This is a genomic window from Burkholderia sp. ZZQ-2, assembly GCF_050768715.1.
GTDB lineage: Bacteria > Pseudomonadota > Gammaproteobacteria > Burkholderiales > Burkholderiaceae > Burkholderia > Burkholderia cepacia.
Genome location: NZ_LDVA01000324.1, coordinates 1 through 57,671, shown reverse-complemented (window position 1 = coordinate 57,671; position 57,671 = coordinate 1). Strand labels below are relative to the sequence as shown.

Genomic DNA, 57,671 nt, shown 5'->3' with positions numbered 1-57,671 from the left:
GCCTCATCACCGCGACCGAAAACGGCCTCACGAAGTTCGGCGAGCAGCTGAGCATCTCCGCACTGGCGCCGCCGGGGCGTGACAAGCAGACCTACTTCGCGTTCAGCGGCGCGGTACCCGTCGGCAGCAGCGGCCTGATCACGCGCCTCGATGCAAGCACCTATCGCGGCAAGCCTACTGACAATCCGGGCCTGCCGTCGTCCGTCGAACGCACCGTCAAGAACGAGAAGCTTGGTCTTTCGGCATCCTATCCGATACTGCTGAACAACCAGCGCAGCCTGCTCGGCACTGTATCGGGTTATGCAGCACACAACGAAGACCGCTACCAAAGCCAGACCAACGGCAATACCCTCGAAAACCGGTCACAGGTCCGCGTGATGCAATTGCAGCTCGACTACACGAGCGTCGAACCGAAGCAGGTGCGAAAACTGAGCGTCAACGTCGCCAAGGCATTCGACATCCTCGGTGCATCGAAATCGCAGACTGGCGTGGTTAACGGTGTGGGGATTACATACGCCGACCCGACGTCGCTGACCTTCGTCCGTACCGGCGCGACCTTCACGCAAACCAACGAATTGCCGTTCCGGATCGGCACGTCAGTCTCGCTGACCGGGCAATACAGCCCTGACTCACTGCCGACGTCCGAGCAGATCTCGTTCGGCTCGACGCGCTACGCGCTCGGCTATCAGCCGGGCGAAGCGTCGGGCGACTCGGGATGGGGGATGTCGCTGGAGGTCAACCGCGGCTTCACGCCGGGCTGGACGTATATGAAGTCCGTGACGCCGTACATCGCCTACGACATGGCGCGTGTGTACCTGCATTCAGGCACGCCGTCGCCCAACCGCATGTCGTCGGTCGGCATCGGTGTGCGTTTCACGGACAGCCGCTTCTACAGCCTCGACCTGAACGTCGCGAAGCCGGTGGGTGACGCGCCCGTCGAAAGCGCATCACGCAGCCCGCGCATCAACGCCGCATTCTCGTATCAGCTCAACTGATCGGTCACCAAACAGCCCGCGCCATGCGGGCTGTTTCGATTAGAGCCCCCTCTATCAAACGTGGCGCGCGGTTTCACGTATTCTGGCGAAGCTCGCAACATGCCCGCCCCATGCAGACGGTCGTGCGGGCAAATCGAACACGACATGCAAAACAAGGAGGATGACAATGATTCAACTGACCCGCCCGTTGCGTGCAATCGCCATCACCGGCGCACTGCTGGCTTGCGCCGCCCCCACGTTCGCACAGGCAGACAGCCCCATCGGTATGTGGCAGACGATCGACGACAACACCCATCAGCCGAAGGCACTCGTGCAGATCGCCGAGGACGGCGACGGTGCGCTGACCGGCAAGGTCGTCAAGGGCCTCGGCGCGAACGATACGCCTGATCGCCGCTGTACCGCCTGCACGGACGAGCGCAAGGATCAGCTCATCAAGGGCATGACGATCATCAAGGCGATGAAGAAGGAAGGCGACCACTGGGACGGCGGCAACATTCTCGACCCGGAGAACGGCAAGGTCTACAAGTGCAAGATGACGCTTGAAGACGGCGGCCAGAAGCTCGTCGTGCGCGGCTATATCGGCGTATCGCTGCTCGGCCGGTCGCAGACCTGGGTTCGCCAACAATAACGCGGCGCGCGCTGAAACGCGCGGCTTTATGAAAAAACCGGCCTGACGATGAATTCGTCAGGCCGGTTTTCTTTTGGTGCGCGCGTCGGCACAAACAACGCAGTAAACAGCGGACATCAGGCTGCGTGCTTCATCGCATCCGGCGCATAACTGCCCGGTGTGCGACCCACGGGTACCACGCCGCTACGCGCTTCCGCCGCCTTCGATTGCGTATGCTTGCGCATCCGCACCGACAATTCGTTGCACAGGTTCACGCCCGAGTCGCCGTAGAGTTCACGCATCACGCTCATCAGCGTGCCCGTCTCATGCCAGACCTTGAAGCGCCGATGGCACGTCTGATACGAAGGGTAACGGCGCGGCATCGCCGACCACGTTGCGCCGCTGTAGATGACCCAGAGCACGCCGTTCATCACGGCACGGGTATTGGCCAGCGGCCGGCCGCGCAACTCGGTGCGCGGCTGCATTTCGGGCAGAAGCGGCGCGATGCAGCGCCACTCGTGGTCGGTCAGATCGCGATACGGTGTCATGGACATCTCCAGCCTTGGTAACCATGGCACAACGATATCGGCTCACCTCAACCGTGAATATAAGACAAGTCCGAAAATACCCCGAGATCGCCTGAATTTGACCGGAATTGACGTTTGAATACCGCCAATTGCCGGAAATCGCACTCAGGTCAGCGACGTATCGACGATGCGGCGCGGTGTTTCGAGATACTCCTTCGACTGCATCTCGACGATGCGCGAGACCGTACGCGCAAACTCGTTGGCCATCGGACCTTCGACGTACAACTGCTCCGCCGGCACCGCCGCGGACATCAGCAGCTTGACCTTGTGGTCGTACAGCACGTCGATCAGCCACGTGAAGCGGCGCGCTTCGGACGCCATCCGCGGCGACATCTGCGGCACCTCGGACAGCACGATCGCGTGGAACCGGCTCGCGAGTTCGAGATAGTCGTTCTGCGAGCGCGGGCCGCCGCACAGCGTCGCAAAATCGAACCACACGACGCCGTCCGCCTTGCGCAGCGCCTTCAACTCGCGCTTCTCGATATGCAGGAGCGGGCTTTCATCGGGTACCGCCGCGAGCTTGCCGAATGCATGGCGCAGTTCGCGATCGGCGTCCGCGCCGAGCGGCGTGTGATACATCTTCACCTGCGCGAGCGTGCGTTGGCGATAATCGACGCCCGCGTCGACGTTCAGTACGTCGAGCTTGTCCTTGATCAGCGCAATCGCCGGCAGCATGCGGTCGCGATGCAGACCGTCCGGATACAGGTCGTCAGGATCGTAGTTGGACGTCATCACGAACTGCACGCCGTTGTTGAACAGGCGGTCGAGCAGACGGTACAGGATCATCGCATCGGCAATGTCCGACACGTGGAACTCGTCGAAGCAGATCAGACGGTAGCGCTTCGCGATACGCCGCGCGAGTTCGTCGAGCGGATCGGCCTGCCCTTTCAGTTCCTCGAGCTCGCGGTGTACCTCGCGCATGAATTCGTGGAAATGCAGGCGCGTCTTGCGCTGCACAGGCACGACCGCGTAGAAGCTGTCCATCAGGAAGCTCTTGCCGCGACCGACGCCGCCCCACATGTAGACGCCGTGCGGGAGGTCGGGATGATTGATGAGCTTCTTGAATGCGTTCGAGCGGCGCGCCTTGTACTCGACCCACTCGTCGAAACATTGCTGCAGGCGATCGACGGCCGCGCGCTGCGCGGGATCGGACTGATAGCCGCGCGTGGTCAGCTCGCGCGTGTAGTATTCGGTGACGTTCATCGGGCAAACCGGAAAAAACGAAGGCGGACGGGAAACCCCGCCCGCCCTCGTCATGAGACGGCTGCGCCGGCCGATGGCCGGCCGGCGCTATACCGCGCTCAGCTGTTCAGCGAGCGCTTGTCGACGGCGAGCGCCGCTTCGCGCATCACTTCCGACATCGACGGGTGCGGATGGCAGATACGGGCGATGTCTTCCGACGCCGCCTTGAATTCCATCGCCACCACGGCTTCCGCGATCAGGTCCGACGCGTTCGCGCCGATCACGTGCACGCCGAGCAGTTCGTCGGTCTTCGCATCCGCGATCATCTTCACGAAACCGTCCGGCGCGTTCATGCCGAGCGCGCGGCCGTTGATCGAGAACGGGAACTTGCCCGACTTGATCTCGCGGCCTTCCGCCTTCAGCTGCTGCTCCGTCTTGCCGACCCATGCGATTTCCGGGTACGTGTAGATCACCCACGGAATGCAGTTGTAGTCGATGTGCGGCTTCTGGCCGTCGATCACTTCCGCGACCAGCACGCCTTCGTCTTCCGCCTTGTGCGCGAGCATCGGGCCGCGCACCACGTCGCCGATCGCGTAGACGTTCGGCACCGCCGTGCGGCAGTGGTCGTCCACGTCGATGAAGCCGCGCTCGTTCGCCTTCAGGCCGATTGCCTCGAGGCCGAGGTTATCGGTGTTCGGCACGCGGCCGACCGACACGATCAGGCGGTCGGCGTCGAGCGTCTGCGCGTTGCCGTCCTTGTCCGTGTAAGCGATCGACACGCCGTCGTCGGTCGTCTTCACTTCGCCGATCTTCACGCCGAGATGGATGTCGAGACCCTGCTTCTTGAACAGCTTGGCCGCTTCCTTCGCGAGCGCTTCGTCGGCTGCGCCGAGGAATGCCGGCAGCGCTTCGAGCACCGTCACTTCGGCACCCAGGCGACGCCACACCGAGCCGAGCTCGAGGCCGATCACGCCTGCGCCGATCACGGCGAGCTTCTTCGGCACCGAGTCGAACGTCAGCGCACCTTCGTTGTCCGACACGATCTTGTTGTCGACCGGGATGCCCGGCAGGTGACGCGCCTTCGAGCCCGTCGCGATGATCACGTTCTTCGCGGTGACGACTTCGGTTTCACCCTCGCCGCTCACTTCGATCTGCACGCCGGCGTCGGTCTTGCCGGTGAACTTGCCATGGCCCTTCAGCCAGGTGATCTTGTTCTTCTTGAACAGGAACTCGATCCCGCTCGTCATCTTCTCGACGATCGCGTCCTTGCGGCCGAGCATCTTCGCGACGTCGATCTTCACGCCGTCGACCGTGATGCCGTGGTCGGTCAGGTGATGCGACGCGTTCTCGAACTCTTCCGACGACGCGAGCAGCGCCTTCGACGGGATGCAGCCGACGTTCAGGCAGGTGCCGCCGAGCTTCAGCGCGCCGGCCGGGTTCTTCCACTTCTCGATACAGGCAACGGTCTTGCCGAGCTGCGCGGCGCGAATCGCGGCGATGTAGCCGCCGGGGCCGGCGCCGATCACGACGACGTCAAATTCCTTGGACATGACAATCCTTTCTACTTGTACGCCTGCACGTTCGCGCGCGAGCGCGAACGTGCAGAACGGGTCGATGCAGTGAGACTCGGCTTACAGGTCGAGCAGCAGGCGTGCCGGATCTTCCAGCGCATCCTTCATCGCGACGAGCGACAGCACGGCTTCGCGGCCGTCGATGATGCGGTGGTCGTACGACAGCGCGAGGTAGTTGATCGGGCGGATCACGATCTGGCCGTTTTCAACGACCGGACGCTCCTTCGTCGCGTGCACGCCGAGGATTGCCGATTGCGGCGGGTTGATGATCGGGGTCGACAGCATCGAGCCGAACACGCCGCCGTTCGAGATCGAGAACGTACCGCCCGTCATTTCCTCGATCGACAGCTTGCCGTCCTTGGCCTTCTGGCCGAATTCGGCAATCTTCTTCTCGATCTCGGCGAGGCTCAGCTGATCCGCGTTGCGCAGGATCGGCACGACCAGGCCACGCGGCGAGCCGACAGCGATACCGATGTCGAAGTAGCCGTGGTAGACGATATCGTTACCGTCGATCGACGCGTTCACGAGCGGGAACTTCTTCAGTGCGTGGACAGCGGCCTTCACGAAGAACGACATGAAGCCGAGCTTCACGCCGTGTTCCTTCTCGAACTTGTCCTTGTACTTGTTGCGCAGCTCCATGACCGGAGCCATGTTGACTTCGTTGAACGTCGTCAGGATCGCGTTGGTCTGCTGCGATTCGAGCAGACGCTCGGCGATACGCGCACGCAGACGCGACATCGGCACGCGCTGTTCCGGACGGTCGTTGAGCCACGTCGTCGCCGACGCCGGCACCTTCACTTCCGGCAGCGACGGCTTCGCCGCGGCCTTTGCCGGTGCGGCAGCCGGAGCGGCCTTCGGTGCGCTGCCTGCTGCCAGCGCGTCGCCCTTCGTGACGCGGCCGTCGCGGCCCGAACCTGCGACGTCGCCTGCCGACAGGCCCTTCTCGGCCAGCAGCTTCGATGCGGCCGGCGATGCCGTAGCCGAGCTCGATGCCGTTGCGGTGGCCGGCTGTGCTGCCGGTGCGGCTGCAGCAGGCGCTGCGGCCGGCTTGACTTCGGCCGCGCCCGCCGCGGCTTCGGCTGCACCTGCCTTCGCTTCCGTATCGATCGTAGCGATCAGTTGATCGGCAACGACGGTGTCACCGTCGTTCTGCAGCACTTGCGCGAGCACGCCCGCGGCCGGTGCCGGCACTTCGAGCACGACCTTGTCGGTCTCGAGTTCGATCAGGATTTCGTCCTGCGCGACTGCTTCGCCCGGCTTCTTCTTCCACTGCAGCATGGTGGCTTCCGAAACCGACTCCGAAAGCTGGGGGACTTTGACTTCTACGATAGCCATGTGATTTTCCTGGATGCTTAATCTGGGTAATGACGAGGTTCGTGCGATTCCTTCGGCCGGTGCGGCGCGCAGCGCGCCCGGCGGGCCAAAGGAGACGGGAAAGCGCGCTGCACCTTCCCGTTTCGCTTCCGTCGGTTATTTCGCGATCGATGCGCTCTTCAGGCGGCCGAAAGCACCTTCGATGAGGGCCTTCTGCTGCTCGTAGTGCTTCGCGTAGTAGCCAACCGCCGGCGAGGCCGAAGCCGGACGGCCGCTGTATGCCAGCTTCTGCCCTTCCTTCATGCCTTCCTTCAGGTGGTGCTCGACGTAGAACCAGGGGCCCTGGTTCTGCGGCTCGTCCTGCACCCAGACCACTTCAGTCGCGTTCTCGTACTTCTTCATTTCGGCTTCGAACTGCTTGTGCGCGAACGGATACAGCTGCTCGATACGGATGATCGCGACGTCGTTCGCCTTCGCTTCGCGGCGATGTGCGACGAGGTCGTAATACACGCGGCCCGAGCATGCCAGCACGCGCTTGACCTTCTTCGCGTCGATGCCGCCGTCGGTTTCGCCCAGCACCGGCTGGAACGAACCCTTTGCGAGCTCCGACAGGTCCGACACGGCTTCCTTGTGGCGCAGCAGCGACTTCGGCGTTGCGACGATCAGCGGCTTGCGGAACAGGCGGATCATCTGGCGACGCAGCAGGTGGAAAATCTGCGCCGGCGTCGTCGGTTGAACGACCTGCATGTTGTGATCGGCACACAGCTGCAGGAAACGCTCGATACGCGTCGACGAGTGTTCCGGACCCTGGCCTTCGTAGCCGTGCGGCAGCAGCATCGTCAGACCCGACACGCGACCCCACTTCACTTCGCCCGACGAGATGAACTGGTCGATCACGACCTGCGCACCGTTGACGAAGTCGCCGAACTGCGCTTCCCACAGCACGAGCGTGTTCGGCTCGGCGGTCGAGTAACCGTATTCGAAGCCCAGCACCGCTTCTTCCGACAGCACCGAGTCGATCACCGTGAACTTCGCCTGACCGTCGGCGATGTTCTGCAGCGGCACGTACGTGCCGTCGTTCCAGCGCTCGCGGTTCTGGTCGTGCAGCACCGCGTGACGGTGCGTGAACGTGCCGCGGCCCGAGTCCTGGCCCGTCAGGCGCACCGAGTAGCCCGATGCGACGAGCGACGCGAACGCGAGGTGTTCACCCATGCCCCAGTCGAGCGGCTGGTCGCCACGCGCCATGTTGCGGCGGTCGTTGATCACGCGCTCGACGAGCGGGTGAACCTTGAAGTTTTCCGGGACCGTCGTGATGCGTTCGCCCAGGCGCTTCAGTTCGGCGAGCGGCACGGCCGTGTCGGCTGCATCCGTCCACTTGCGGTTCAGGAACGGAACCCAGTCGACCGCGTACTTGCTCTTGTAGTTCGACAGGACCGGATCGACCGTGTGGTGACCGTCGTCCATCGCCTTGCGGTACGCCTTCACGTAGTTGTCAGCGTCTTCCGCGGTGATCACGCCCTGCTGCACGAGCTTCTCGGCGTACAGCGCACGGGTGCCCGGGTGCTGTGCGATCTTCTTGTACATCAGCGGCTGCGTGACCGCCGGCGTGTCCTGCTCGTTGTGACCCAGCTTGCGGAAGCAGACGATGTCGATCACGACATCCTTGTGGAACTGCATCCGGTAGTCGATCGCGATCTGCGTCGCGAGGATCACGGCTTCCGGATCGTCGCCGTTCACGTGCAGCACCGGCGCCTCGATCATCTTGACGACGTCGGTACAGTACAGCGTCGAGCGCGCGTCGCGCGGGTCGGACGTCGTGAAGCCGATCTGGTTGTTGATGACGATGTGCAGCGTGCCGTGCGTGCCGTAACCGCGCGTCTGCGCGAGGTTCAGCGTTTCCATCACGACGCCCTGGCCAGCGAAGGCCGCGTCGCCGTGGATCTGCACCGGCAGCACTTGCAGGCCGTCTTCGTCGCCGCGACGGTCCATCCGCGCCTTCGCGGAACCTTCGACCACCGGGTTCACGATTTCGAGGTGCGACGGGTTGAACGCGAGCGACAGGTGGACCGGGCCGCCTTCCGTCGACACGTCCGACGAGAAGCCCTTGTGGTACTTCACGTCACCTGCCGGCAGGTCGTCGACGTGCTTGCCTTCGAATTCGGCGAACAGGTCGGCCGGCATCTTGCCCAGCGTGTTGACCAGCACGTTCAAACGGCCACGGTGCGCCATGCCGATGATGATTTCCTGCACGCCGCGCTTGCCCGCGTGCTGGACGACTTCATCCATCGCCGCGATGAAGCTTTCGCCGCCTTCGAGCGAGAAGCGCTTCTGGCCGACGTACTTGGTATGCAGGTAACGCTCGAGGCCTTCGGCGGCCGTCAGGCGATTCAGGATGTGCTTCTTCTCGTCTGCCGAGAAGTTCGGCGTCGCACGGGTCGATTCCAGACGCTCCTGCCACCAGCGCTTCTGTTCCGGGTCGCTGATGTACATGTACTCGGCGCCGATCGTGCCGCAGTACGTGTCACGCAGGCCCTTGACGATGTCGCGCAACGAAGCCTGGTCGAAACCGAAATACAGGTTGCTTGCGCTGTACGTCTGGTCGAGGTCGCCTTCGGAGAAGTCGTAGAACGCGGGTTCGAGTTCGGGAATGGCGGGACGTTCGCGACGCTTCAGGGGATCGAGATTGGCCCATTGCGAGCCAAGGAAGCGATAAGCGCTGATGAGGGACTGCACGTGCACTTGCTTGCGCGCTGCAGCAAGGTTGGTGCTGCTTTCGCGCGGGATGAAGGCATTGGCCTTCGCACGCTCGGCGAACGATTCGACGATCGGGAAATGAGCGACGTCATTGGCATTCGAGCCGTCCGTTGCAGGCACGTTCTGCAGCGCGTCGAAATACTCTCGCCAGTTCTCCGGCACCGATGCCGGATTGTTGAGGTATGCATCGTACAGTTCTTCAACGTACGAAGCATTGCCGCCGAACAGATAGGAGTTCAGCTGAAACTGCTTCATTACATCTGACATTTTACGCTCACCTTTCTTCGAGCTTCTCGAGAAATAGCGGGTTACTCAACCTTCCGCGACACGGCCTGACCGTTTAGCGGATTGCGAATCAAGTCTTGCTTGGAAGGACCTAAAACTTGCGTGCGCGCAGCATATCACAGAACCGATACCGGAGTTCACGGCGAAATGTGCCTGAAAGCACCGCGCGACGGGGTTTTGCCGGATTGCCACAACCCGCGGGAACAGTGTTTTGCAGCGCCCCCGATTGCACATCAGGCAGATGCAAAAAAGGCCACCCGAAGGCGGCCTTTCTCGTCCTGCACGGGAACGATCGATGCTTAGTCGACCGCGCCTTCGCGGCTCGCGCGGCGACGCTCGTGCTCCTTCAGGAAGCGCTTGCGCAGGCGGATCGACTGCGGCGTCACTTCGACGAGCTCGTCGTCGTCGATGAATTCGACCGCGTACTCGAGCGACATCTGGACCGGCGGCACCAGGCGCACGGCTTCGTCGGTGCCCGACGCGCGCACGTTGGTCAGCTGCTTGCCCTTGATCGGGTTCACGACGAGGTCGTTGTCACGGCTGTGGATGCCGATGATCATGCCCTCATAGAGCGCATCGCCCGGCTTAACGAACATGCGGCCGCGATCCTGCAGCTTCCACAGTGCGTAGGCCACGGCAGCACCGTCGTCCTGCGAGATCAACACGCCGTTGCGGCGCTCGAAGACCGAACCGTCCTTGACCGGTGCGTACGAGTCGAAGATGTGGCTCATCAGGCCCGTGCCGCGCGTGAGCGTCAGGAATTCGCTCTGGAAGCCGATCAGGCCACGCGCCGAGATCTTGTACTCCAGACGCGTGCGGCCACGGCCGTCCGACGCCATGTCGAGCATCTCGCCCTTGCGGCGGCCGAGCTCTTCCATCACGCCACCCTGGTGCTCGTCCTCGACGTCGACGGTCAGCAGTTCGTACGGCTCGTGACGCACGCCGTCGATTTCCTGCATCACGACGCGCGGACGCGACACGGCCAGCTCATAGCCTTCACGGCGCATGTTCTCGACGAGAATCGTCAGGTGCAGTTCGCCGCGGCCCGACACTTCGAACACCGTTTCGTCGCCGGTGTCCTTCACGCGCAGCGCGACGTTGTGGTTCAGCTCCTTCATCAGGCGGTCGCGGATCTGGCGGCTCGTGACGAACTTGCCTTCGCGGCCAGCGAGCGGCGACGAATTGACGAGGAAGTTCATCGTCAGCGTCGGCTCGTCGACGGTGATCATCGGCAGCGCTTCCGGCGTATCGACCGCACAGATCGTCGCGCCGATGCCGACGTCTTCAATACCGTTGATCAGCACGATGTCGCCCGCTTCGGCGGATTCGACCTGCACGCGCTCGAGGCCCGTGAACGACAGCACCTGGTTGATCTTGCGGTTCAGCACTTCGCCTTCCGGGCCGAAGCGCATCGCGACCGGCTGGCCCGGCTTGATGCGACCGCGCGTGATGCGGCCGACGCCGATCCGGCCGACGTACGTCGAATAGTCGAGCGACGTGATCTGCAGTTGCAGCGGCGCGTCCGGATCCGCCGGACGGACCGGCACGTGCTCGAGGACTGCCTCGAACAGCGGGCGCATGTCGCCTTCGCGCGCGGCCGGGTCGAGCGACGCATAGCCGTTCAGGCCCGATGCGTAGACGATCGGAAAATCGAGCTGCTCTTCGGTTGCGCCGAGCTTGTCGAACAGGTCGAAGGTCTGGTTGATGACCCAGTCGATCCGCGCACCCGGACGGTCGATCTTGTTGACGATGACGATCGGCTTCAGGCCGAGCGCCAGCGCCTTCTTCGTGACGAAGCGCGTCTGCGGCATCGGGCCCTCGACCGCGTCGACGAGCAGCAGCACCGAGTCGACCATCGACAGCACGCGCTCCACCTCGCCGCCGAAGTCCGCGTGCCCCGGCGTGTCGACGATGTTGATGTGCGTGCCTTCGTACTCGACCGCGCAGTTCTTCGCGAGAATCGTGATCCCGCGCTCTTTTTCGATGTCGTTCGAGTCCATCACCCGCTCCGCAACCTGCTGGTTCTCGCGGAAGGTGCCGGACTGGCGGAGCAGTTGGTCGACGAGCGTGGTCTTGCCGTGGTCGACGTGGGCGATGATGGCGATATTGCGAAGGGCGCGGGTCATAGAAACCTGGAAATCGTTTGAACGCGCAAAAGCGCCCGCTCGTTTTTCACGGGCGCGCGCATTGCAGCTTGGAAAGCCGCAAATTATAGCACGTGAGAATGTCGGTAACCGACGGGCACGTTGCAACGCAGCAGGCAGGCAAGCGCACCCTCCTCTCGAACGCGCCAATCCGTCGAAGCCCGTGTCGCCGTCGGGCACAAAAACCTTATTGATATGAGGGATTTTTGAGACGCAAAGCGCGCCCCTTGCCGTTCGATTAACATTTGCCGCGGCAAGCAACTGTGCCTATACTGCTGCCTAGTCAACTATTGCAGCTTCAGGGTTTTATGTCGGATTCTTCTACCCCATCCCCCGTTTCGCCGCTGTCCTCGTACCAGATGAACGACAGCGTCGGTTATCTGATGTCGCGCGTGAAGTCGGTGATGACCAACCTCGTCACGCAACGCACGCAGGAAGAGCTCGGCATCACGGGCACGCAGGCGAGCATGCTGTTCATGATCGCGGTCGGCAAGTGCTCGACGGCCGCCGAGCTTGCCCGCGAGTACGGGATCGACGCGAGCGCAGTCACGCGCCTGCTCGACCGGGTCGAGAAGCGCGGCCTGCTGTCCCGTGTCCGCAGCATCGAGGATCGACGTGTCGTGCGCCTCGAGCTGACCGACGAAGGCCGTGCGCTCGCCGAACGGCTGCCGCCGATTTTCCGCAGCGTGCTCGACCAGGTGCTGGACGGGTTTACGCCGGAAGAAGTCGGGTTCCTGAAGAGCATGCTGCGCCGCATTCTCAGCAACTATTGCGAGACCGCCGGCGGCAGCATCACGTAATAGTTGCCATAACAATTACTTTTGACAGATTAATGTAAGGAAATCCTTGCAGTGTCCATCATTCATTCCGAGTCAGGGATCAGCGCGATGAAATCCTCCCCGTTGTCCGTGCGCGCCGGGTCGTGCCGCACCACCGTCGCCGTCGCGGTCGCCGCACTGGCGCTGGCGGGCTGCGCGAACTACATCGGCATCAAGAGCGACAAGCAGATCGCCCCCGCGTCGCAATTCGAATCCGCCCAGAGCCTGCCGGCCCAGGGCGGCCAGTGGCCGGCGCTCGACTGGGCCAGCCAGTTCGGCGATCCGCAGTTGCCGAAGCTGATCGACGAAGCCCTGCAGGGCAATCCGTCGATCGCGCAGGCACAGGCGCGCATCGCAAAGGCGTCGTCGTACATCGAATCGTCGCGTTCGAACCTGATGCCCAAGGCGGAAGCCAGCTATTCGTGGACGCGTGAGCTGTATTCGTCGAACGCGCTGTTCCCGCCGCCGTACGGCGGCCAGTGGTACAGCGAGAACAACGCGCTCGCGAGCGCGTCGTGGGAACTCGACCTGTGGGGCAAGAACCGCGAGCGCCTGCACACCGCCGTGTCGCAGGAAAAGGCGGCCGAAGCCGACATGCAGCAGGCACGCATCACGCTCGCGTCGTCGGTCGCACGCACCTACAACTCGCTCGCGCAGCTCTATGCGCTGCGCGATATCGCCCAACGCGAGATCACCAACCGCGAGACGGTCGGCAAGATCACCGACGGTCGCGTGTCGGCCGGCCTCGACACCAACGTCGAACGCCAGACGGCCCGCGGCAATATCGCGACGACCCAGGCTTCGCTGTCCGATCTCGATGGGCAGATCACGACGGTGCGCTACCAGCTCGCGGCACTGCTCGGCAAGGGCCCGGATCGCGGGCTGCAGATCGCGGCGCCCGTGATGAACCCGAGCGGCGATGTCGCACTGCCCGGCAACCTGCCGGCCGATCTCGTCTCGCGCCGCCCCGACATCGTCGCCGCGCGCTGGCAGGTCGAAGCTGCGATGCACGACGTGAAGGAAGCGAAGGCCGAGTTCTACCCCGACGTGAACCTTGCGGCCGGTTTCGGCTTCGATGCGTTCGGCTGGGGCAAATTCCTGAACTTCGCGAGCCGCCAGGCGCAATTCGGCCCGGCGATCCATCTGCCGATTTTCGACGCCGGCGCGCTGCGCGCGCAGCTCAAGGGCCGCTACGCGGACTTCGACCTGTCGGTGGCGAACTACAACCAGACGCTGATCAGCGCGCTGAACGACGTCGCGACGCAGGTCGCGTCGATCCGCGCAGTCGATCGCCAGATGGGCGACGCGCAACGCGCCCTCGACGCATCGACGCGCGCATACGACCTCGCGGTCATCCGCTACAAGGCCGGCCTGTCGCCGCAGTTGCAGGTGCTGACCGCGGACAGCAACCGCCTCGCATCGGAGCAGACGGTGACCAACCTGAAGATGCGCCGGCGCGACATGCAGCTTGCACTGATCAAGGCGCTCGGCGGCGGGTTCGACGCGACCGGCACGCCGCTTGCGGCGCCCGATGCCGACAAGCCGACAAAACAGGCCGCCAACTGATCCGGCGCCACCACTACGCAGACACTCGAAATAACGGACGGAGAAAATCGCCATGAGCGACCAACAAAACGCCGCCAGCGCGCAGCCGCAGAACAACGGCAAGCGCAAACGGATGATGACGCTGCTCGTCGCGGTCATCGTGATCGCGGCCATCGCGTATGGCCTGTACTACTTCCTCGTCGCCCGCTTCCATGAAGGGACCGACGACGCGTACGTGAACGGCAACGTCGTGCAGATCACGCCGCAGGTCACCGGCACCGTGATCGCGGTGAAGGCCGACGACACGCAGACGGTGAAGGCCGGCGATCCGCTCGTCGTGCTCGACCCGGCCGACTCGCAGGTCGCGCTGCAGCAGGCCGAAGCCAATCTCGCGCAGACAGTGCGCCAGGTGCGCGGCCTGTTCGTCAACGACGACCAGTATCGCGCGCAAGTCGCACTGCGCCAGTCCGACCTGTCGAAGGCCGAGGACGACCTCCGTCGCCGCGTGGCCGTCGCGCAGACGGGCGCTGTGTCGCAGGAAGAAATCTCGCACGCACGCGACGCCGTGCGCGCCGCCCAGGCATCGCTCGACGCCTCGCAGCAACAACTCGCGTCGAACCGCGCGCTGACCGCAAACACGACGATCGCATCGCATCCGAACGTGATGGCCGCAGCCGCGAAGGTTCGCGACGCGTACCTGGCGAACGCGCGTAACGTGCTGCCCGCACCGGTCACCGGCTATGTCGCGAAGCGCTCGGTGCAGGTCGGCCAGCGCGTGTCGCCGGGCACGCCGCTGATGTCGGTGGTGCCGCTGAACGCAGTGTGGGTCGATGCGAACTTCAAGGAAGTCCAGCTCAAGCACATGCGCATCGGCCAGCCGGTCGAACTGACGGCCGACATCTACGGCTCGTCGGCGGTCTATCACGGCAAGGTGGTCGGCTTCTCGGCAGGTACGGGCTCGGCGTTCTCGCTGCTGCCGGCGCAGAACGCGACGGGTAACTGGATCAAGGTCGTGCAGCGCCTGCCGGTGCGGATCGAACTCGATCCGAAGGATCTCGCCAAGCACCCGCTGCGCATCGGCCTGTCGATGCAGGTCGACGTGGACATCAAAGACGAACGCGGCGACCAGCTCGTGAACGCACCGAACACCGTCTACGAGACCAATGTGTTCGCGAAGTACGGCGACGAAGCCGACGCCGAAATCGCCCGCATCATCGCCGAGAATGCCGGCGGCAACGCACCGGCGCCGGCTGCGGCGAAGTCGAGTGCCGTCGCGAAGATGATGTAACCGTTCCGACTCCGGAAAGACAACCGACATGGCACAGGCACCTGTCTCTCACCCGCCCTTGCAGGGCGGGCAGCTCGTGATCGGGACGATCGCGGTATCGCTCGCGGTGTTCATGAACGTGCTCGACACGTCCATCGCGAACGTCGCGATCCCGACCATCTCGGGCGACCTCGGCGTGTCGTCCGACCAGGGCACGTGGGTCATCACGTCGTTCGCAGTCGCGAACGCGATCTCCGTGCCGCTGACCGGCTGGCTGACCGACCGCTTCGGGCAGGTTCGCCTGTTCCTCGCGTCGATCATCCTGTTCGTGATTTCGTCGTGGATGTGCGGGCTCTCGCCCAACCTGCCGTTCCTGCTTGCGTCGCGCGTGCTGCAAGGCGCGGTGGCAGGCCCGATGATTCCGCTGTCGCAAGCGCTCCTGCTGTCGAGTTATCCGCGCGCCAAGGCGCCGATGGCGCTCGCGCTATGGGCGATGACGACGCTGATCGCGCCCGTTGCCGGCCCGATTCTCGGCGGCTGGATCTCGGACAACTACTCGTGGCCGTGGATCTTCTACGTCAACATCCCGGTCGGCATCGCCGCCGCCGCCGCGACGTGGGCGATCTACCGCAATCGGGAATCGGCCGTGCGCCGCGCCCCGATCGACGGCGTGGGCCTCGCGCTGCTGGTCGTCTGGGTCGGCTCGCTGCAGATCATGCTCGACAAGGGCAAGGATCTCGACTGGTTCGCGTCGACGACCATCATTGTGCTCGCGCTGACCGCGGTCATCGCGTTCGCGTTCTTCGTCATCTGGGAACTGACTGCCGAGCACCCGGTCGTCGACCTGTCGCTGTTCCGCATGCGGAACTTCACCGGCGGCACCGTCGCGCTGTCGATCGGGTACGGCCTGTACTTCGGCAACCTCGTGCTGTTGCCGCTGTGGCTGCAGACGCAGATCGGCTACACGGCGACCGACGCCGGTCTCGTGATGGCACCGGTCGGGCTGTTCGCGATCCTGCTGTCGCCACTCACCGGGAAGTACCTGCCGCGCACCGATCCGCGCTTTATCTCGACGGCGTCGTTCCTGACGTTTGCGCTGTGCTTCTGGATGCGGTCGCGCTACACGACGGGGGTCGACGAATGGTCGCTGACGCTGCCGACGCTCGTACAGGGCATCGCGATGGCCGGCTTCTTCATCCCGCTGGTATCGATCACGCTATCGGGCCTGCCCGGCCACCGCATTCCCGCGGCATCGGGCCTGTCGAACTTCGTGCGGATCATGTGCGGCGGCATCGGCACGTCGATCTTCCAGACGGCCTGGGACCATCGCAACAATTTCCATCACGCGCAACTGGTCGAGCAGGCGAACGTCTACAACCCGACGTTCAACCAGGCCGTCACGCAGATGGGCAACCTCGGGCTGACGCGGGACCAGGCACACGGGCTGATCAACAACCTGGCCACGCAGCAGGCCGCGCAGCTCGGCGTGAACGACCTGTTCTACATCTCGGCGGCGATCTTCGTGCTGCTGATCGGGCTGATCTGGATCACGAAACCCGAGCGCTCGGGCGGTGGCGATGCAGGTGCCGCGGCATCGGCTGCACACTGAACACGCTGCCTGGACGCAAACAAAAAGCCCCGCTTCGTGAAGCGGGGCTTTTTCATTCCGACGGGCGCGCGTTCGCGCGGCTGCGTCAGGCTGCCGTGACGACGAGCCGCTCCGGCGCCAGCACGCCGTTTGCCTTGCGGGCCACGCCGAGCAGGCGAGTCGCGTCGTAGACGCGCACACGCCCGCCTTCGGTCGCGTCGATCGGGTCGAGCGACGACAGCGGCAAACGCTGCCCGTGCAGGAACCGCTTCGCGCTGGGTTCATCGAGACGAACCAGCGGAAACGTCGACAGCAACGCATCGACCGGCTGGAGCCACGCATCACGTGCCGCTTCGTCGGCATCGGACAGCGCATCGAGCGTTACCGCATGCTCGAGCGTCAGCGCGCCGACGCCCGTGCGCCGCAGCATCGTCAGATGCGCACCGCAACCGAGCGCCTCGCCGATATCCTCTGCCAGCGTGCGCACATAAGTGCCCTTGCTGCAGGTCACGCGAAACGTCACGTCAGGCAGGTCGCACGCGAGCAGGTCGAGGGCGAGGATCGTCACGTTGCGGCCCTCGCGCTCGACGGTTTGCCCCGCGCGCGCATATTCATACAGCGGTTTGCCATCGCGCTTGAGCGCCGAATACATCGGCGGCACCTGCACGATCTCGCCGGTGAAGCGCACCAGCGCGGCTTCCACCGCCGCACGGTCGCATTCGACGGGGCGCGTGTCGATCACCTCGCCTTCCGCGTCACCGGTAGCCGTACGCTGGCCGAGACGCATCGTCGCTTCGTAGGTCTTGTCCGCTTCGAGCAGATCCTGCGAGAACTTCGTCGCCTCGCCGAAACACAGCGGCAGCAAACCCGAAGCCAGGGGATCGAGCGTACCGGTGTGACCGGCTTTCTTCGCGAGCAGCAGGCGCTTCGCGCGAATCAGTGCATCGTTGCTCGAAAGGCCGACCGGCTTGTCGAGCAGGAGGACGCCGTCCAGCACGCGCCGGGGCACGCGCGGACGTTGGGATGCTGCAGTCGTCATAGGCCGGTCGAGCTCAGTCGTCCTTGGTAGCCGCGTCGGCCTCGTCGTCGTCCTTCGCGCGCGTCGAGTTCGCTTCCTTGATCAGGCGCGACATTTCCACGGCCTTCTCGATCGTCTGGTCGTAGTGGAAATGCAGCGTCGGCACCGTATGGATGTGCAGGCGCTTGAACAACAGGTTGTGCAAGTGACCCGACGCGTGGTTCAGCGCTTCCTGCGTCTTGGCCGGATCGCCGGTCAACGCGGTGAAGTAGACCTTCGCGTGCGCATAATCCGGCGTGAGTTCGACGCTCTGGATGGTCACGATGCCGATGCGCGGGTCTTTGACCTCGCGCATGATGAGTTCGGACAGATCGCGCTGAATCTGGTCAGCGATCTGCACGTTGCGATTGGGGGAAGTACGTTTCCTGGACATGATCGATCCGTGATCCGTTTATCAGGATGAAGCGGCGGCCAGTGTTGGCGCGCCACCATGAAAATGGGCGGGACAGGCCCAAGCCTGCCCCGCCCATGAGCCGATGCGCGAGGATTACAGCGTACGCGCGACTTCGGTCACTTCGAAGACTTCGAACTGGTCGCCTTCGATGACGTCGTTGAAGTTCTTCACCGACATACCGCACTCGAAGCCTTGCTTCACTTCCTTCACGTCGTCCTTGAAGCGCTTCAGCGATTCGAGTTCGCCCGTGAAGATCACGACGTTGTTGCGCAGCACGCGAACCGACGACGAGCGCTTGACGATACCGTCCGTGACCATACAGCCGGCGACCGTGCCGACCTTCGGCACCTTGAACACCTGGCGCACCTCGACCATGCCGGTGACGACTTCGCGCTTCTCCGGCGCCAGCATGCCCGACATTGCCGCCTTCACCTCATCCACTGCGTCATAGATGATGTTGTAGTAGCGGATGTCGATGCCGTTCGCTTCGGCCAGCTTGCGCGCCTGTGCATCCGCACGCGTGTTGAAGCCGATGATGACAGCCTTCGATGCCGTTGCGAGGTTGACGTCGTTTTCGCTGATGCCACCCACCGCGCTGTGCACGATCTGCACGCGCACTTCGTCGGTCGACAGCTTGAGCAGCGACTGCACGAGCGCTTCCTGCGAGCCCTGCACGTCCGCCTTGATGATGAGCGGCAGGTTCTGCACTTCGCCTTCGCCCATCTGCTCGAGCATGCTTTCCAGCTTCGCGGCCTGCTGCTTCGCAAGCTTCACGTCGCGGAACTTGCCCTGACGGAACAATGCGATTTCACGCGCCTTGCGCTCGTCCGGCAGCACGATCACTTCCTCGCCCGCGCCCGGCACTTCCGACAGGCCCTGGATTTCGACCGGGATCGACGGGCCGGCTTCCTTCGTCGGCTTGCCGTTCTCGTCGAGCATCGCGCGCACGCGGCCGTAGGCCGTACCCGCCAGCACGATGTCGCCGCGGTTCAGCGTACCGGACTGCACGAGGATCGTCGCGACCGGGCCCTTGCCCTTGTCGAGCTTCGCTTCGATCACGATACCCTTGGCCGGCGCTTCGACCGGTGCCTTCAGCTCCAGCACTTCGGCTTGCAGCAGCACGTTCTCGAGCAGATCGTCGATGCCCGCGCCCGTCTTTGCCGACACCGGCACAAACGGCGAATCGCCACCGTATTCTTCCGGCACGACGCCTTCCGCGACCAGTTCCTGCTTGACGCGATCGGGGTTCGCTTCCGGCTTGTCGATCTTGTTGATCGCGACGACGATCGGCACACCACCCGCCTTCGCGTGGGCAATGGCTTCCTTCGTCTGCGGCATCACGCCGTCGTCGGCTGCCACCACCAGCACCACGATGTCGGTCGCCTTCGCGCCGCGTGCACGCATTGCCGTGAACGCTTCGTGACCCGGCGTATCGAGGAACGTGATGACGCCACGCGGCGTATCGACGTGATACGCGCCGATGTGCTGCGTAATGCCGCCCGCTTCGCCTGCGGCAACCTTCGCGCGGCGGATGTGGTCGAGCAGCGAGGTCTTGCCGTGGTCGACGTGACCCATCACCGTGACGACCGGCGGACGCGGCAGTTGCTCGGCGTCGGTACCGGTTTCGCCTTCGACGAGCAGCGCTTCCGGATCGTCCAGCTTCGCGGCAACCGCGCGGTGGCCCAGTTCCTCGACGACGATCATCGCCGTTTCCTGGTCCAGCACCTGGTTGATCGTGACCATCTGGCCCATCTTCATCATCACCTTGATGACTTCGGAGGCCTTGATCGACATCTTGTGCGCGAGATCGGCAACCGACACGGTTTCCGGCACGTGCACTTCACGGACGATCGGCTCGGTCGGCGCCTGGAAGGACGATGCACTGTCCTGGTGACGGCCACGGCCCTTCGGGCCGCCGCGCCAGCCGCGGTCGACGCCGCCGCTCGAATCGCCGCGCGTCTTGATGCCGCGACGCTTCGACGCGTCGTCCTGCCAGCCGCCCTTGCCTGCGCCCGGCTTCTTGTTGCGGTCGCCCGCGCCTGCCGGCGCCTGCGTCGTTGCCGGTGCCGCACCGGCCGGCTTCTTCACGGCCGGACGCGCCTGCGCACCTTCCGGCTTTGCCGGCTTGTGCAGCGTGCCCTTCGCTTCGGCCGGCTTCGGCGGCTCGACCGGTTTCGGCGGCTCGACTGCCTTGACGACGGCCTTGCGCGGCGTGTTCATCATCTCGCGAATCGCACGCGCTTCGGCTTCTGCCGCCGCACGGCGCTTGCTGATCTCTTCCTGCTCGGCACGCGCCTTGTCCGCTGCCTCGCGGGCAGCGTCTTCAGCCTTCTTCGCCGCTTCGCGCTGCGCCGCACGTTCGGCGGCTGCGCGCGCCTCGTCCTGCGCGGACTGCGCCGATTGCGGAGTCTCCGCCTCCTGTTCGGCTGCAGCAGCCTGCTGTGCCGCTGCCTGCTGCTGTGCCGCCGCAGCTTCGGCCGCGGCACGCTTCGCCGCCGCTTCTTCCTCGGCGCGACGGCGCTCGGCTTCGGCCGCTTCCTCGCGGGCACGACGTTCCGCTTCCTCGCGCTCGAGGCGCTCCTGACGCTCGCGCAGTTCCTGCGCCTGCTTCTCGAGCAGCTCGGCCTCGCGGCGCGCTTCTTCCTCGCGACGCTTCAGTTCTGCATCGTCGTCCGCTTCGGCGACCTGCGCCTGACCCTGTTCCGCACCTTCGGCCACGTCGTCGCGCTTGACGAACGTACGCTTCTTGCGGACCTCGACCTGAATGGTGCGAGCCTTGCCCGTCGCGTCAGATTGCTTGATCTCCGACGTATGCTTGCGGGTCAGCGTGATCTTGCGCTTGTCGCCGTCGGTTGCGCCGTGCGACTTGCGCAAATGATCGAGCAGACGCGCCTTGTCCGTTTCGGACAGCGCATCGTCTTCACTCGCTTTCTGGACGCCCGCTGCCTGCAGCTGTTCGAGCAGCACACCAGCAGGCATTTTCAGTTCCGCGGCAAATTGGGCTACGTTGTTACTCGCCATTCATTCCTCTTAGTGCAAGGACCGATTCCTTGCGGTTAGCATCGGGTCAGGCCATACGGCCGCCATCAAATCAGTGCGCCATGGTCATTTCTCACTGGAACCAGTGTTCACGTGCTTTCATGATCAACGCCTTAGCGGCATCCTCTTCCATCCCGGTCATGTCGACCAGTTCATCCACAGCCAGCTCGGCGAGATCGTCGCGCGTCTGCACGCCGTGTTCGGCCAGCTTCGCGAGCAGCTCCGGCGTAATGCCGTCGAGGCTCTTGAGATCCAGCGCTGCGTTCTCGACCTTTTCTTCGTTCGCGATCGCCATCGTCAACAGCGCGTCGCGTGCGCGGTTGCGCAGTTCGTGCACGGTGTCCTCGTCGAACGCCTCGATTTCGAGCATTTCGTTGAGCGGCACGTACGCGATCTCTTCCAGACTCGTGAAGCCTTCGTCGATCAGGATGTCGGCAACTTCTTCGTCGACGTCGAGACGCGCCATGAACAGCGCACGCAGCCGGTCGCGTTCTTCACCCTGCTTCAGGGCGGATTCGTCCGGCGTCATGATGTTGATCTGCCAGCCGGTCAGTTCGCCAGCAAGACGAACGTTCTGACCGCTGCGGCCGATCGCGACAGCCAGCTCGTTCTCGTCGACGACGACGTCCATCGAGTGCTTTTCTTCATCGACGACAATCGACTGGACAGCTGCCGGCGCGAGCGCGCCGATCACGAACTGGGCGGGATCCTCCGACCATAGCACGATGTCGATGTTTTCGCCACCGAGCTCGTTGCGCACGGCCTGCACTCGGGAACCGCGGATACCGACGCAGGTGCCGATCGGGTCGATCCGCTTGTCGTACGCGATGACGCCGATCTTCGCGCGCACGCCCGGGTCGCGGGCAGCCGCCTTGATCTCGAGCAGGCCCTGCTCGATTTCCGGCACTTCCATCTCGAACAGCTTCATCAGGAACTCGGGCGCCGTACGCGACAGTTCGATCTGCGGGCCGCGCGCGGTGCGGTCGACCTTCGCGATGTACGCACGCACGCGGTCGCCCACGCGCAGGTTTTCCTTCGGGATCAGCTGATCGCGGCGCAGCAGCGCCTCGACACGGCCCGATTCGACGATGAAGTTGCCCTTGTCGAGGCGCTTCACCGTACCCGTCATGATCTTTTCGCCACGTTCGAGGTAATCGTTCAGGATCTGCTCGCGCTCGGCGTCGCGCACCTTCTGCAGGATCACCTGCTTCGCGGCCTGCGCGCCGATGCGACCGAACTCGATCGACGGAACGGGTTCCTCGACATACTCGCCGACTTCGACGTCGGGCTTCTGCTCACGCGCTTCGAACAGCAGGATCTCGCGATCCGGCTCCTGCAAGCCTGCCTCGTCGGGCACGACGAGCCAGCGACGGAAGGTTTCGTGCTCGCCGCTTTCGCGATCGATATGGACGCGGATTTCGGCGCCTTCGTCGAACAGCTTCTTGGAAGCAGATGCGAGCGCGGCCTCGAGGGCGCCCAGCACCACATCCTTGTCGACGTTTTTCTCGCGCGCCAGCGCATCCACCAGCATCAACACTTCGCGACTCATTATTTGCGGCTCCTAAAGTCAACTTGCGGAATCAGGCGGGCTTTGTCGATATCGGCCAGCGTGAAATCCAGCATGGCCGCCTCGCCCTTCTTCCTCTCAAATTCCAAACCGATCGTTTCGCCATTCGGCGCGTGCAGAATGCCCCGGTACGTCTTGCGCCCGTCCAGCGGCTTTTTCAAGGTCACGGAAACTTCGCTGCCGGCGAAGCGCTCGAAGTCGGCCAGCTTCTTCAACGGGCGGTCGAGCCCCGGGGACGAGACTTCGAGCCGTTCGTAATCGATGTTTTCGACCGTCAAGACGTGCTGGAGCTGACGCGTGACCTTTTCGCAATCTTCGAGCGAGATGCCGGCAGGCTGATCGATATAGATGCAAAGCATGCCGCGCCCAGTGCGCTCGAGATCCACCAGCTCGTAACCGAGCCCGGTGACCGTGGTTTCTATCAGTTCCGTCAGTTGCACAGTGTCCTCTCAGGTGTTCGCGCCCGCCGCTCGCGAATTCACCCGCGGGCGCGCGCCTTAGCCGGCGCAGGAAGCGCTACCCGAGATGCCTAACCGTTTCAGCAAAAAAAAATGGGCGGAACGCCCATCTTCTTACTGGTGGTCGCACCTGAGCCGCACATTGAATCCGTACGCCCAGCGACTCCGCGATTATAGCGATTTTTGGCGCAAACGCCAAGCCAGCCGGTAAAAGCAGCGTGTCGCCCGCCTTTACCGACCCAAAAATGCGAAATCGGGTTATCCGATCAGCCAGCACCATCCTGCCAGGCCGGAGATCGGTCATGCCGGCTGCGACGCAGCGGCACGCAATATATATACAGTCGAAAGTGATCGGCGCAATACGCCGTGCCGGCAAAATCGGCGGGATGCCGATCGGGCCGGCACGCCGGCGGCTTTGCACCGCCGTGCGCCAACATGTGTTTAGCGGCTGCGCGTACGACTGCGCTGCTGACGCTGGCCGCCGCCGCGCGGACCGCCGCCGTTGCCGGCGCCATCAGCCCGATTGCCGTTCGGATTGCGATTGCCGCCACCCTTGCTGCCGCCGCGCTTGGCGCCCGCGCCTTCGCGCTTGGGGCCTGCGCCGTACGACGCACGGTTGCCGTCGACATCACGGCCGCCACCCGCTCGATTGCCGTCGCGACCACCGCCCGCACGGTTGCCATCGCGGCCGCCGCCGGCACGATTGCCGTAACCCGACGGCGCAACCGGCAGGCTGCCGTAGCCGCTCAGGCCCGGCAAACCCGGCCCGCCGCGCCGACCGCCGCCGCGACGCGGCTGATCCAGCTGCCCGTGAGCCGTCAGCACCGGCTCGCGGCTGATGAAGCCCATCGATGTCTGCATCGGATCAGGCTGGCGACGCTCGGCCTGGCCGGCACCGCCGCGGTTGCCCTTCTCCTCGGACGGCGCCTTCAGACCAACGGTCGCCATCAGCTTGCGCACCTGCGTGTCGTCGAGCTCCTCCCAGCGGCCGCGCTTCAGACCGCGCGGCAGCGGAATCGGACCGTGACGCGTACGGATCAGGCGGCTCACCATCAGGCCGACCGCCTCGAACATCCGGCGCACTTCGCGGTTGCGGCCTTCGGCCAGCGCGACGTGATACCAGTGGTTCGTACCCTCGCCGCCGCCGTCGCGGATGCGCAGGAAGTTTGCGGGGCCGTCATCGAGCTCGACACCATGCAGCAGCTTCTGACGCATGCCTTCGGCCAGTTCGCCGACGACGCGCACCGCGTATTCGCGCTCGACGCTGTAGCGCGGATGCATGAAGCGGTTTGCGAGGTCGCCCGAAGTCGTCAGCATCAGCAGACCTTCGGTATTGAAGTCGAGGCGGCCGACCGCGAGCCACTTCGCCGTCTTCATCGGCGGCAGTCGGTCGAATACCGACGGACGGCCTTCCGGATCCGCGTGACTGACGATCTCGCCCGTCGGCTTGTGGTACAGCAGCACCCGCGGCGGCTTGTTCGGCAGCTTGCGCTTGACCGGCTTGCCGTTGATCCGCACCTGGTCGGTCGGCATGATGCGCTGGCCGATGTGTGCAGGCTCGCCGTTCACCGACACGCGGCCGGCGACGATCAGCTCTTCCATCTCACGGCGCGAGCCCATGCCCGCTTCCGCCAGCACCTTGTGAAGCTTCGGCGCGTCGTCGTCCGGCGACAGCACGCGCTTGTTCGCCGGCTGGTTGCGGCCACGACGCAGCATCGGCGCACGCACGCCGCTACCGCCCGCGGAATTGTCGGCGTCGAATGCCGGCGACGTCACGTAGGCAAACAGTTCGTCCTGGGACGCATCGCCTTCCGTCTTCGCCGCACCACCTTCAGCCTTCGATGCGCCGCCGCGACGGCCCTGGCCGCCCTGGGCCTTGGCCGCGCTTTCGCGCTTGCCGGCCGGCTTGCGACCGCCCTTGGCCGCGCCTTCCTTGCGCGGCGCACGCGCCTGCTGCTGCGCGTCGGCGGCGGCCTCGGCCGGCTGAGCGTCAGCGTCTTCGCCACCCTGCGGCTCGCCTTCGGCGCCCTTCGACTTGGCCGCCGCGCGACGTCGCGCGATCAGGCTGCGCGGGCCTCGCCGCAGACCGCGGCGGGGACGCTCGTCGCCACCCTCGGCCGGAGCGCCCTGCTCCGGTGCATCGTCGGCACGCGCTGCCTGCACGGCAGGCGCGGACGATTCAATATCGTGGATATCTGTCAAAACAACCTCAAAATGTCAGGTCTCGCGCCCGGCGCGGGCGCGGCAAGAAGTTGGCCGCGTTCAGGCGCGACGCTGTTCGGGTTCTGCTTCGTCGTCCGGCAGCGCGTCGACACCGATGGGTGCACTGGCGCTTCGTACGGCATCGGCGAGACTGTCGGACGTGTCGTCCAGCATCTCGCCGTCCGCGGGACGGGAACGGGAGGCGTCGGCCTGACCAGCCTCGCCGGGCATGTCGCCGGCCGCTTCCGTTCCGTCTCCGGCAACCGCTTCGGCGGCCGGCTTGCGATCTTCCTCGCTCCAATCCGCGCGCAGCGGCTCGGGCTGCACACCGGCCGGCACTACTTCGGCGCCAGCCTGTTCCAGTTGTTCCGCTTGCCCGCGATCAGCTTCGAGCGTATCGCGGCTCGCGATTTCCTGCGTCGGCACGACGTCCACCGCGGAATCGCCCGGCAATCCCGCCGGCTGGCCGGCGAATGCCTCGTCCGCCTGCGGCGCGTCGCCCGCTGCGTCGTCGGCAATCGACATGTCTCCGTCGAAATCCATCGCCTGCTGCGCCAGCAGCGCAGCCTCGATGTTCGCGGCCGGCTCTTCGAGCGCCGGCAGATCATCGAGCGCCTTCAGGCCGAGGTCGTCGAGAAACTGCTTGGTCGTCGCATACAGCGCCGGGCGCCCCGGCACGTCACGATGACCGATCACTTCGATCCAGCCGCGATCCTCGAGTTGCTTGACCACCTGCGTATTGACCGTGACACCGCGAATCTCTTCGATGTCGCCGCGCGTGACGGGTTGCCGGTACGCGATGATCGCGAGCGTCTCGAGCACCGCGCGCGAATATTTCGGCGGCTTCTCGGGATGCAGGCGATCCAGATAGTGACGCATCGCCGGCTTGCTCTGGAAGCGCCATCCGGTCGCCAGCGCCACCAGTTCGACGCCGCGGCCGGACCAATCCTGTTTCAGATCTTCGAGCAACGTGCGGACCGTGTCAGCCGACACGCCGTCGGCAAAGAGCTTGCGCAAATCGCCGAGCTTCAGCGGTTCCTGCGCACAGATCAAAGCAGTCTCGAGGACGATCTTCGCCTCTTGGGTATTCATGCAGCTAGGCCAGACCCTGTGGTCAAACGAACCGGATCAACAAACAGACGAAAGGAACGGAAGACGCGCTCGCCCGATTCTGATCGGTCATATTGATGGGAGCACGAACCGGGGGCGGCGAACCAACTTCAGGTCAGGCCCAAACCGGACGGAACAGCACGGCTCAACGACGGAACCGCGTGACTGAGCGCCATATTACGCAAAATTGCCCGGTGCGTAAAGATGAGCCGAACCGGCTGCCGCCAGCGCGCCGAATCCGCTCCGGCCCCGCTTCAGCGTGTGGCCGCTCCGCGCGCGAGGAAGCTGCGCAGCCGCTCGACGCCCGCGTCGAGTCGTGCCGGATCGCATGCGTAGCACCAGCGCACGAACCCTTCGCCTTCCGGGCCGAATGCACGCCCGGGCGCAAGGCCGAGCCCTGCTTCACGCACCAGCGTCTTGCAGAACGCCAGGCTGTCGGCCGCGCCCGGCAGGCGCAGGAACAGGTACATCGCGCCCGGTGGCGGCGGCACCTCAACGCCCGGCAGCGTGCGCAGCGCGGCAACCAGGTGATCGCGCGCGTCACGCAGCGCCGCGACGAACGACAGCACGAACGGCTCGCCATCGCGCAGTGCGACCTCACCCGCAGCCTGCACGAAACCCGGCGCGCACGACGTGTTGTATTCGACGAGCTTCGACAGGTCGCCCATCACCGCTGCCGGCGCGATGAGCCATCCCAGGCGCCAGCCCGTCATCGCCCACGCTTTCGAAAACGAATTCACGACAACGACCCGCTCTTCGCGCGACGCGATGTCGAGGAACGACGGCGCGCGGTCCGCGCCGAACGCGAGCCGCTCGTACACCTCGTCGGCAACCAGCCAGATGCCGTGGCGGCGGCAATGGGCGAGTACGGCCCGCTGGTCGTCACGCGACATCGTCCAGCCGGTCGGATTGTTCGGCGAGTTGATCAGCAGCATCCGCGTATCGGGTGTCAGCGCCGCAAGCAGCCGCCCGATCTCGAGCTGCCAGCCTGCCTCGCCATAGCCGAGCGGTACGCATTCGACCCGCGCCCCAAGAATCTTCGGAATCTCGACGAGATTCGGCCACAGTGGCGTGACCGCGACGACGCGCTCGCCCGGACCGACCAGCAACTGCGCGGCCAGCATCAGCGCACTCACGCCAGAACTCGTCACGGCCACGGTGTCGGCCGCCGTCGCACCGTGACGGGCGCTGACGTAGGCCGCGATCGCGTCGCGCAACGGCGCGGTACCGAGGTTGTGCGTGTAGAAGGTTTCGCCGTCGCGCAGCGCCGCCGCCGCGGCGTCGCGGATGAAGTCCGGCGTCACGCGATCGGATTCGCCGAACCAGAACGGCAGCATGTCCGGCACGCCGAAGCCGGCGTTTGCCACTTCCCGGATCAGCGACGGACGCAACGCGTGCACCACATCGCGCGCCGCCAGCGCGCCAGACACCGAAAGAGAACCTGCAGAATGCGCCATCGAGCACCACCATCGAGGAACACGATCCGCGTAGTGTACCGGCCCCAAGCCGCACCGACGCACGTCGGTGCGCGTCAGTCGAGGTCCTCCGCCCTCGCCGGCATCTGCCGCACAAGCTCCCAGATCGCCTGAGCGGCAGGCGACAACGACCTGTCGCGGCGGCGCACCAGCTCGACCGTGCGTTCGGTGCGCGGCGTGAGCGGCCGCGCGACGAGCGTCGAGCCGGCTGGCAGCGGCAGCGAGAGCCACGGCTGCACACTCACACCGACGCCGGCCTCGACGAGGCCGAACACGGTCGCCGAATGCCCGAGCTCCTGCATGACCGTCGCGTTGACACGATGGGTGGCCAGCGCGGCATCGATCAGCGGCCGGCTTCCCGACGCATGATCGAGGAGCACGAGGCGCTCGCCGTCCAGCGCCGTCCAGGGCACCTCGGTGCGCGCCGCGAGCGGATGGTCGGCGCGCGCGACAAGGCAGAACGAATCGGTCATCAGCGGTTCGCAGACGAGATCGCCAACCGTAAGCGGCCCGATCACCACGCCGAAATCGACCTCGCTCGACTTCACCTTGCGCAACACATCGCTCTGCACGTCGTCGCGCAAGCCCAGCGTCACGAACGGGAACTGGCGCTCGCACGACGCAACCACGCGCGGCATCAGCCGGCATGCGATCGTCGGGCTGGCCGCGACGATCACGCGACCCCGGCGCTGCTCGCCGATTTCGCGAATCTCGCGCAGCGTGTCGTCGAGATCGTCGAGCAGTCGAGACACACTCGCGATCAGGTTCGCGCCGACATCGGTCAGCTGCACGTCGCGCGTCGTGCGGTCGATCAGCTTCAACCCGAGCTCGGCCTCGAGCTCGCGCACGCAGCGGCTGACCGCGGACTGCGTGAGCCCGATTTCGTCGCCCGCGCGACTGAAGCTACTGAGCCGCGCTACCTCGATGAAGACGCGAAGCTGGCGCAGCGTGACGTTCATTTCCTGACCTCATCAATCGTCGATATCGATGCACGATTTTAATGCGCGAATCCGGCGTCGACGTGCGAATCAGGCATCTGCCCCCATGTTTCGCTGCGGTGCAATACCTACGCGAACGCACGCGGTGCGGGCGAACTGCACAAGATTGGTGATTGTCCCGATTTGCTGGCGGGTTATTTTGGCGTCTTATACGCCCCTAGCTGACTTAGCCGTTAGCTCGCTGCCAAGCGGCTCTCGAGGGAATTACCTCCGACATGGCACGCTTCGTGCATCACCTGGCGCACAGGGCGCAGGTTTCGTCGGACGGAAGAGCAGAAACGCCGCTGCCGGCCAACCGGACGCCCCCACCCGGCACTCGACGATCGAGTGCTTGAAGAGTGCGCGGCGCAGGGCAGCGCACCGGAGTTAGCTTCGCTGAGGTGAGGACATGATGCTGTTCGACGATTTGAGAGATAACGAGTGGGCGCTGGTCGAAGGTCTGTTTTGCTCGGAACCCGCACGGAGTGAGCGGCGCGGCCGCCCCCGCGTGGAAGCCCGCTCGGTGGTGAACGCCGTGCTGTGGGTGCTGTCGACGGGCGAAGGCTGGTCGAAGCTGCCAGGCCGCTATCCGTCGCCGCCGACTTGCCGCCGCCGCTTCGACGAATGGCAGGCAGACGGCACGCTCGCCGAAATCGTGAAGCGACTCGGCACGAGCGGCCGGCAGATCTCCCTGCGCGGGCGCATCGGCGCGAGTGCTGCGAAGCCGCCCGCCCCGCCGAGCCGCGACCGGCTGCGCGGCGCCTTCTGGACCAATCCGGAATCCTGGCGCGCGCCCGTCAAGATGGCGTAACGAATGCTCGATCGGGCGGCTTCGGCCGCCCGGTTTCTTTCCGCAACTCGATCTGTTCGCGACGCCTGCGGTGCCGTCGATTACCGTTGTCGTGGCGCGATACATCTATTTACCAATATTTACAGCAAGCCTGCACTCCCGCGCTTACCTTAGCGACATATCAACAAGCCGCGTGGCTTGAGGGGAGCCCCGCCATGAAACCAATGTCACTGCTCGTTGCATGCGGCATTGTCATTTCCCTGGCGTTGTCCGCTCCAGCCCGCGCCGACGATCGCGCGAAGCCGCCCCATCGCCAGCAGGATCACCGGAACACGCTCCGCCAGCCACCCTCCGCCAACGCGTCCGGCCGGCAGACCGTGCCGCGCGGCGACCTGCGCGGCGACATCGCCAGCAATGCGCGAGCGCGCATCGGCGCGCAGCCGTCGGACGTACCGCGTCATCCGTAGTCCTGCCAATTTCAGGATTTCACCAAAGAAAATGCCCGCTGCCGGGAACTGCGCCGCATGCAGCGAGTCACAACGTTGCCATGAGCACAGCGTGGCAACAGCAAAAGTATCCGGTACGCCCGTATCCTCGCGATACGGGCTTTTTTTTGCATCACCTGCCGCTCGGCGATGCGTGCGGAGAAATGATCGGCCGCTACAGGCGGCTTTCGAGAATCGCCACGGCACTCGCTTCGCTCAATGCGTAGTCAGCCATGCGGCGATCGGTCCAGGAAAGTAATTTCTCGTCGCGCTCGAGGCGCGAGAACTCGGCTCGGCCGCTTTCGGTCAGCACGGCAATGTCGACCGGTGCGTGAAAGCCCGGCGCGGGGGCAACGGTTTTCTGCCTGACCGTGTCCATCAGCCCAAGCGAACGGAGATACTCGAACACGCCCGGGCGGCGCGCCCACGGTACCTGGCGGTACTGCACTCGTCTCAATGCGTCGAGCACCGCTTCGTTGGAATACGTGGCCATCTCGATTCTTTCTTAAAGTGCAGCGACAATGCGAAGCGGCGCGCCGGGCGGGGTCTCCACCCACCGATACCGCCACCGATTCTGGAGGCCGACGTTCGGCGTCGCGTCAGGGCTGGATCGTCAGCCGTCCATAAAAAGACACCATACCCCAATCAAATTGATTCTGTTCGATTCATTTGTACTTCTCTTCATCTGTTTCATGCTCTGCCGCAAGCGGCGGCAAATCATCTCGATGGCCGCCGCTGCGCTGTTCTGGCTGCTCGCGACAGGCTGGCTCACCGCGCCGCTGATCGCGTGGACCGAGGCGGGAGTCGTACCTGTCGAGCACCCGGACATGCATGGGCGGACCACACTGATTCTCATCGGCGCCGGGACACGGCGCACCGACGCCGGGCTGCAGCCCCCGCCTGACGGAGCCGCCCGCATCCACAAGGTCGCGGCGCTCTACCACGCGTGCCGGCAGCAGGCCGCACACTGCACCGTGGTGATGTCGGGCGGCGACCCGCAGCATCACGGAGAAACCGAAGCGGCCGTCTACGGGCGCCAGCTCGTCGCGGAAGGCATTGCTCCCGCGGACCTCGTTCTGGAACCAGATAGCCGCACAACCTACGAAAACGCGAAATTCACTGCGCCTATACTACGCTCACAGCATGACGACGCGCGCATTCTCGTCACTTCGTCATATCAGATGCGCCGCGCATTGCTCGATTTCCGCCACTTCGGGATCGACCCGCAGCCCGTTTATGCGAATCGCCGGCGCGCGCAAACCGGCTGGCTGCCGCGCTGGCGCAACTTGGCCAACGCCGAACAGGCGCTGCATGAACTGGTCGGCATCGCGCAGTTCCACGTCTATCGATGGCTCGGGTGGTTCTGACTGACGGCTGCGGGAAACCCGAGCGGGAATGAATGCGGCGGCGACGATGGCAGGCGCGTGACGAAGTGTGCGAAGTGTTGCGCGACTTCAACGGGGCCTTGCGTCCCGCCTCGATCCGATGCACATTGATCCGTCACTTTTGTTACACTCGACACGCACTCGATTGCAGTCGCCAGACAAAACGGCAACACTCGGGTTCATCACCACTTAGCGGAGGTAAAGCAATGAAGAAGACGTCCCTGGCTATCCTGGTAGCGATGTCGGCGCTGACTGGCGCAGCGTATGCGCAAGAGAGCACGGAAATCAAGACGATTACCGATCCGGCCAAGATCTCCGAGATCGAGCAGCGCGCACAGGCGCTGCAGCAGCAGCAAGCGGCCGAAGCCGCACAGCCGGCGATGCAGGAAGAGCATCACCACGGCAAGAAGGCTGCTCACCACAAGGCTGCCGCGAAGAAGGCCGGCAAGAAGGCTGCCAAGGCCGCAGACGCTGCCAGCCAGTAAGTTCGGCGGTACCGCACAAGAAAAAGCCGAATCCGGGCAACCGGGTTCGGCTTTTTTGATTGCGGCGCGCGTGCGCTGTGCTAAAGTCGCGCACCGAATTTTTCCACCCGTGCGCACCCCGGTGCGGAGGACAGCATGAGCAACATTCAACTCGACATCGAGTGGACCGAAGCCGCCACTCGCCAGATCAAGCAACTGATGCCCCGCGGCTCGGCCGACGCATTCCTCGCGCTGCCGCCGATCGAGTGCCTGCCGATGGAGGGCGACGTGCTCTTCCTCGGCCCGCAAGGCAAACAGCAACCGTTCATCGTCGCCGAGCGCCAGTATCATCACGACGGCGACGCCGACTGGACGATCATCCTGATCCTCGACGTCCCCAACACGTCGCACTGACGCACCCCGCGACCGGACACGTCCGGTCGCCCCACCCGGCTCAGACGAGCTTCGACAGCACGCGGATTTCGGAACGCTCGATCCAGTCCGCGGCCGCTTCGCGATAAGCAAGAATGTGCGCGGAACGCGCATGGGCAGCAAGCGCCTCCTCGCTTTCCCAACGCTCGACGAATACGAACCGCGCGGGCTCCTTCAGATCCCGATGCAGGTCGTACTGCAGCGCGCCTGCTTCGTTGCGGGTCGGCTCGACGATCCCTTCGAGCTGGACGCGCAACTTCTCCTCGGCGCCCGGCTTCGCCACGATCAGCGCCACGACTGCAATTTCCGCCATTCCGTCCCCCTCATCTCGAAAAGTCCGAGAATACGCGAATCGTGTATCGGCTGCGCCGGCACGGCCCCGCACGACGGCCAAAAAAATAGCCCGCGCTTCAAAGAAGCGCGGGCGAAACCGTCGCCCTACGAGGATAGGCGACGGGGCCATCGGGATCCGCACGCTGGCGCGGATCATCATCAGTTGCGCCGACACTTGTCGCATCGGCATTCGAAGACGTCGATACCGTTGATCGGGCGCTCGCAGCGCACCCCCGGTATCTGACGCCATCCTCCCTGTTTCAACGATTCCAACATATAAAGCAGGTTGCGTGCCAGCCATCACATACGAACCACCTCATTGATTTATAAGGACAAAATTTTTGCAGACGACAATACGGCACGTGTTCTGCCGCCGTAACGCGCGGATGTTACGTAACGTCACGAGAAGGGACTGAACACCCCTCTCATGTGCGCACCGGCGAGCGGCCATGAAAAAGCCCGCCATGTGGCGGGCTTTTCATTGGTGCGGAGAAACCGCGGAAATCAGCGGAGCTGATTCACGAGCAACCCCATGATCTGGCGAGCCGGCGACGATGTATCGATCGCACCCGAATCGTCAACGACCGCCACGCGCGTCTGGTCGGCCGTAAGTGCCTTCACGTTGACACGGTACTGCTTCGCCTGCTTTTCCTTCTTGCCGTGGAACAGCTGGCTCCAGAAGCCCTGCTCGGCCGAAGTCAGATCCTTCGGATCGACATAACGCACGAAATACAGGCCCTTCGTGCGATCGCGATCGTCGACCGTGAAGTTCGCACGATCGAGCGCGAGACCGACGTGCAACCACGACCGGTCGTACGGCTCGCCAAGCGTGACTTCCGACGGCACGGCCGCGTCGGCCGCATCGTTGCCTTGCGCCGACGTGCGCGAGACGTTTTGCGCGGCAATCGCGGCAGCCGCCTTCGACGACGCGTCGGTGTCCGCCTTCTTGTCCTTCGGAATCGTGTTGTCCTTGATGTTCGCGATCGGCGGCTCGCCGTTCTTCGCGCGCTGCTCGTTCTGTGCGAGCACGGCCATCAACCGCTTCAGGTATTCGGTCTCGAGCGCCGGATCGTTCGGCTTCGGTTCCCACTTGCTCGAATCGTTGTTCGCGCCCGTGATCGCTTCGCGCATCCCCTTCTGGCTGATGAACACGTAGGTGCCGCCATTCGGCGCCGCATCGAGACGCGTACGGTACTTGTTGCGCTCAGCCGTCACGTACGAGTTGCCCATCGCCTTCGAGATCACGCTGCGGATCAGGCCGTCGTTGATCTGCGGATGGGTTTCGTTCCAGTCGGTTTCCATCACGCCCTTGTCGCGCTGGTCGACGACGAGCAGGAAACCCTGCTCCTGCCAGAAGCGGCGGACCTGCGTCCAGACGTCGGCCGGCTGCTTGCCGTCGATCACGAGCCAGCTCTCGGTGCCGTCGCGCTGGATATGCATGCCGGCTACGGCCGGAGCAACGGTGTCCAGCGCAGGCGCCGCCTGCTGGACCTGCTGAAGCGCGGACAGGGAAGTCGCGCCGCCCTGGGGCGGCAGCGAACGCTGATCGGCCGTCTCGTCGAGCATGTTGGGCGGCACTGCGAGCGACGCTTCCTTCGATTTCGAATCGCTCTTGTAGTCCACTTTCGTGGGCGACGACGTACCGCAACCGGCGACGAGCGCGCCGGTGGCGAGCACTGCAGCGAACCGCATGGTAAGACGAAGATCAGTCATGTTCGGGGAATCCTCTTCCGCTAAATCACGGCGCTTTCCGTGGATCAACCTTGCATTTTACCGGGGCCGCGCCGCGATGTGCAAAAAAGCGACCGGCAAGAAAAAACCCGCGTCAGCCCAAGCTGACGCGGGTTCTTGTCTGGTCGGGGCGAGAGGATTTGAACCTCCGACCACCTGCACCCCATGCAGGTACGCTACCAGGCTGCGCTACGCCCCGAAAGAAAAAAATTATAACAGACAGTTTTCCGATTTAGAACGGGTCACACGCATTTTGTGAATGTTCTTGCGAAATTTTTTGGCGTAACGCCTCCGATGCAGCCAACGACGCGCATGACATGGCGACCTTCGCACCGGCCGCACGGCCCCCGCGCATCGCATTCAAAGCTTGCGCGCGATACAGATGACCGTCAGGCCGGCGACGCGATTGAAGCGAAACATTGGCAACTCGATCCGGCAGATCGTCTTGAGCAAGCCGTTGACGAACGGATGGTGACGGCGCAATTGCGACGCCGGCTCGCGCGGATGCCGACGCGCCCGCTCCCCCAGCCGCAGCGCTGCCGCAAGCGGAAACGTGAGGCCGAAATAATAGGCGCCGTGCTCGACGTCGAGCCCCGCGCGGCGCACCACGTCCTCGAGACTGCCGAGCGTATATCGGCGCTTGTGCTCGAGAAAATCGTCATGGCCGCTCCAGAGGAACTGGAACGCGGGAACCGTGATCAGGAACCGGCTTCCGGAAGGCGCGCCCGCCACATAACGTGCGAGTAAACCGACGTCGTCGTCGACATGCTCGAGCACGTCCATCAGCAACACGAGATCGGCATCGAATCGTTCGACGGAGCGCCGAAAGTGGATAGGCTTGCCGGCCGCCTCCGCGTCGGTATCGTCGGCGTAGCTCGTATCGACACACCACGCCTCCGACGCCTGCGTACGCTCGAGCAAGTGCTTCGAGAAGAAGCCGGAGCCTGCACCGACATCAAGTATCCGGTTCGCGCCCGATGCACCCAGGAACCGGCGGATCGCACTCGCCTTCGACGCGTAGTACCAGTGATCGCCCACGCCCGCACCCAGTACGTCGACTTCCTTGAGATCCATGACGCTTCCCCGTGATGGCTACTTGTGCTTTGGTCGATACAGCCACTGTCGCCGATCTTACCTCGCCACTGCCACCGATCCTACCCGTCGACGACGCACATCCGCTATCGGTATCCCGCATTCCGCCCTAATCGAAAAGGACGATGGCCGGTTCGCCGCAAATCGCTACCGTGCGCTTACCCGGTGCGAGACCGATGCGCGCGGGCGATCCGTCCGACTGCATGCCGATCGATCCGGCCCGCCCCGGCTTTGCCGCGTCGCGTGCGAGACACGAGGCCGCGGCGGTCACCACCGCGGTCGCGACCGCTTGCAACCTTCTTCGACAAAGGACATTGAATGCATCAGAAAAACGAAATTTCCCGTCGACATTTTCTCCGGCTGGGTGCCGGCACGATAGGTGCGGCGCTCGGGAGCGCGTCATTTCTGTCGGCATGCGGAGGCGACTCGATTTCGGTCGCGCCGGTCGCGACGCCGCGGCTGGGTTCCGCTTCGAATTTTCGCGACACGGCCGGGCCGGACGGAACCGGCTATGTAACGATGAGCGGCGCGAAGATGAAGAAAGGCGTGATCTATCGGTCATCCGCGCTCGCGTTGTCCGCCGCCGACATCGCCACCGTCGGCACGCTCGACATCAGGCAAGTCTGCGACCTGCGCACGCCCGCCGAGATCAAGACGCAACCGGATGAGCCGCTGGCCGGTGCCACATGGCAAAACCTCAACGTGCTCGGAGCCGCCAGCATCACCCCGATCCCGACGACCGGCGCCACCGCGACAGCGTTCATGTCGAGCATGTATCGTGCGTTCGTCACGTCCGACTCCGCGCATGCCAGCTATCGTGCACTCTTCACCGGCTTCGCTGCCTCCGGCGAAAACCTGGTGTTCCACTGCACGGCCGGCAAGGACCGCACCGGCTGGGCCACCGCCATTCTGCACACGATCCTCGGCATCTCCGGGCAGACGATACTCGCCGACTACCTGTTGACCAACGCCTACAGCGCGTCGGAAATCTCCGCCTCGATCGCCCAGGCACAAAAAGCCGGCGGGCAAAATGCGGCAGACATGATGACCGCGCTGCAGGGCGCGCACGCCGACTATCTGCAGGCGGCATTCGATCAGGTCACCGCGTCGTACGGCTCGATGGCGTCGTATATCGCGAACGGCCTGCAACTCGACCAGGCAACGCTGAACGCCATCCGGCAGCACATGCTGGTCTGATCCACCCGCGGGCCGCTTCGACGGGGCCGGATCGCATCTGCGCTTCGATCGCAGCGGCCGCGGTACCTCGTATCCGGCGGAACCCTCACCAGCCAAGGCCTGGGCGGGTTTTCCCGGTCGTACCGAAAGCCGCCTGGGGCGGACCGCGCGAACCAAACGACCGTTTGATCCGCGCGCCCGACCACCCCGAATCCGTTGTCCCGCAGCATGCTGGCCCACTCTGCCCGGGCGCCCGTTGTTTGGTAACGCCGCTCTAGCGTGCTATGCCACACTGCACGGCATCGACGCTCGCGCCGTGTAGTGGCGCGCACCGCCGTCGATCACGACAAGACATGGAGACAGACGATGCGGAATGCGGTCCGGCGCGGCCATCGCTCGCCTTTGGCAATTTTCGACTGGATTTCCGGCCCGCAACGCGCGGCCCGGCCTATTTCGCCCGGAACATCCCGCGTGTTCGGCTGCGGCATGCTGGCGCTTGCGCTGCTTTGTACCGGTTGCGCGGAATCGTCGGCGCAGCGTGACGGCAACACGTCGGTCGCGTCGACGAAGATCGAACGCACCAAAACCGAGCGGCTCGCCCGCGAGCAGCAGCTCGCACGTACCGTGCCGTCGCTCGCATCGATCAGCCTGACGCAACCGCGCCAGTTCACGCTGCGCGACTCGGGCCAGAACGGCGCGATGACGTTCCTGCGCGACGTCGATTTCCGTATCGTCAACAACCTCGGCTTCTTCATCCATCAGTTGTCCGCCACGCTGGTGCCGACGCAGGCCGGCGCGCCGATCGTGTTCGACGATCCGACGAGTTTCGAGATCGACGTGCATGAAGGCACGGTCACGCTCGACAACGCGAAGCTGACCGCGCTCTTCAACACCTACATCTTCGGCTACCGCAACGCGCCGCTGCGCAAGCTCGCCGTGTCGGCCGGCGACGGCGTGATTCACCTCCAAGGCGAGATGCAGCGCGACGGCTGGGTGCCGTTCTCGCTGACCGGCACGCTCGCGATCCGCGACGGCAGCCAGCTCGTGTTCCATCCGACGGGGGTGCGCGTTTCGGGCATCAACGCGCAGCCGGTGATGCGCGCGGCCAACGTGAAAATGGCCGACTTGCTGAAAGTCCAGACGCCGATCGCGCAACTCGCCGGCGACGATCTCGTGATGTCGGTCGACAAGCTGATGCCGCCGCCGCGCCTGAAACTCACGATCACCGCGGTGCGCGTGACACCGGCCGGCCTCGACCTGAAGCTCGACGACGGCACGCACGCCGGCTTCGCGATGCCTGCGAATGCGCCCCAGCAAGCCATGTACATTCGAGGCGGCGACGTGAAGTTCATGCGCTCGATGCCGATGAACGCGGACATCCTGATCGGCCCGGTCGATCCGTCGAAGCGCGACCAGACTTTCGTGTTCGATCTGTATCACTATCGCGACCAGGTGTCGGCCGGCTACTTCAATTTCGACGAAAGCGGTGCGATGGCGATCCGGATGCCTTCATACACGGGGCCGGCCAGCGGCGCGCTGCTCGGCAACGCGGCCGCGCGCCTGAACGACAGCTTCCTCGCCGCGCAGCAGACTGCACTGCGTGACATACGCCAGCACTGGGAAGCCTACGCACTCGCGGCGAACGCCACGCACCCCGGCATGCAGAAGGTCGCCATGCGGCGCACGTCGACCACGCCGTTCAACGAGCGGCACGTGTCGAACCGCAACCCGACGATCCATCTGCGCAACGTCGATTTCAACCTGTCCGGGGATATCGGCTTTCACGTCGAGGATCTCGACGTGGAACTCGTATCGAAGCGGCCCGGCGAACCCGTCGATCTCGACGACCCGAACCAGTACGACATCCGGATTCTCGGCGGCACGGTCGTCGAGTCGTGGAAGGCGATGTCCGCGCTCTTCAACGACTATCTGCTCGACTACTCGCCGCGCTCGCTCAACGACCTGCAGCTGAGCGCGGACGGCACGAACCTGCGTGTCCAGGGTGGCATCAAGCTGTGGAACCATGTGCCCGGCGTCTGGCTGCCGACCGACATGAAGGGCTCGCTGTCCGTGCTCGACGACCGGCATCTCGCGTTCAAGCCATCCCAGGTGTCGGTGCTCGGAATTCCGCAGGCGAAGCTGCTGCGTTCGCTCGGCATCGAGCTCGCTTCGCTGACGCCGTTGCAGCGTCGCGGCGCGGAACTGCGCGGCGACACGCTCGTGCTCGACCAGTACACCGTGTTCCCGCCCCCCGTGCTGAACGGCAAGCTCGGCCAGGCAACGGTCGAGCGCGACGGGCTGCGCCTCACGTTCAGGCGTCTGGCGGGCTCGCCTGCGCCGCAACGGCCGCAGATCGATGCGCCGAGCTACATGTGGATGGAAGGCGGCGACATGAAGATGTTCAACGTGCTCGAACTGAACGTGCGCGCGCTGATCAGGAATTCGGCCGAGGCAGGCCCGATGCGTTTCGACCTGTACGGCTATCGCAGCCAGGTCGCGCAAGGTTCCGTGCGGATGCTGCCGGACGGCACGCTGGTCGTCGACATGGGCCAAAAGAATCCGCTCGCATCGCGTTGATGTGCATGCGCGACGCGCAGCAAAAAGCCCGGTGGCGCGTCGCCAACCGGGCTTTTCATTTCATGCTTCGCGTTTCGCACTCAGTCGTGCTTCAGTCCATCGATCACGTCGAGCAGCGCCTGCCGCAATGCAATTACGTCGACGGTTGCGCCCGGCTTGCCCGGTGTGCGCGCATCGGCGGCCTGGGCCTCCGACTCGACGGGTGCCGGCGCGGCCCGCTCGCCGCCCGGTGAATCGAGCCGGTTGCGCGCGCCGTTGATCGTGAATCCCTGCTCGTACAACAACTCGCGAATCCGCCGGATCAGCAGCACTTCATGGTGCTGGTAATACCGACGATTGCCACGCCGCTTCACCGGCCGCAGTTGAGTAAATTCCTGTTCCCAATAACGCAGCACATGCGGCTTGACCCCGCACAGCTCGCTGACTTCACCGATCGTGAAGTAGCGCTTCGCGGGAATCGGAGGCAAGACGACTTTCTCAACCGTAGTGGTCATCGTCGGTTAACCGTCGGTAAAGGGTGCGCGGCGGCCGCGCGGGGACGTCAGCGCGCGGGGGCTTACTCCGCGCCGTTTTCGACCAGCGCCTTCAGCTTCTGGCTCGCGTGGAAGGTTACCACCCGGCGGGCGGCGATCGGAATCGCCTCGCCCGTCTTCGGATTGCGGCCCGGACGCTGCGGCTTGTCGCGCAGCTGGAAATTACCGAACCCCGACAGCTTGACGCTTTCGCCGTTTTCGAGCGCGTCGCGAATCACCTCGAAAAACGCCTCGACCATGTCCTTCGCTTCACGCTTGTTCAGCCCGACGCTGTCGAACAGCAACTCCGCCAGCTCCGCTTTCGTCAGCGTGGGCGTCTCGGTGGACGCCGGCGCCGAAGCATCGCGGTTCATGGCGCTGCGTTGCGCCGTCAGGAGGGCTTCGAATTCACTCGAGGTCATGTCGTTCATATCTGCCATACAGCGCGTTAAATCAAAACTTACGATCGGAAAAGGCCGCCCGCGAGCGGGCGGACCTCCTCCTTAGCCGCGCAGGCGCGCACCGGCGCGAGCCATCCGCTCGACCAGCGCCTGGATCGCCTGATCGACGACCTCGTCCTGTAGCGTGCCAGCCGCGTCCTGCAGCGTCACGCGGAAGGCAAGGCTCTTCTCGTGCGCGGCAAGGCCACCGGAAGTATTTGATTTTGCACGAAATTCGTCGAAGAGTACAACCTTCTGAACGAATCGGCAGGCCTCTTCGGCAAGCGCCTTCTTCATTTCGTCGAAAAGTGCCTGAACCTCGACCGCCTGATCGACGACAACGGCGATATCGCGACGAACCGGCGGGAATTTCGACACCTCGGTCGGCGTGGGCAACGCACGCGCAATCAGCGCGTCCGCGTCGATTTCGAACATCACCGGAGCGTGCGGCAGCTCGTACTTCTGCATCAGGCGCGGGTGCAACTCGCCGATCCAGCCAACCGCACGGCCGTCGACTTCGATTCGCGCGCTGCGCCCCGGATGGAGGGCCGGATGCTCCGCCTTCACGAAGCGTGCGGCTGCCGGCGCGAGCAGCGCCTCGAGATCGCCCTTCACGTCGAAGAAGTCGACCGCACGGGTCGCCACGCCCCACTGCTCGTCGAGCACCGGGCCATAGGCAAGCGCACCGACGCGCTTCGGCTGCACGTAGCCCTCGACCGTCAGCTCACCGGCCTTCGCCGACGCATCGGCGAGGAACACACGGCCCGCCTCGAACACGCGCACGCGATCTGCACGGCGGTTCAGGTTGTGGCGCAGCACGGAAATCAGGCTGCCGAACAGCGTCGTGCGCATCACCGAGAGCTGGCTCGCGATCGGGTTCAGCAGGCGGATCGGCTGGTCGTTGCCCGCGAAATCCTGCTCCCACTCCGCATCGACGAAGCTGAAGTTGACGGTTTCCGCGTAGTCGCGCGCGGCGAGCGCGTGACGGACATCGTGGATCGAACGCCGCGTCTCGTTGGTCGCGCGCATTTCGCTCGTCGCGACCGGCGGACGCGCCGGGATCTTCTCGAAGCCGTAGATCCGCGCGACCTCCTCGATCAGGTCTTCCTCGATCTCGATGTCGAAGCGATGCGACGGCGGCGTGACGAGGAACGCGTCGTCTTCACGCTCGAACGGCAGGCCGAGGCGCGTGAAGATGCTGGCGATCTCGTCGGCGCCGATCTGCACGCCGATGATGCGGTTCGCGCGCGACACGCGCATCTTCACCGGCGCGCGCTGCGGCAGGTTCACGGACTGATCGTCGACCGGGCCGGCCTTGCCGCCGCAGATCTCGAGGATCAGCTGCGTGATGCGCTCGACATGCTCGACGGTCGTCGCGTAATCGACGCCGCGCTCGAAGCGATGGGCCGCATCGGTCGAGAAGTTGTACTTGCGCGCGCGGCCGCGGATGCTGTCCGGCCACCAGAACGCGGCTTCCAGGTAGATGTTGGTCGTATCGAGCGTGACGGCCGTGCTGTCGCCGCCCATGATGCCGGCCAGGCTTTCGACCTGGCGGTCATCCGAAATGACGCCGACCGTTTCGTCGAGTTCGACCGTGTTGCCGTTGAGCAGCTTCAGCGATTCGCCGCGCTTGCCCCAGCGCACCTCGATGCCACCGTGGATCTTGTCGAGATCGAACACGTGCGACGGGCGGCCGAGCTCGAACATCACGTAGTTCGAGATGTCGACGAGCGCCGACACGCTGCGCTGGCCGGAGCGCTCGAGGCGCTCGATCATCCACTGCGGGGTCTTCGCACGCGCGTTCACGCCGCGGATCACGCGACCCGAGAAGCGACCGCACAGATCGGGGGCGGCAATGCGCACCGGCAGCGTTTCGTCGAGTTCGACGCGCACCGGGCGGATATCGACCGGTGTCAGCGACGCACCGGTGATCGCGGCCGTCTCGCGCGCAATGCCGAACACGGACAGGCAGTCGGCCTTGTTCGGCGTCAGCTTGATTTCGAAGATCGTGTCGTCGAGATTGAGCGTCTCGCGGATGTCCTGGCCGACCGGCGTATCTTCCGGCAGCACCAGCAGGCCGCTGTGATCCTCGGACAGCTTCAGTTCACGTGCTGAGCACAGCATCCCCTGGCTCTCCACGCCGCGCAGCTTCGACAGCTTGATCGCGAACGGCTTGCCACCCTCTTCCGCCGGCGGCAGTTCCGCGCCGACCAGCGCGACCGGCACCTTGATGCCGGGGGCGACGTTCGGTGCGCCGCAGACGATATTCAGCGTCGCGCCGGTGCCGGCATCGACCTGGCAGACATTGAGCTTGTCCGCATCCGGATGCTTGACGACTTCGATCACGCGGCCGACGACGATCTTCGACGTCGGCGGCGCAGCCTTGCTCAGCGATTCGACTTCGAGCCCCGCCATCGTCAGCGCGTGCGACAGTTCGTCGGTCGTCAGCTGCGGGTCGACAAAGGTTCTCAACCAGGATTCAGGGAATTGCATGGATGTCTACGTTCGAAACAGGTTAGATCGACGCCCGGGCCCCGTCGGATCGTCCGTCGGGGCGTGCACGGGCACAGGTCGGCGCGGCGCGCGGCGTTACGCGAACTGGCGCAGGAAACGCAGGTCGTTCTCGAAGAACAGCCGGAGATCCTGGACGCCGTAGCGCAGCATCGTCAGGCGCTCGAGGCCGCTGCCGAACGCGAAGCCGATGTAGCGCTCGGGATCGAGGCCCATGTTGCGAATCACGGTCGGATGCACCTGCCCCGAACCGGAAATCTCGAGCCACTTGCCGGCGTTCTTGCCTTGCTCGAACATCATGTCGATCTCGGCCGACGGTTCCGTGAACGGGAAATACGACGGACGGAAGCGCACGAGGATGTCGTCGCGCTCGAAGAATTTTTTCAGGAAGTCGGTATAGACGCCCTTGAGATCGGCGAAGCTGATGTTTTCGTCGATCCACAGCCCCTCGACCTGATTGAACATCGGCGAGTGGGTCGCATCGCTGTCGACGCGATACGTGCGGCCCGGCGCGATCACCTTGATCGGCGGACGGTTCATGCGCGCGTAACGCACCTGCATCGGGCTCGTGTGCGTGCGCAGCAGCAGCTGGCGGCCGTCGGCATCCTTGCCTTCGACGTAGAAGGTGTCCTGCATCGAACGCGCCGGATGGTTCTCCGGGCTGTTCAGCGATGTGAAGTTGTACCAGTCGGTCTCGATTTCGGGGCCGTCTGCCACATCGAAGCCGATCGAGCCGAAAATCTGTTCGACACGCTCCCACGTGCGCATCACGGGGTGCAGGCTACCTGCACCGGCGCCGCGGCCCGGCAACGTCACGTCGATCGACTCGGCGGCGAGGCGCTGGTTCATCAGCGCGTCGGCCAGTGCCTGACGGCGTGCGGTCAGCGCGGCTTCGACCTGCTGCTTCGCGACGTTGATGCGTGCGCCTTCGGTCTTGCGTGCTTCGGGATCGAGCTTGCCGAGGCCCTTCAGCAACTCGGTCAGCGCACCCGACTTGCCGAGAAATCGTGCTTTCTCGTTTTCGAGCGTGGTGATGTCGGCAGCCTGTTCGAAGGACTGCTGCGCGTCGGCGACAATCTGGTCCAGATCCATAGATCCCATCATTTCCAACGTCATTCGGTCTTGGCGAGCGAAATCGCACACCAAACAAAAAAGGGGCTCGGAAGAGCCCCGTTTTCGCTGCAGCGGCCGAAACTACCGGAGCATCGCTGCAACTAACCACGCAGTGCTAATTTCGCAATTAGGCTGCAACGGCGGCTTTCACCTGCTTGACGATCGCAGCAAAAGCAGCCTTGTCGAACACCGCCATGTCAGCCAGCACCTTACGGTCGAGTTCGATCGACGCCTTCTTCAGGCCGTTGATGAACACGCTGTAGGTCATGTCGTGCTGACGAACCGCCGCATTGATACGCGTAATCCACAGTGCGCGGAACACACGCTTCTTGTTGCGACGATCGCGATATGCGTACTGACCAGCGCGCATCACCGCCTGCTTGGCGATGCGGTAGACGTTATTGCGGCGACCGCGATAACCCTTGGCCAGGTTGATGATCTTCTTGTGGCGGGCCCGTGCGGTTACCCCACGTTTGACTCGAGGCATGTTTCTCTCCTTAGAGTATCGATTGAGGGGTTACGCGAACGGCAGCATCGCGCGGACGGAGTTCAGATCGGAATCATGAACTGCCGTTGCGCCGCGCAGGTGGCGCTTGTTCTTCGTGGTTTTCTTGGTCAGGATGTGACGCTTGAAGGCTTGACCGCGCTTGACGGTACCGCCCGGACGCACCACGAAGCGCTTTGCAGCGCTCTTCTTGGTCTTCATCTTAGGCATGACGAACAACTCCAGTTTATTAGATGGCGATGGGTGTGCGGTTGGCTTGCGCCCTTGACCCGCCCTTCGAAACCCAGTCCACTTGTGTACGGCGAACCGCTTGCGCAGCCGCCGTCATTGCTGGCGCGCCGCCCTGATCGGGCAACGCGCCGAACCACTGCGAACCTGCGCGCGAAGCGCGCGGGCCCGTTACTTCTTTTTCTTCGGCGAGAGCACCATGATCATCTGGCGCCCTTCCATCTTCGGCATCTGCTCGACCTGGCCGACTTCCTCGAGATCCGTGCGCAGACGCTCAAGCATCCGCATACCGATTTCCTGGTGAGCCATTTCGCGACCGCGGAAACGCAACGTGATCTTCGTCTTGTCGCCTTCTTCGAGGAAGCGCACGAGATTGCGGAGCTTGACGTTGTAATCCCCGTCATCGGTACCCGGGCGGAACTTGACTTCCTTGACCTGGATGACCTTCTGCTTCAGCTTCGCTTCGTGCTGCTTCTTCGATTCCTGGTACTTGAACTTGCCGTAATCCATCAGACGGCAAACCGGGGGAACCGCTTGCGGCGCGATTTCCACCAGGTCAACATCCAGTTCTTCCGATTTACGGAAAGCATCAGCGAGTTTTACGATACCGAGCGGTTCGTTCTCGATCCCGACCAGACGCACTTCCGGCGCAGTGATTTCACCGTTGATGCGATGCGACGACTTATCAGTAGCGATGTTACGTTTCCTCTAAAAATTAAAAAAACGAGCCGCGCTGCCAGGGCGGTTACTTGAACGAGCGCAGGTCTTCCTGCAGACGCTCAACGAAGGCTTCGACCGGCATCACGCCAAGATCGACGCCGCCACGGGCACGCACGGCTACCGTTTGCGCATCACGCTCCTTATCACCCACGACGAGGAGATAAGGCACCTTTTCCAGCGTGTGCTCGCGTATTTTATAGCTAATCTTCTCATTGCGCAAATCGGCCGTCACTCTAACCCCTTGTTTTTGCAACGATTGGGCCAGAGATTGCGCATATTCGGCCTGACTTTCGGCAATATTGAGCACAACTGCCTGGAACGGCGCGAGCCAGGCAGGCATTGCACCAGCATGGTGCTCGATCAAAATGCCGAGGAAACGCTCCATCGAACCGACGATCGCACGGTGCAACATCACCGGCCGGCGACGGCTGCTGTCGTCGGCAACATACTCGGCGCCGAGGCGTTCCGGCAGCACCATGTCGAGCTGCAGCGTACCGCACTGCCACGAACGGCCGAGCGCATCCTTGATGTGGTACTCGATCTTCGGACCGTAGAACGCGCCTTCACCCGGCAATTCTTCCCACGTCAGACCGCAGGCGGTCAGTGCGTCGCGCAGGCCCTGCTCGGCACGATCCCACGTCTCGTCCGTGCCCGCACGCTGATCCGGGCGCAGCGACAGCTTGATGTCGATGTGATCGAAACCGAAGTCCTTGTACACGCTCATCGCCAGCGTATTGAACGCGATCGATTCCGAGATGAACTGGTCTTCCGTACAGAAGATGTGCGCATCGTCCTGCACGAAGCCGCGCACGCGCATCAGGCCGTGCAGCGCGCCCGACGCCTCGTTGCGGTGGCACGAACCGAATTCCGCGTAGCGCAGCGGCAGGTCGCGATACGAGCGCAAACCGTGCTTGAACACCTGGACGTGACCCGGGCAGTTCATCGGCTTGATCGCGTAGTCGCGCTTCTCCGACTCCGTCGTGAACATGTTCTCGCGGTAGTTCTGCCAATGGCCCGACGCCTCCCACAGCGAGCGGTCCATGATCATCGGCGTCTTGATCTCGAGGTAGCCGGCTTCGTTCACCCGGCGGCGCATGTATTGCTCGACCTGCTGCCACAGCGCCCAGCCCTTCGGATGCCAGAACACCATGCCCGGCGACTCTTCCTGCATGTGGAACAGGTCGAGCTGCTTGCCGAGCTTGCGGTGGTCGCGCTTTTCCGCTTCCTCGAGCATGTGCAGGTACTGGTCCTGGTCTTCCTTCTTCGTCCAGGCCGTGCCGTAGATGCGCTGCAGCTGCTCATTCTTCGAATCGCCGCGCCAGTACGCGCCCGCGACCTTCATCAGCTTGAAGACCTTCAACTTGCCCGTCGAAGGCACGTGCGGGCCGCGGCACAGATCGGTAAAGCCGCCGTGCGAATACAGCTTGATTTCGTCGCTTTGCGGAATCGATTCGATGATCTCGGCCTTGTACTTCTCGCCGATGCTGCGGAAGTAGCCCGCCGCTTCGTCGCGCGACACGACACGGCGCGTCACGGGCTCGTCCTTCTTCGCGAGCTCCTGCATGCGCTTTTCGATCTTCTCCAGATCTTCAGGCGTAAACGGACGGTTGTACGAGAAGTCGTAATAGAAGCCGTTGTCGATCACCGGGCCGATCGTCACCTGCGCGTCCGGATACAGCTCCTTCACCGCGTATGCGAGCAAGTGCGCCGTCGAGTGGCGAATGATGTCGAGGCCGTCGGCATCCTTGTCGGTCACGATCGCGAGCGACGCGTCGCGGTCGATCACGGCCGACGTATCGACGAGCTCGCCATCGAGCTTGCCACCAAGCGCAGCCTTCGCAAGGCCGGGACCGATCGAGGCTGCAACCTCGGCAACTGTCACCGGATGCTCGTATTGTCGAACTGAGCCGTCAGGCAAGCGTATCGAAACCATAGCAATCTCCGTGATGCCGACAGTGGGCGGCAGACCAGGTACGCGACATGAAAATCGCGCGGGAAAATTTCGCGACAAAAAAAATGCGGCCCCGCTTTCGAGGGGCCGCATTCGATACTTCACTCAGACTGAAAGGGCGAAAGGGTTCCTCGACTAGCGTCGCTCCGAAAAGGTTTCGGTCAACGTTCGCGGTGTCATAACCGTATTCGCCTTGTTCGCGTTGAGTTATTTACTGCATCGAACACCCGGAGACCGGACATTCTCAATTCGTTGGTAGGCTCGATTGGACTCGAACCAACGACCCCCACCATGTCAAGGTGGTGCTCTAACCAGCTGAGCTACGAGCCTAAAGAAGCTAAGATTATATGGAGCCGTTACCGGCTTGGCAAGTGTTTTTATGCGGTCGCAGCAAAATAACGGGGCTCCAACCCCATATCATGCCTTCCGCCCCGCCCTCACGACACCTTGCACCTCGCCGAGCAGCGTGCACGCGCGCTGCACCTGCGCCGAGTTGGACACCTCGACCGTGAACTGCATGAATGCCGCATTGCGGCGACTCTGCGTCTTCACACCCACCACGTTCATCTTCTCGCGCGCGAACACTTCGGAGATATCGCGCAGCAACCCTTGCCGATCGCTTGCCTCGATCATCAGGTCGACCGGATAGACGGACGCACCGCGCCCGCCGAGTACGTCGGCCGACCAGGTCGTCTGCAGCACGCGCTCCGGCGCGCGCTCGACCATCCGGCGGAACGTCGGGCAATCGGTGCGGTGGATCGACATCCCCTTGCCGCGCGTGACGAAACCGCTGATCGGATCAGGCGGTGCCGGACGGCAGCAGCGCGCGAGCTGGGTCAGCAGCGCGTCGACGCCCACGACCAGCACGCCGGTCGACGCGCCGTGCGCCACGCTCGCGCCGCTGCTGCGCTTCTCGAAATCGGCGGGCGCTTCGGGCGCCGGCTCCGGCGGCGGCGCATCGGACAGCGCGTGCTCGACATTGCGCAGGCTGAACTCTTCCTTGCCGACGACCGAGAATAGCTCCTCGGGCGACTTGAAGCCGAGCTTCGCGGCGAGATTGTCCAGGTTGACCGATGTCTTGCCCTCGCGCTGCAGCGTCTTTTCGACGAGCGCGCGGCCGTGCGAGATGTTTTCCTCCTGCTCGATCGAGTTGAACCATGCACGCACCTTCTGACGCGCACGCGGGCTCTTCATATAACCGAGCTGCAGGTTCAGCCAGTCACGCGACGGCCCGCCCTCCTTCACCGCGACGATCTCGACCGTCTGGCCGTTTGCGAGCGGCGTGTTGAGCGGCACCATCGCGCCGTCGACGCGTGCGCCACGGCAGCGATGGCCAAGCTCGCTGTGCAGGTGGTACGCGAAATCGACCGGCGTCGCGCCCTGCGGCAACGCGATCACACGCGCCTGCGGCGTCAGCACGTAGATGTGGTCGTCGTCGAGCGACGTCTCGCGCAATTGGGCCCACGCCTTGTCGCCCGACTTTTCCGCGCCGTCCTCGACGTCATCCTTCCACGCGAGCAGTTGCCGCAGCCATGCGATCTTCTCGTCGTATTTGTCGCTCGCCGAGAACTGGCCGCCGTAGCCGCGCGCACCGGCCTCCTTGTAGCGCCAGTGCGCGGCGACGCCGTACTCGGCGAAACGATGCATCTCCTGCGTGCGGATCTGCACCTCGAACGCGCGGCCGTCATCGCCGATCACGACCGTATGCAGCGACTTGTAGCCGTTCGGCTTCGGCCGCGAGATGTAGTCGTCGAATTCCTTCGGCACCGGCTGCCACAGGTGATGCACGATGCCGAGCACCGCGTAGCAATCCTTGATGTCCGGCACGATCACGCGAAACGCGCGCACGTCGTACAGCTCGGAGAAATCGAGCTCCTTGCCGCGCATCTTGCGCCAGATGCTGTAGATATGCTTCGGCCGGCCGCTCACATCGGCCTGGATGTGCGCGTCCGCCAGCTCCTGCTGCAACCGGTCGATCGCCTGCGTGACGTACGCTTCGCGCTCGATGCGCTTCTCGTCGAGCAGCTTCGCGATCCGCTTGTAGGTGACGGGATCCTCGAAGCGGAACGCGAGATCCTCGAGCTCCCACTTCAGTTGCCAGATACCGAGACGGTTCGCGAGCGGCGCATAGATCTCGAGCGTCTCGCGTGCGACGTCGGGCGGCGGGTCGATCTTCGCGGCAGCGTAGTAGCGCAGCGACTGCAGGCGCGACGCGAGCCGGATCAACACCACGCGGATGTCTTGCGCGAACGCGAGCAGCATCTTGCGCAGCGCCTCGATCTGCGTACGCCGCTCTTCCGCCGTGTCGCGCCCCGCATCGGGCACCGCGTTCTGCGCGGCACGCAGGCTGACGGTACCGAGCCGCAACAGCTTGCGCACGTCGGACACGAGCCGCGCCACTTCGTCGCCGAAACGCTCGGTGAGTTCGCGCTCGGGGTCGCTCAGGTGCGGCGTCAGCACGAACAGTGCGGCCGCCTGCATCGCGGGCGGATCGACGTTCAGCGTGCGCATGATCGACGCCGTGCCCGCCGAGTGATCGGCGAGCAGTTCGCCCGACGACAGGCGCGCGTCGCCGGCCCGTTCGCGCACGAACGCGAGCACGTCGTCGAACGACGGTGCCGCGACGGGGGAAGCGGAAACGGACTCGGTCATTGCTTGGCCTGGCGGAATGCGATCATCGTCGGGTTGCGTCCGGTTCAGCTCCGCTGTGCGGCGACCACCACGATCTCGACGAGCAGCGCCGGATCCGCGAGCTTCGCCTCGACGGTGGCGCGCGGCGGCGTGTTGCCCTGCGCGACCCATGCATCCCACTCCGCATTCATGCCGTCGAAATTCGCCAGATCGGAAATGTAGATCTGCACCGACAGCAGATGCGCCTTGTCGCTGTTCGCTTCGGCGAGCAGGCGGTCGATGTGGCCGAGCACTTCGCGCGTCTGGCCCTTGATGTCCTGCGTGGTGTCTTCGGCGATCTGGCCGGCCAGATACACGGTACCGTTGTGGATCGCGGTTTCGGAGAGTCGGGCCCCGACGTGGTGACGAATGACTGCCATGGAATGTTCCGGTCGTGAGTGGATGGAGATTCGGGTGACGGCACGGCCCGCGTGCCGTCGAACCGCATATTATGACGTGTTTATGCGCCGCCTTCGACGAAAAACCGCCGCGCGAGCGCAATCTGGCCTGCGTCGATGAACGCCGGCGCATGGCCCGCCCCTGGAATCTCGGCGTGCGTGACGTGCCGGCCACGACGCACCATGTCGGCCACCGTCTCGCGCGACAGCAGGTCGGACGTCTCGCCCCGCACGACGAGCAGCGATGCATCCGTCGTCTCGATGGCGTGCCACAGCGCGGCCTCGCCGAGTGCGGCCAACTCGGGCGTGGTTGCCTTGAACGGCTCGGCGATGCGCGGATCGTAGCGGACCGTCCAGCCACCTTCGGGCAGTTCGCGCAACAGCGGCCCGTTGATCTCGCGCCACTCGTCGGCGCTCAGCGCACCGAACGGCAGCGACAGCGACGTCAGATAGTCGATGCCCTCCTGCTCGGTCGCAAAGCGCGGCTGCACGCCGAGATATTCGCCGATGCGCGTCAGCGAATCGGGTTCGATGCGCGGGCCGACGTCGTTGACGATCATCCGGCGCAGCGGCGAACCGGGCAGCCCCGCGAACGCCAGGCCGATCAGGCCGCCCATCGACGTGCCGAACCAGTCGACCGATTCGACGTCGAGTCGCGCGATCAGCGTCACCATGTCGGCCACGTATTGCGGAATCGCGTAGAGCCGCGGATCGGCCAGCCAGTCCGATTGGCCGCGCCCGACGATGTCGGGGCAGACGACGCGATACGTATCGGACAGCGCCGTGGCGAGCCGGTCGAAATCGCGCCCGGAACGGGTCAGGCCGTGCACGCAAACCAGCACGCGCGGGTTCGCGGGATCGCCCCACTCGGTATAGGCGACGTGGTGAAGGCCGGCCGCGCTCGCACACTGCACGCGCCGCTGACGGGGAATCGGGGAGTTCACTGGGGAAGTGGGCATCGGAGGCGTCCTGCCGAACGGTGCGGCGCGATGGCATGTGGGCCCGGCCCGCCAGGGCAGCCGGGGGATGCGATCGATTGTAAACCCGTTCCGGATCACGAGTCGCCTGACCACCCTTGCGGGCTTGCGGCTCGTGCGAGCGCCAACGAATATCACGCGGCCGTGCGGAATCGGGCGCGGTGTTCCGTGTTCAGCAGGCTACCGATCCAGCCTCCCCTGCGGCCGCGGCGACGGCGCCGCAAACGCACCATCGCGCACCGGCTCGTCATGACCGGGAAAGCGCGGCTATTTCTGCATGACCGCGCCGATGCTCGCACCGACCACGCACAGCGTGCCGGCGACCTGCAGCGTGCTCATCGGCTGCGCCAGCACGACATAACCGATCCCCGCAGCGATCGCGGGCTCGGCGCTCATCAGGATGCCGAATGCCGATGCGCTCATCCGTCGCAACGCAATCAGTTCGAGCACGTACGGAAACAGCGGGACGAGCACCGCCAGATACGCGGCATCGATCAGTTGGCCGGCCGGCAAGTGGCCGCCGCTTTGCGCCAGCCCGAACGGCGTCGTGACGAGCGCGGCCACGAACAGCGACGCGGACAGCCCTTGCAGTCCGTCGAACAGCGTGCCGACACGCTTCATCAACACGATATAGGCGGCCCAGCCAAGCGCAGAGCCGACCGGGAAGACCAGCGCGGCCGGCGCCGTCACCCACATGCCGTCCTGCCGCGCCAGCAGCAGCACGCCAGCCAGCGCAAGTGCCGGCCATGCCAGCATCGCCGGCTTGCGCACGCCGATCGTGGCGACCGCCAGCGGCCCGAGAAAGTTGATCGCCACCGCGAGCCCGAGCGGCACGCGACGCACGGCTTCGAAGAAGCACAGCGTCATCGCGGCCATCGCCGTGCCGAGCGCGATGGCCGCGATCCAGCGCTGCCGGGAATAGGTGTGCAGCGGCGGCCGGACGACAACGGCCAGCGCGAGCGCGGCGAAACAGAGCCGCAGCCAGGTCGTGCTGACGGTGCCGTACTCGATCGTCGCCGGCCTCGACAGCGCCGCGCCGAGCTGCACGCTGCACATCGACGCGACGGCCAGCAGCGGCGCCACCGCATTCGTGAAAGGTGACGCCGCGCGCTGCGCGACATCCGGTCGTACCGTACTCGATTCCTCGCTCATGCAACCGCTCCGGTTCAGTGACACGCCGATGCTAACCGCGGCCGCATGCTTGATATAAGCTGATAATTCTTATGCTCGCATCAGGAATATTGATGACCCGCGATCTCGACAGCACCCTGCTGCGCACGTTCGTCACCGTGGTCGAAACCGGCAGCGTCAGCACGGCGGCAACAGCGCTGCATCGCACGCAGGCCGCCGTCAGCATGGCGCTGCGACGGCTCGAGGATGAAGTCGGCCAGCGCCTGCTCGAACGCTCGCCGCGCGGCGTCACGCCGACGGCCGCGGGCAACGTGCTGCTGCCCTATGCACATCAGCTGCTCGGCGTCGGGCTCGCCGCACGCGCCGCGCTCGCCGCAGGCGACATCTCGGGCACTGTACGGCTCGGTGTCCTCGAGGACATCGCCGTCGGCCGTCTGCCGCACGCGTTGCGACAGTTCGCAGCGTCATTTCCGAACGTCGCGCTCGAGATCGTCGTCGACACGAGCCCCGTCCTGTCGCAGCGACTCTCGAGCCACGCACTGGATTTCGTGATCGGCGACCCCGCGCTGATCCGGGCAGAGCCGCTCGCGACATGGCAGCATCCGCTGCACTGGGCCGCCGCAGCCACCACCAACCGGCTCCCTCGCAACGAACCGGTACCGATCGTTGCGTTCGGCGGCACCTGCCCGTGGCAGGAAAAGCTATTCGCGATGTTGCGCGACGCCGGCCGTGCGTGGCGCGTCATCTGCACCAGCACGAGCCTGTCCGCGATCCAGTCGGCGGTCGAGGCAGGCCTCGGCGTCGCGGTACTGCTCGACTGGAACGTGCGTCGCGACACGATGCGCGCACTCGATCCGCTGGCAGCCGGGTTGCCCGCGCCACCCGCCGCGGATTTCGGGCTGTTCAGCCGCGCGGACCTCGGCGATCACACGTCGGCGGCAGTCACGCTGCAACGCTTCCTGTTTCATGCACTGCAGCTGGGTTCGCCCGACGACGGCACGCCCACCGGCGAACAACGCTTGGAATCGTTGCAGACCGCCGTCTGACGCGGCCGGGCGCGCATGCCACAAACATAAACGCCCCGCATGCCTGACGGCATGCGGGGCGAATCGACATGAAGAAAACTCAGGCGACCGCGCTGACGTCGAGCGGCGCACCCGTCTTTGCCTGGATCTCGTCGGCGCTCACGCCATCGGCAAGCTCGAGGACCTTCAGGCCGGACGGCGTCACTTCGATCACGCCGAGATCGGTGATGATCAGGTCGACCACACCGACACCCGTCAACGGCAGGTTGCATTCCTCGAGGATCTTGTGCTGATCGCCCTTCGCGACATGCTCCATCAGCACGACGACACGCTTCACGCCGGCGACGAGATCCATCGCGCCGCCCATCCCCTTGATCATCTTGCCGGGGATCATCCAGTTCGCGAGGTCACCCTGCTTGCTGACCTGCATCGCGCCGAGGATCGCGAGGTTGATGTGGCCGCCGCGGATCATCGCGAACGAATCGGCCGACGAGAAGATCGACGAGCCCGGCAGCGTCGTGACGGTTTGCTTGCCGGCGTTGATGAGATCGGCGTCGACTTCGTCTTCGGTCGGCGACGGGCCGATGCCGAGCAGGCCGTTCTCCGACTGCAGCCACACCTCGACACCATCCGGCACGTGGTTCGCGACGAGCGTCGGCAGGCCGATGCCGAGGTTCACGTAGAAGCCGTCCTGCAGTTCCTTCGCCGCGCGCGCGGCCATCTGGTCACGATTCCAGGCCATGTCAGTCTCCTTTCGCGCGTACGACGCGTTGTTCGATGCGTTTTTCGGGCGTCGCGTTCAGCACGATGCGCTGCACGAAAATCCCCGGCGTGTGGATGTGATCCGGATCGAGCTCGCCGTTCTCGACGATTTCCTCGACCTCCGCGACGGTGATCTTGCCGGCCATCGCGCACATCGGGTTGAAGTTGCGCGCGGTGCGGCGATAGATCAGGTTGCCCGACTTGTCGGCCTTCCAGGCCTTCACGAGCGCGACATCGGCCGTCAGCGACGGCTCGAGCACGTAGTGGCGATCGCCGAACTGGCGCGTTTCCTTGCCTTCCGCGATCACGGTGCCGTAGCCCGTGTTCGTGAAGAACGCCGGGATGCCCGCGCCGCCCGCGCGCAGCTTTTCGGCGAGCGTGCCTTGCGGCGTGAATTCGAGTTCGAGTTCGCCGGCCAGGTACTGGCGCTCGAACTCCTTGTTCTCGCCGACGTACGACGAGATCATCTTCTTGATCTGGCGCGTTTCCAGCAACAGGCCGAGGCCGAAACCGTCGACGCCCGCGTTGTTGCTGATGCAGGTGATGCCCTTGACGGCCGAATCGCGCAACGCCGCGATCAGCGCCTCCGGAATCCCGCACAGGCCGAAGCCGCCCACCGCGAAGGTCTGTCCGTCACGGACGATCCCTTCCAGCGCGGCAGCCGCGCTTGGATAGACTTTGTTCATCTGTTGTCCCTTCCTCTATGGAAACCAGCGAAACCGGTTCACGCGCCACGTGGCCCGCAAGCCCGCCGCATCATTCTATGCATGCACGGCGATGCCTGCGTCGAGGCGCGCTGTTTTTATACCGCGGCAAACCGCCACGAGATGCCTGAAAGGGTACGATGCGGCGCGGATGCGGCACAATACGCAAAAATACATAAGCGTTTGCCTCCGCTTGCCTGCGCCATGCCCGCTCTCGATTACCAGACCGCCTTCCATCTCGCGCCGCTCGGCCTCGTCCTGTCGCGCGACCGCGTGATCGAGGATTGCAACGACGCGCTCGCGTCGATCTTCCGCTGCGTGCGGGCTGACCTGATCGGGAAATCGTACGAGGTGCTCTACCCGTCGACGGACGAATTCCAGCGAATCGGCGAACGTATCGCGCGCATGATGGCCGCGAACGGCATCTACTCGGACGACAGAATCATGAAACGCGCGGACGGCGAGCTGTTCTGGTGCCACGTCACCGGCCGCGCGCTCGACCGCACCGCACCGCTCGCGGCAGGCGTCTGGACCTTCGAGGATTTGAGCGCGACGCGCCGGGTCGCCGTCGAACTGACCCCGCGCGAGCGCGAGATCGCGGCCCAGCTCGCGACCGGCAAGACCAGCAAGCAGATCGGGCGCGTGCTCGACATCAGCTCGCGCACGGTCGACATCTACCGCGCGCGGCTGATGCGCAAGTACGGCACCAACAATACGCCGGAGCTGCTGCAGCGCCTGCTCGGGCAGTGAATGGCGGCTCCCGTATGACAATCGGCCGCGCATGGCGGCCGATTCGTGAAACAGGCAGGCATGGCGTGCCGCCGGCGCCCGGGCGCTGGCCTCGCCGTGCCGGCGCTCAGCCGACCTTCGTCGCGAGCGCGCGCTCGATCGTGTCGCGCAGCAACTGGGGCAGCGGTACCGACTTGCCGAGCGCGTAGTCGACCCACACGCAGCGCGCCTTGCCGCGCGCATAGACGTGCTGCGGATCGTCCGCGCGCGTAAGCTCGAAACCGGTGTCGAAGCTGCTCCGGCCGGGTTTCGCGGCCGACATCTTCGCGATCACGTCGCCCGGATAGTGCAGTTGCTTGAGGAATTCCATCGACGCCGTGACGATGACGGGCCCCTGCCCCTCGCCATTGCCGCCGGCAATGCCGAGCTCCTCGAACCACGAGATCCGCGCCTGCTCCATGTAGCGGAAATAGACCGTGTTGTTCACATGGCCGAACGCGTCCATGTCGCCCCAGCGGATCGGCATCGACATCTCAAATACGGGGGAGTAATCGCTTGTTGCGCTCATTACAGTCTTCTGTGTTGCTGAATGTCATCCGCTCAGGCGAGGCCGAAGCCGTCGTCGGCGGAGATAATCGAGCCATTGATGAACTGCGACTCGTCGGCCGCGAGCAGCAACAACAGCCCGTCGAGATCCTGCGGCTTGCCGACGCGCCGGCGCGGCAGCATCGACTGCAGCTTCTGGCCCTGCTCGGTTTCCCACAGGTAATGATTGATTTCAGTATCGATATAACCCGGACAGATCGCGTTGACGTTGATCCCGTGGCGCCCCCACTCGAGCGCCATCGCGCGCGTCATCTGCACGACCGCGGCCTTGCTCATCGCGTACAGCCCGATCTGCGGGAACACGCGCAGGCCGGCCACCGACGCGATATTGATGATCCGGCACGGCGGCTTGCCGTTGCCGCTGCCGTTCGCGCGCATGATCATCCGCTTCGCGACTTCCTGCGCGACGAAAAACGCGCCGCGCGTGTTGGTATCGAACACGAACTCGAAATCGGCCGGCGTCACGTCGACGAGCTTCTGCATCGTCGAGACGCCCGAATTGTTCACCAGGATGTCGATCGTGCCGGCCTCCGTTTCCGCATGCGCGACCGCCGCCTTGATGCTCTGGACGTCGGTGACGTCGAGCGACACGACGTGCGCGGCGCCGCCCGCCGCCTCGATCTCGGCACGCAACTCCTTCAGGCGCTCGACGCGACGACTCGCGAGCACGACCTTTGCACCGGCCTGCGACAGCACCTGCGCAAAACGCTGCCCCAGGCCGCTCGACGCCCCCGTGACCAGCGCAACCTTGCCTTCCAGATTGATCGAACGACCCATTTGCACATCCCCTTTCGATGTCGTTTCGCCGCTACGGGCAGCACGGCCCGAGCGGCATTACCCTAGCACAAAAATAGAACGATCGTGCTAATCTAGCCGCATGCTGTTGCGGCAAGCGTTTCGTTTCGCAGACAATACGCTCCCGAATAAAAGCATTCTAACGGTTAGAGGAACGCCAATGACCCCCGCAAGCCTCATCGAGCAATATGGCCCGCGCGAATCGATGGAATACGACGTCGTGATCGTCGGCGGCGGCCCCGCCGGGCTGTCGGCGGCGATCCGGCTCAAGCAGCTGGCCGCCGAGAAAGGCACCGAAATCGGCGTGTGCGTGCTCGAGAAAGGTTCCGAGATCGGCGCGCACATCCTGTCGGGTGCGGTGATGGACCCGCGCGCGATCACCGAACTGTTCCCCGACTGGAAGGAACGCGGCGCGCCGCTCGACGTCGAGGTGACGGAAGACCGCTTCCTGTTCCTGTCCGAGAAAAGCGCG

50 protein-coding genes, 2 tRNA genes and 1 pseudogene (1 of these 53 running past the window's edge) are annotated in these 57,671 nt (G+C 64.4%); 16 read left to right on the top strand and 37 right to left on the bottom strand.

The features are described from left to right. Positions 1-995: the 3' portion of a ShlB/FhaC/HecB family hemolysin secretion/activation protein gene (locus ABY44_RS29990; RefSeq protein WP_060172063.1), read on the top strand. The gene continues 694 nt to the left of window position 1, outside the view; only the last 995 of its 1,689 coding nucleotides appear in the window; its start codon lies off the left edge, out of view; its stop codon occupies positions 993-995. A gap of 166 nt (positions 996-1,161) precedes the next feature. Beyond that, the gene (locus ABY44_RS29985) at positions 1,162-1,623 is read left to right on the top strand and encodes a DUF2147 domain-containing protein (RefSeq protein WP_027787677.1); all 462 of its coding nucleotides are present in this window, start codon (positions 1,162-1,164) and stop codon (positions 1,621-1,623) included. A 116-nt stretch (positions 1,624-1,739) separates the two neighbouring features. On the opposite strand, the gene ABY44_RS29980 is transcribed toward ABY44_RS29985, so the two are convergent. From ABY44_RS29980 to typA, 6 genes are all read right to left on the bottom strand, one after another. Further along, positions 1,740-2,150, bottom strand: a complete 411-nt coding sequence (locus ABY44_RS29980) for a transposase (protein WP_060172061.1) — start codon at positions 2,148-2,150, stop codon at positions 1,740-1,742. 144 nt (positions 2,151-2,294) lie between these two features. Further along, positions 2,295-3,392: a cell division protein ZapE gene (gene zapE / locus ABY44_RS29975; RefSeq protein WP_431642972.1), complete on the bottom strand. Its 1,098-nt coding sequence runs from the start codon at positions 3,390-3,392 to the stop codon at positions 2,295-2,297. 98 nt (positions 3,393-3,490) lie between these two features. Then, positions 3,491-4,921 carry a dihydrolipoyl dehydrogenase gene (lpdA, locus tag ABY44_RS29970; RefSeq protein ID WP_060172058.1) on the bottom strand — a complete coding sequence of 477 codons (1,431 nt, stop codon included), beginning with the start codon at positions 4,919-4,921 and terminating at the stop codon, positions 3,491-3,493. A gap of 81 nt (positions 4,922-5,002) precedes the next feature. Beyond that, positions 5,003-6,277, bottom strand: coding sequence for a 2-oxoglutarate dehydrogenase complex dihydrolipoyllysine-residue succinyltransferase (odhB, locus tag ABY44_RS29965; protein ID WP_042977010.1), 1,275 nt, complete (start codon positions 6,275-6,277; stop codon positions 5,003-5,005). A 135-nt stretch (positions 6,278-6,412) separates the two neighbouring features. Beyond that, positions 6,413-9,277, bottom strand: coding sequence for a 2-oxoglutarate dehydrogenase E1 component (locus tag ABY44_RS29960; RefSeq protein WP_027787682.1), 2,865 nt, complete (start codon positions 9,275-9,277; stop codon positions 6,413-6,415). A 317-nt stretch (positions 9,278-9,594) separates the two neighbouring features. Further along, a complete protein-coding gene (gene typA, locus ABY44_RS29955; RefSeq protein WP_027787683.1) occupies positions 9,595-11,421 on the bottom strand; it encodes a translational GTPase TypA in 1,827 nt (608 codons plus the stop codon). Positions 11,422-11,747: 326 nt separating this feature from the next. On the opposite strand from typA, the gene ABY44_RS29950 reads away from it, so the two are divergent. From ABY44_RS29950 to ABY44_RS29935, 4 genes are all read left to right on the top strand, one after another. Further along, entirely contained in the window at positions 11,748-12,239 is a 492-nt protein-coding gene (locus ABY44_RS29950; protein ID WP_027787684.1) for a MarR family winged helix-turn-helix transcriptional regulator, read from the top strand. Positions 12,240-12,326: 87 nt separating this feature from the next. Continuing rightward, positions 12,327-13,823: an efflux transporter outer membrane subunit gene (locus ABY44_RS29945; RefSeq protein WP_060172055.1), complete on the top strand. Its 1,497-nt coding sequence runs from the start codon at positions 12,327-12,329 to the stop codon at positions 13,821-13,823. Positions 13,824-13,875: 52 nt separating this feature from the next. Further along, entirely contained in the window at positions 13,876-15,090 is a 1,215-nt protein-coding gene (locus tag ABY44_RS29940; protein WP_027787686.1) for an efflux RND transporter periplasmic adaptor subunit, read from the top strand. A 28-nt stretch (positions 15,091-15,118) separates the two neighbouring features. Beyond that, on the top strand, positions 15,119-16,678 hold the full coding sequence (locus ABY44_RS29935) for a DHA2 family efflux MFS transporter permease subunit (RefSeq protein ID WP_021162400.1): 1,560 nt from the start codon (positions 15,119-15,121) through the stop codon (positions 16,676-16,678). A gap of 85 nt (positions 16,679-16,763) precedes the next feature. On the opposite strand, the gene truB is transcribed toward ABY44_RS29935, so the two are convergent. From truB to ABY44_RS29890, 9 genes are all read right to left on the bottom strand, one after another. Continuing rightward, positions 16,764-17,696: a tRNA pseudouridine(55) synthase TruB gene (truB, locus tag ABY44_RS29930; RefSeq protein ID WP_060172053.1), complete on the bottom strand. Its 933-nt coding sequence runs from the start codon at positions 17,694-17,696 to the stop codon at positions 16,764-16,766. Positions 17,697-17,709: 13 nt separating this feature from the next. Next, positions 17,710-18,108, bottom strand: a complete 399-nt coding sequence (rbfA, locus tag ABY44_RS29925; protein ID WP_021162402.1) for a 30S ribosome-binding factor RbfA — start codon at positions 18,106-18,108, stop codon at positions 17,710-17,712. A 114-nt stretch (positions 18,109-18,222) separates the two neighbouring features. Further along, a complete protein-coding gene (gene infB / locus ABY44_RS29920) occupies positions 18,223-21,150 on the bottom strand; it encodes a translation initiation factor IF-2 (protein ID WP_027787688.1) in 2,928 nt (975 codons plus the stop codon). A 91-nt stretch (positions 21,151-21,241) separates the two neighbouring features. Next, positions 21,242-22,717 (bottom strand): transcription termination factor NusA, encoded by a 1,476-nt coding sequence (gene nusA / locus ABY44_RS29915; RefSeq protein ID WP_006476166.1) that lies wholly within the window; start codon positions 22,715-22,717, stop codon positions 21,242-21,244. Further along, positions 22,717-23,175 carry a ribosome maturation factor RimP gene (rimP, locus tag ABY44_RS29910; protein WP_014897219.1) on the bottom strand — a complete coding sequence of 153 codons (459 nt, stop codon included), beginning with the start codon at positions 23,173-23,175 and terminating at the stop codon, positions 22,717-22,719. Before rimP ends, nusA begins: the two co-directional genes overlap by 1 nt. 459 nt (positions 23,176-23,634) lie before the next feature. Further along, positions 23,635-25,395, bottom strand: coding sequence for a 23S rRNA pseudouridine(2605) synthase RluB (gene rluB / locus ABY44_RS29905; protein ID WP_060172048.1), 1,761 nt, complete (start codon positions 25,393-25,395; stop codon positions 23,635-23,637). 60 nt (positions 25,396-25,455) lie between these two features. After that, positions 25,456-26,487 carry an SMC-Scp complex subunit ScpB gene (gene scpB, locus ABY44_RS29900; protein ID WP_059700070.1) on the bottom strand — a complete coding sequence of 344 codons (1,032 nt, stop codon included), beginning with the start codon at positions 26,485-26,487 and terminating at the stop codon, positions 25,456-25,458. Positions 26,488-26,759: 272 nt separating this feature from the next. Further along, complete coding sequence (locus tag ABY44_RS29895; protein ID WP_060172046.1) at positions 26,760-27,962, bottom strand: pyridoxal phosphate-dependent aminotransferase; 1,203 nt, start codon at positions 27,960-27,962, stop codon at positions 26,760-26,762. A gap of 74 nt (positions 27,963-28,036) precedes the next feature. Further along, the gene (locus ABY44_RS29890; RefSeq protein ID WP_060172044.1) at positions 28,037-28,939 is read right to left on the bottom strand and encodes a LysR family transcriptional regulator; all 903 of its coding nucleotides are present in this window, start codon (positions 28,937-28,939) and stop codon (positions 28,037-28,039) included. Positions 28,940-29,369: 430 nt separating this feature from the next. Here ABY44_RS29890 and ABY44_RS29885 point away from each other — a divergent pair. Beyond that, positions 29,370-29,765, top strand: a pseudogene (locus ABY44_RS29885) (transposase); the annotation flags it as partial. A 197-nt stretch (positions 29,766-29,962) separates the two neighbouring features. Then, positions 29,963-30,214, top strand: coding sequence for a hypothetical protein (locus ABY44_RS29880; protein ID WP_060172042.1), 252 nt, complete (start codon positions 29,963-29,965; stop codon positions 30,212-30,214). Positions 30,215-30,407: 193 nt separating this feature from the next. On the opposite strand, the gene ABY44_RS29875 is transcribed toward ABY44_RS29880, so the two are convergent. Further along, a complete protein-coding gene (locus tag ABY44_RS29875) occupies positions 30,408-30,725 on the bottom strand; it encodes a hypothetical protein (RefSeq protein ID WP_011351791.1) in 318 nt (105 codons plus the stop codon). Between the two features lie 157 nt (positions 30,726-30,882). On the opposite strand from ABY44_RS29875, the gene ABY44_RS29870 reads away from it, so the two are divergent. The 3 genes from ABY44_RS29870 to ABY44_RS29860 all read left to right on the top strand — a co-directional run bounded on the left by ABY44_RS29870 (position 30,883) and on the right by ABY44_RS29860 (position 32,495). Continuing rightward, complete coding sequence (locus ABY44_RS29870; protein WP_060172040.1) at positions 30,883-31,599, top strand: YdcF family protein; 717 nt, start codon at positions 30,883-30,885, stop codon at positions 31,597-31,599. A gap of 224 nt (positions 31,600-31,823) precedes the next feature. Next, complete coding sequence (locus tag ABY44_RS29865) at positions 31,824-32,102, top strand: hypothetical protein (protein ID WP_011351789.1); 279 nt, start codon at positions 31,824-31,826, stop codon at positions 32,100-32,102. Between the two features lie 135 nt (positions 32,103-32,237). Beyond that, on the top strand, positions 32,238-32,495 hold the full coding sequence (locus ABY44_RS29860) for a hypothetical protein (RefSeq protein WP_021162409.1): 258 nt from the start codon (positions 32,238-32,240) through the stop codon (positions 32,493-32,495). Positions 32,496-32,535: 40 nt separating this feature from the next. On the opposite strand, the gene ABY44_RS29855 is transcribed toward ABY44_RS29860, so the two are convergent. The 4 genes from ABY44_RS29855 to ABY44_RS29840 all read right to left on the bottom strand — a co-directional run bounded on the left by ABY44_RS29855 (position 32,536) and on the right by ABY44_RS29840 (position 35,651). Continuing rightward, positions 32,536-32,826, bottom strand: a complete 291-nt coding sequence (locus tag ABY44_RS29855; protein ID WP_027787696.1) for a putative quinol monooxygenase — start codon at positions 32,824-32,826, stop codon at positions 32,536-32,538. Positions 32,827-33,350: 524 nt separating this feature from the next. Beyond that, positions 33,351-34,559 (bottom strand): outer membrane protein assembly factor BamC, encoded by a 1,209-nt coding sequence (gene bamC / locus ABY44_RS29850; protein ID WP_059700059.1) that lies wholly within the window; start codon positions 34,557-34,559, stop codon positions 33,351-33,353. Between the two features lie 140 nt (positions 34,560-34,699). Then, positions 34,700-34,776 (bottom strand) — tRNA-Pro (locus tag ABY44_RS29845). 161 nt (positions 34,777-34,937) lie between these two features. After that, positions 34,938-35,651, bottom strand: a complete 714-nt coding sequence (locus tag ABY44_RS29840) for a class I SAM-dependent methyltransferase (RefSeq protein WP_027787698.1) — start codon at positions 35,649-35,651, stop codon at positions 34,938-34,940. A gap of 354 nt (positions 35,652-36,005) precedes the next feature. Here ABY44_RS29840 and ABY44_RS29835 point away from each other — a divergent pair, with 354 nt between their 5' ends. Then, positions 36,006-36,866 carry a tyrosine-protein phosphatase gene (locus ABY44_RS29835; RefSeq protein WP_431642986.1) on the top strand — a complete coding sequence of 287 codons (861 nt, stop codon included), beginning with the start codon at positions 36,006-36,008 and terminating at the stop codon, positions 36,864-36,866. Between the two features lie 345 nt (positions 36,867-37,211). Beyond that, positions 37,212-39,422, top strand: coding sequence for a hypothetical protein (locus tag ABY44_RS29830; RefSeq protein ID WP_060171780.1), 2,211 nt, complete (start codon positions 37,212-37,214; stop codon positions 39,420-39,422). Positions 39,423-39,502: 80 nt separating this feature from the next. Here the strand turns inward: ABY44_RS29830 and ABY44_RS29825 are convergent, their stop codons facing one another. The 13 genes from ABY44_RS29825 to ABY44_RS29765 form a co-directional block, all read right to left on the bottom strand. Continuing rightward, a complete protein-coding gene (locus tag ABY44_RS29825) occupies positions 39,503-39,916 on the bottom strand; it encodes a MerR family transcriptional regulator (protein ID WP_059649255.1) in 414 nt (137 codons plus the stop codon). Between the two features lie 62 nt (positions 39,917-39,978). Beyond that, the gene (locus ABY44_RS29820) at positions 39,979-40,365 is read right to left on the bottom strand and encodes an integration host factor subunit alpha (protein ID WP_006486093.1); all 387 of its coding nucleotides are present in this window, start codon (positions 40,363-40,365) and stop codon (positions 39,979-39,981) included. A gap of 72 nt (positions 40,366-40,437) precedes the next feature. Next, positions 40,438-42,867, bottom strand: coding sequence for a phenylalanine--tRNA ligase subunit beta (gene pheT / locus ABY44_RS29815; protein WP_060171782.1), 2,430 nt, complete (start codon positions 42,865-42,867; stop codon positions 40,438-40,440). Between the two features lie 96 nt (positions 42,868-42,963). Next, positions 42,964-43,977, bottom strand: coding sequence for a phenylalanine--tRNA ligase subunit alpha (gene pheS, locus ABY44_RS29810; RefSeq protein WP_060171785.1), 1,014 nt, complete (start codon positions 43,975-43,977; stop codon positions 42,964-42,966). Positions 43,978-44,125: 148 nt separating this feature from the next. Continuing rightward, positions 44,126-44,485: a 50S ribosomal protein L20 gene (gene rplT / locus ABY44_RS29805; protein WP_004192938.1), complete on the bottom strand. Its 360-nt coding sequence runs from the start codon at positions 44,483-44,485 to the stop codon at positions 44,126-44,128. 30 nt (positions 44,486-44,515) lie between these two features. Next, positions 44,516-44,713, bottom strand: coding sequence for a 50S ribosomal protein L35 (gene rpmI, locus ABY44_RS29800; RefSeq protein ID WP_004191477.1), 198 nt, complete (start codon positions 44,711-44,713; stop codon positions 44,516-44,518). 189 nt (positions 44,714-44,902) lie between these two features. Beyond that, positions 44,903-45,427 (bottom strand): translation initiation factor IF-3, encoded by a 525-nt coding sequence (infC, locus tag ABY44_RS29795; protein WP_071734130.1) that lies wholly within the window; start codon positions 45,425-45,427, stop codon positions 44,903-44,905. A 49-nt stretch (positions 45,428-45,476) separates the two neighbouring features. After that, positions 45,477-47,384, bottom strand: a complete 1,908-nt coding sequence (thrS, locus tag ABY44_RS29790; protein WP_027787704.1) for a threonine--tRNA ligase — start codon at positions 47,382-47,384, stop codon at positions 45,477-45,479. A 271-nt stretch (positions 47,385-47,655) separates the two neighbouring features. Then, a tRNA-Val gene (locus ABY44_RS29785) sits at positions 47,656-47,732 on the bottom strand. Between the two features lie 87 nt (positions 47,733-47,819). Beyond that, positions 47,820-50,054 (bottom strand): RelA/SpoT family protein, encoded by a 2,235-nt coding sequence (locus ABY44_RS29780; RefSeq protein ID WP_060084775.1) that lies wholly within the window; start codon positions 50,052-50,054, stop codon positions 47,820-47,822. Positions 50,055-50,098: 44 nt separating this feature from the next. Then, positions 50,099-50,452, bottom strand: coding sequence for a RidA family protein (locus tag ABY44_RS29775; protein ID WP_021162422.1), 354 nt, complete (start codon positions 50,450-50,452; stop codon positions 50,099-50,101). Positions 50,453-50,532: 80 nt separating this feature from the next. Further along, a complete protein-coding gene (locus tag ABY44_RS29770) occupies positions 50,533-51,429 on the bottom strand; it encodes an alpha/beta fold hydrolase (protein ID WP_060171787.1) in 897 nt (298 codons plus the stop codon). 285 nt (positions 51,430-51,714) lie between these two features. Beyond that, complete coding sequence (locus ABY44_RS29765) at positions 51,715-52,599, bottom strand: EamA family transporter (RefSeq protein ID WP_059700044.1); 885 nt, start codon at positions 52,597-52,599, stop codon at positions 51,715-51,717. 92 nt (positions 52,600-52,691) lie between these two features. On the opposite strand from ABY44_RS29765, the gene ABY44_RS29760 reads away from it, so the two are divergent. Further along, on the top strand, positions 52,692-53,624 hold the full coding sequence (locus ABY44_RS29760; RefSeq protein WP_059700042.1) for a LysR family transcriptional regulator: 933 nt from the start codon (positions 52,692-52,694) through the stop codon (positions 53,622-53,624). Between the two features lie 79 nt (positions 53,625-53,703). On the opposite strand, the gene ABY44_RS29755 is transcribed toward ABY44_RS29760, so the two are convergent. After that, on the bottom strand, positions 53,704-54,345 hold the full coding sequence (locus ABY44_RS29755; protein WP_027787710.1) for a CoA transferase subunit B: 642 nt from the start codon (positions 54,343-54,345) through the stop codon (positions 53,704-53,706). 1 nt (position 54,346) lies between these two features. Beyond that, on the bottom strand, positions 54,347-55,051 hold the full coding sequence (locus ABY44_RS29750; protein WP_021162428.1) for a CoA transferase subunit A: 705 nt from the start codon (positions 55,049-55,051) through the stop codon (positions 54,347-54,349). A 222-nt stretch (positions 55,052-55,273) separates the two neighbouring features. Between ABY44_RS29750 and ABY44_RS29745 the strand changes: the two genes are divergently transcribed. Beyond that, positions 55,274-55,819, top strand: coding sequence for a LuxR C-terminal-related transcriptional regulator (locus tag ABY44_RS29745; RefSeq protein ID WP_027787711.1), 546 nt, complete (start codon positions 55,274-55,276; stop codon positions 55,817-55,819). Between the two features lie 106 nt (positions 55,820-55,925). Here the strand turns inward: ABY44_RS29745 and ABY44_RS29740 are convergent, their stop codons facing one another. Together ABY44_RS29740 and ABY44_RS29735 are read right to left on the bottom strand one after the other, a co-directional pair. After that, positions 55,926-56,366 carry an acyl-CoA thioesterase gene (locus ABY44_RS29740; RefSeq protein WP_027787712.1) on the bottom strand — a complete coding sequence of 147 codons (441 nt, stop codon included), beginning with the start codon at positions 56,364-56,366 and terminating at the stop codon, positions 55,926-55,928. Positions 56,367-56,398: 32 nt separating this feature from the next. Then, positions 56,399-57,181 (bottom strand): SDR family oxidoreductase, encoded by a 783-nt coding sequence (locus ABY44_RS29735; RefSeq protein WP_011351770.1) that lies wholly within the window; start codon positions 57,179-57,181, stop codon positions 56,399-56,401. Positions 57,182-57,359: 178 nt separating this feature from the next. On the opposite strand from ABY44_RS29735, the gene ABY44_RS29730 reads away from it, so the two are divergent. Beyond that, a partial coding sequence (locus tag ABY44_RS29730) for an NAD(P)/FAD-dependent oxidoreductase (RefSeq protein WP_175752668.1) occupies positions 57,360-57,671 on the top strand: 312 nt, incomplete at its 3' end.

Bases quoted from the DNA above. Each gene is read 5' to 3' on its own strand.
- pheS (WP_060171785.1), bottom strand. From the start codon at position 43,977: ATGGATCTGGACCAGATTGTCGCCGACGCGCAGCAGTCCTTCGAACAG.
- ABY44_RS29865 (WP_011351789.1), top strand. From the start codon at position 31,824: ATGAAGAAGACGTCCCTGGCTATCCTGGTAGCGATGTCGGCGCTGACT.
- ABY44_RS29760 (WP_059700042.1), top strand. From the start codon at position 52,692: ATGACCCGCGATCTCGACAGCACCCTGCTGCGCACGTTCGTCACCGTG.
- ABY44_RS29740 (WP_027787712.1), bottom strand. From the start codon at position 56,366: ATGAGCGCAACAAGCGATTACTCCCCCGTATTTGAGATGTCGATGCCG.
- ABY44_RS29860 (WP_021162409.1), top strand. From the start codon at position 32,238: ATGAGCAACATTCAACTCGACATCGAGTGGACCGAAGCCGCCACTCGC.
- ABY44_RS29735 (WP_011351770.1), bottom strand. From the start codon at position 57,181: ATGGGTCGTTCGATCAATCTGGAAGGCAAGGTTGCGCTGGTCACGGGG.
- ABY44_RS29820 (WP_006486093.1), bottom strand. From the start codon at position 40,365: ATGAACGACATGACCTCGAGTGAATTCGAAGCCCTCCTGACGGCGCAA.
- pheT (WP_060171782.1), bottom strand. From the start codon at position 42,867: ATGCAATTCCCTGAATCCTGGTTGAGAACCTTTGTCGACCCGCAGCTG.
- ABY44_RS29945 (WP_060172055.1), top strand. From the start codon at position 12,327: ATGAAATCCTCCCCGTTGTCCGTGCGCGCCGGGTCGTGCCGCACCACC.
- ABY44_RS29775 (WP_021162422.1), bottom strand. From the start codon at position 50,452: ATGGCAGTCATTCGTCACCACGTCGGGGCCCGACTCTCCGAAACCGCG.
- ABY44_RS29950 (WP_027787684.1), top strand. From the start codon at position 11,748: ATGTCGGATTCTTCTACCCCATCCCCCGTTTCGCCGCTGTCCTCGTAC.
- infB (WP_027787688.1), bottom strand. From the start codon at position 21,150: ATGGCGAGTAACAACGTAGCCCAATTTGCCGCGGAACTGAAAATGCCT.
- odhB (WP_042977010.1), bottom strand. From the start codon at position 6,277: ATGGCTATCGTAGAAGTCAAAGTCCCCCAGCTTTCGGAGTCGGTTTCG.
- scpB (WP_059700070.1), bottom strand. From the start codon at position 26,487: ATGAATACCCAAGAGGCGAAGATCGTCCTCGAGACTGCTTTGATCTGT.
- bamC (WP_059700059.1), bottom strand. From the start codon at position 34,559: ATGACTGATCTTCGTCTTACCATGCGGTTCGCTGCAGTGCTCGCCACC.
- truB (WP_060172053.1), bottom strand. From the start codon at position 17,696: ATGACGACTGCAGCATCCCAACGTCCGCGCGTGCCCCGGCGCGTGCTG.
- nusA (WP_006476166.1), bottom strand. From the start codon at position 22,717: ATGAGTCGCGAAGTGTTGATGCTGGTGGATGCGCTGGCGCGCGAGAAA.
- ABY44_RS29780 (WP_060084775.1), bottom strand. From the start codon at position 50,054: ATGACCGAGTCCGTTTCCGCTTCCCCCGTCGCGGCACCGTCGTTCGAC.
- ABY44_RS29755 (WP_027787710.1), bottom strand. From the start codon at position 54,345: ATGGCCTGGAATCGTGACCAGATGGCCGCGCGCGCGGCGAAGGAACTG.
- ABY44_RS29840 (WP_027787698.1), bottom strand. From the start codon at position 35,651: ATGGATCTCAAGGAAGTCGACGTACTGGGTGCGGGCGTGGGCGATCAC.
- zapE (WP_431642972.1), bottom strand. From the start codon at position 3,392: ATGAACGTCACCGAATACTACACGCGCGAGCTGACCACGCGCGGCTAT.
- ABY44_RS29890 (WP_060172044.1), bottom strand. From the start codon at position 28,939: ATGAACGTCACGCTGCGCCAGCTTCGCGTCTTCATCGAGGTAGCGCGG.
- ABY44_RS29765 (WP_059700044.1), bottom strand. From the start codon at position 52,599: ATGAGCGAGGAATCGAGTACGGTACGACCGGATGTCGCGCAGCGCGCG.
- rbfA (WP_021162402.1), bottom strand. From the start codon at position 18,108: ATGTCCAGGAAACGTACTTCCCCCAATCGCAACGTGCAGATCGCTGAC.
- ABY44_RS29855 (WP_027787696.1), bottom strand. From the start codon at position 32,826: ATGGCGGAAATTGCAGTCGTGGCGCTGATCGTGGCGAAGCCGGGCGCC.
- typA (WP_027787683.1), bottom strand. From the start codon at position 11,421: ATGACCCGCGCCCTTCGCAATATCGCCATCATCGCCCACGTCGACCAC.
- ABY44_RS29875 (WP_011351791.1), bottom strand. From the start codon at position 30,725: ATGGCCACGTATTCCAACGAAGCGGTGCTCGACGCATTGAGACGAGTG.
- ABY44_RS29750 (WP_021162428.1), bottom strand. From the start codon at position 55,051: ATGAACAAAGTCTATCCAAGCGCGGCTGCCGCGCTGGAAGGGATCGTC.
- ABY44_RS29830 (WP_060171780.1), top strand. From the start codon at position 37,212: ATGCGGAATGCGGTCCGGCGCGGCCATCGCTCGCCTTTGGCAATTTTC.
- thrS (WP_027787704.1), bottom strand. From the start codon at position 47,384: ATGGTTTCGATACGCTTGCCTGACGGCTCAGTTCGACAATACGAGCAT.
- ABY44_RS29985 (WP_027787677.1), top strand. From the start codon at position 1,162: ATGATTCAACTGACCCGCCCGTTGCGTGCAATCGCCATCACCGGCGCA.
- rplT (WP_004192938.1), bottom strand. From the start codon at position 44,485: ATGCCTCGAGTCAAACGTGGGGTAACCGCACGGGCCCGCCACAAGAAG.
- ABY44_RS29940 (WP_027787686.1), top strand. From the start codon at position 13,876: ATGAGCGACCAACAAAACGCCGCCAGCGCGCAGCCGCAGAACAACGGC.
- ABY44_RS29770 (WP_060171787.1), bottom strand. From the start codon at position 51,429: ATGCCCACTTCCCCAGTGAACTCCCCGATTCCCCGTCAGCGGCGCGTG.
- ABY44_RS29980 (WP_060172061.1), bottom strand. From the start codon at position 2,150: ATGACACCGTATCGCGATCTGACCGACCACGAGTGGCGCTGCATCGCG.
- ABY44_RS29745 (WP_027787711.1), top strand. From the start codon at position 55,274: ATGCCCGCTCTCGATTACCAGACCGCCTTCCATCTCGCGCCGCTCGGC.
- rpmI (WP_004191477.1), bottom strand. From the start codon at position 44,713: ATGCCTAAGATGAAGACCAAGAAGAGCGCTGCAAAGCGCTTCGTGGTG.
- ABY44_RS29880 (WP_060172042.1), top strand. From the start codon at position 29,963: ATGAAACCAATGTCACTGCTCGTTGCATGCGGCATTGTCATTTCCCTG.
- ABY44_RS29895 (WP_060172046.1), bottom strand. From the start codon at position 27,962: ATGGCGCATTCTGCAGGTTCTCTTTCGGTGTCTGGCGCGCTGGCGGCG.
- ABY44_RS29935 (WP_021162400.1), top strand. From the start codon at position 15,119: ATGGCACAGGCACCTGTCTCTCACCCGCCCTTGCAGGGCGGGCAGCTC.
- lpdA (WP_060172058.1), bottom strand. From the start codon at position 4,921: ATGTCCAAGGAATTTGACGTCGTCGTGATCGGCGCCGGCCCCGGCGGC.
- ABY44_RS29825 (WP_059649255.1), bottom strand. From the start codon at position 39,916: ATGACCACTACGGTTGAGAAAGTCGTCTTGCCTCCGATTCCCGCGAAG.
- ABY44_RS29960 (WP_027787682.1), bottom strand. From the start codon at position 9,277: ATGTCAGATGTAATGAAGCAGTTTCAGCTGAACTCCTATCTGTTCGGC.